At 58.3% G+C, this 55767-nt stretch carries 56 protein-coding genes and 1 pseudogene (2 of these 57 only partly in view); 18 read left to right on the top strand and 39 right to left on the bottom strand.

The features are described 5' to 3' along the window. The 9 genes and pseudogenes from CKW30_RS20675 to CKW30_RS20720 all read right to left on the bottom strand — a co-directional run. A protein-coding gene (locus CKW30_RS20675; RefSeq protein ID WP_095181767.1) for a hypothetical protein crosses the window boundary here: on the bottom strand, positions 1-667 show its 5' portion. It extends 548 nt beyond the left edge of the window; the window shows 667 of its 1215 coding nt (coding positions 1-667); the start codon lies at positions 665-667; its stop codon lies beyond the left edge, outside the window. Between the two features lie 668 nt (positions 668-1335). Then, positions 1336-1902 carry a hypothetical protein gene (locus tag CKW30_RS20680; RefSeq protein ID WP_095181768.1) on the bottom strand — a complete coding sequence of 189 codons (567 nt, stop codon included), beginning with the start codon at positions 1900-1902 and terminating at the stop codon, positions 1336-1338. An 83-nt stretch (positions 1903-1985) separates the two neighbouring features. Then, entirely contained in the window at positions 1986-2165 is a 180-nt protein-coding gene (locus tag CKW30_RS20685) for a hypothetical protein (protein ID WP_095181769.1), read from the bottom strand. Positions 2166-3064: 899 nt separating this feature from the next. Continuing rightward, positions 3065-4192, bottom strand: coding sequence for a ParA family protein (locus CKW30_RS20695; RefSeq protein ID WP_095181771.1), 1128 nt, complete (start codon positions 4190-4192; stop codon positions 3065-3067). Between the two features lie 92 nt (positions 4193-4284). Next, positions 4285-5340 (bottom strand): hypothetical protein, encoded by a 1056-nt coding sequence (locus CKW30_RS20700; RefSeq protein WP_095181772.1) that lies wholly within the window; start codon positions 5338-5340, stop codon positions 4285-4287. 49 nt (positions 5341-5389) lie between these two features. Further along, positions 5390-6202, bottom strand: coding sequence for a hypothetical protein (locus CKW30_RS20705; protein ID WP_095181773.1), 813 nt, complete (start codon positions 6200-6202; stop codon positions 5390-5392). 308 nt (positions 6203-6510) lie between these two features. After that, positions 6511-7569 (bottom strand): SMEK domain-containing protein, encoded by a 1059-nt coding sequence (locus CKW30_RS20710; protein ID WP_095181774.1) that lies wholly within the window; start codon positions 7567-7569, stop codon positions 6511-6513. 463 nt (positions 7570-8032) lie between these two features. After that, a pseudogene (locus tag CKW30_RS20715) lies at positions 8033-8773 on the bottom strand (glutamate synthase-related protein); the annotation flags it as partial. Between the two features lie 275 nt (positions 8774-9048). Continuing rightward, complete coding sequence (locus CKW30_RS20720) at positions 9049-9519, bottom strand: DUF4234 domain-containing protein (protein ID WP_056790069.1); 471 nt, start codon at positions 9517-9519, stop codon at positions 9049-9051. Between the two features lie 214 nt (positions 9520-9733). Here CKW30_RS20720 and CKW30_RS20725 point away from each other — a divergent pair, with 214 nt between their 5' ends. From CKW30_RS20725 to CKW30_RS20735, 3 genes are read left to right on the top strand one after another with little or no spacing between them, the layout of a single operon-like run. Beyond that, positions 9734-10168, top strand: coding sequence for an NUDIX domain-containing protein (locus tag CKW30_RS20725; protein ID WP_095181775.1), 435 nt, complete (start codon positions 9734-9736; stop codon positions 10166-10168). A 23-nt stretch (positions 10169-10191) separates the two neighbouring features. After that, positions 10192-10830 (top strand): LysE family translocator, encoded by a 639-nt coding sequence (locus CKW30_RS20730; RefSeq protein WP_095181776.1) that lies wholly within the window; start codon positions 10192-10194, stop codon positions 10828-10830. Position 10831: 1 nt separating this feature from the next. After that, positions 10832-11329: a GNAT family N-acetyltransferase gene (locus tag CKW30_RS20735; RefSeq protein ID WP_056790061.1), complete on the top strand. Its 498-nt coding sequence runs from the start codon at positions 10832-10834 to the stop codon at positions 11327-11329. Positions 11330-11459: 130 nt separating this feature from the next. Here the strand turns inward: CKW30_RS20735 and metR are convergent, their stop codons facing one another. After that, positions 11460-12377 carry a transcriptional regulator MetR gene (metR, locus tag CKW30_RS20740; protein ID WP_016773382.1) on the bottom strand — a complete coding sequence of 306 codons (918 nt, stop codon included), beginning with the start codon at positions 12375-12377 and terminating at the stop codon, positions 11460-11462. A gap of 217 nt (positions 12378-12594) precedes the next feature. Here metR and CKW30_RS20745 point away from each other — a divergent pair, with 217 nt between their 5' ends. The 3 genes from CKW30_RS20745 to CKW30_RS20755 all read left to right on the top strand — a co-directional run bounded on the left by CKW30_RS20745 (position 12595) and on the right by CKW30_RS20755 (position 15337). Beyond that, positions 12595-13629: an alpha/beta fold hydrolase gene (locus tag CKW30_RS20745; RefSeq protein WP_056790057.1), complete on the top strand. Its 1035-nt coding sequence runs from the start codon at positions 12595-12597 to the stop codon at positions 13627-13629. 107 nt (positions 13630-13736) lie between these two features. Further along, complete coding sequence (locus CKW30_RS20750) at positions 13737-14432, top strand: hypothetical protein (protein ID WP_095181777.1); 696 nt, start codon at positions 13737-13739, stop codon at positions 14430-14432. Then, positions 14429-15337 carry a hypothetical protein gene (locus CKW30_RS20755; RefSeq protein ID WP_095181778.1) on the top strand — a complete coding sequence of 303 codons (909 nt, stop codon included), beginning with the start codon at positions 14429-14431 and terminating at the stop codon, positions 15335-15337. Before CKW30_RS20750 ends, CKW30_RS20755 begins: the two co-directional genes overlap by 4 nt. 18 nt (positions 15338-15355) lie before the next feature. On the opposite strand, the gene CKW30_RS20760 is transcribed toward CKW30_RS20755, so the two are convergent. The 9 genes from CKW30_RS20760 to CKW30_RS20800 all read right to left on the bottom strand — a co-directional run bounded on the left by CKW30_RS20760 (position 15356) and on the right by CKW30_RS20800 (position 24440). After that, complete coding sequence (locus CKW30_RS20760) at positions 15356-15685, bottom strand: GlpM family protein (protein ID WP_177327026.1); 330 nt, start codon at positions 15683-15685, stop codon at positions 15356-15358. An 8-nt stretch (positions 15686-15693) separates the two neighbouring features. Beyond that, positions 15694-17019 carry a sigma-54 dependent transcriptional regulator gene (locus tag CKW30_RS20765; RefSeq protein WP_024014166.1) on the bottom strand — a complete coding sequence of 442 codons (1326 nt, stop codon included), beginning with the start codon at positions 17017-17019 and terminating at the stop codon, positions 15694-15696. After that, complete coding sequence (locus tag CKW30_RS20770) at positions 17016-18917, bottom strand: ATP-binding protein (RefSeq protein WP_056790048.1); 1902 nt, start codon at positions 18915-18917, stop codon at positions 17016-17018. The genes CKW30_RS20765 and CKW30_RS20770 overlap by 4 nt, the downstream gene beginning before the upstream one ends. 228 nt (positions 18918-19145) lie before the next feature. Then, complete coding sequence (locus CKW30_RS20775; protein ID WP_016773390.1) at positions 19146-19880, bottom strand: amino acid ABC transporter ATP-binding protein; 735 nt, start codon at positions 19878-19880, stop codon at positions 19146-19148. Continuing rightward, positions 19877-20548, bottom strand: coding sequence for an amino acid ABC transporter permease (locus CKW30_RS20780; protein ID WP_016773391.1), 672 nt, complete (start codon positions 20546-20548; stop codon positions 19877-19879). Before CKW30_RS20780 ends, CKW30_RS20775 begins: the two co-directional genes overlap by 4 nt. Next, on the bottom strand, positions 20548-21294 hold the full coding sequence (locus CKW30_RS20785) for an amino acid ABC transporter permease (protein WP_056790046.1): 747 nt from the start codon (positions 21292-21294) through the stop codon (positions 20548-20550). The genes CKW30_RS20780 and CKW30_RS20785 overlap by 1 nt, the downstream gene beginning before the upstream one ends. A gap of 200 nt (positions 21295-21494) precedes the next feature. Beyond that, positions 21495-22409: a glutamate/aspartate ABC transporter substrate-binding protein gene (locus CKW30_RS20790; RefSeq protein WP_095181779.1), complete on the bottom strand. Its 915-nt coding sequence runs from the start codon at positions 22407-22409 to the stop codon at positions 21495-21497. A gap of 271 nt (positions 22410-22680) precedes the next feature. After that, complete coding sequence (locus tag CKW30_RS20795) at positions 22681-23091, bottom strand: DUF4440 domain-containing protein (protein ID WP_095181780.1); 411 nt, start codon at positions 23089-23091, stop codon at positions 22681-22683. Beyond that, positions 23088-24440 (bottom strand): MFS transporter, encoded by a 1353-nt coding sequence (locus CKW30_RS20800; protein ID WP_095181781.1) that lies wholly within the window; start codon positions 24438-24440, stop codon positions 23088-23090. The genes CKW30_RS20795 and CKW30_RS20800 overlap by 4 nt, the downstream gene beginning before the upstream one ends. Positions 24441-24545: 105 nt before the next feature. Between CKW30_RS20800 and CKW30_RS20805 the strand changes: the two genes are divergently transcribed. Next, a complete protein-coding gene (locus tag CKW30_RS20805) occupies positions 24546-25433 on the top strand; it encodes a LysR family transcriptional regulator (RefSeq protein WP_095181812.1) in 888 nt (295 codons plus the stop codon). 86 nt (positions 25434-25519) lie between these two features. Here the strand turns inward: CKW30_RS20805 and glpD are convergent, their stop codons facing one another. From glpD to CKW30_RS20825, 4 genes are all read right to left on the bottom strand, one after another. Beyond that, complete coding sequence (gene glpD / locus CKW30_RS20810) at positions 25520-27055, bottom strand: glycerol-3-phosphate dehydrogenase (protein ID WP_056790032.1); 1536 nt, start codon at positions 27053-27055, stop codon at positions 25520-25522. 290 nt (positions 27056-27345) lie between these two features. Beyond that, on the bottom strand, positions 27346-28101 hold the full coding sequence (locus tag CKW30_RS20815) for a DeoR/GlpR family transcriptional regulator (protein ID WP_095181782.1): 756 nt from the start codon (positions 28099-28101) through the stop codon (positions 27346-27348). Positions 28102-28196: 95 nt separating this feature from the next. Beyond that, positions 28197-29699 (bottom strand): glycerol kinase GlpK, encoded by a 1503-nt coding sequence (glpK, locus tag CKW30_RS20820; protein ID WP_024014162.1) that lies wholly within the window; start codon positions 29697-29699, stop codon positions 28197-28199. A 77-nt stretch (positions 29700-29776) separates the two neighbouring features. Further along, positions 29777-30628, bottom strand: coding sequence for an MIP/aquaporin family protein (locus CKW30_RS20825; RefSeq protein ID WP_016773396.1), 852 nt, complete (start codon positions 30626-30628; stop codon positions 29777-29779). Positions 30629-30979: 351 nt separating this feature from the next. Between CKW30_RS20825 and ybaK the strand changes: the two genes are divergently transcribed. Both ybaK and CKW30_RS20835 read left to right on the top strand, forming a co-directional pair. After that, entirely contained in the window at positions 30980-31450 is a 471-nt protein-coding gene (gene ybaK, locus CKW30_RS20830) for a Cys-tRNA(Pro) deacylase (RefSeq protein ID WP_095181783.1), read from the top strand. A 99-nt stretch (positions 31451-31549) separates the two neighbouring features. Then, positions 31550-32332: a PhzF family phenazine biosynthesis protein gene (locus tag CKW30_RS20835; RefSeq protein WP_095181784.1), complete on the top strand. Its 783-nt coding sequence runs from the start codon at positions 31550-31552 to the stop codon at positions 32330-32332. Positions 32333-32452: 120 nt separating this feature from the next. On the opposite strand, the gene CKW30_RS20840 is transcribed toward CKW30_RS20835, so the two are convergent. Then, positions 32453-33562 carry an ABC transporter ATP-binding protein gene (locus tag CKW30_RS20840; RefSeq protein ID WP_095181785.1) on the bottom strand — a complete coding sequence of 370 codons (1110 nt, stop codon included), beginning with the start codon at positions 33560-33562 and terminating at the stop codon, positions 32453-32455. Next, a complete protein-coding gene (gene argF, locus CKW30_RS20845) occupies positions 33559-34479 on the bottom strand; it encodes an ornithine carbamoyltransferase (RefSeq protein WP_024014160.1) in 921 nt (306 codons plus the stop codon). The genes CKW30_RS20840 and argF overlap by 4 nt, the downstream gene beginning before the upstream one ends. A gap of 405 nt (positions 34480-34884) precedes the next feature. On the opposite strand from argF, the gene CKW30_RS20850 reads away from it, so the two are divergent. The 3 genes from CKW30_RS20850 to grxD all read left to right on the top strand — a co-directional run bounded on the left by CKW30_RS20850 (position 34885) and on the right by grxD (position 37855). Then, complete coding sequence (locus tag CKW30_RS20850) at positions 34885-35175, top strand: hypothetical protein (RefSeq protein ID WP_041479870.1); 291 nt, start codon at positions 34885-34887, stop codon at positions 35173-35175. 135 nt (positions 35176-35310) lie between these two features. Beyond that, positions 35311-37416 (top strand): molybdopterin oxidoreductase family protein, encoded by a 2106-nt coding sequence (locus tag CKW30_RS20855; protein WP_095181786.1) that lies wholly within the window; start codon positions 35311-35313, stop codon positions 37414-37416. Between the two features lie 97 nt (positions 37417-37513). Then, the gene (gene grxD, locus CKW30_RS20860; protein WP_016773402.1) at positions 37514-37855 is read left to right on the top strand and encodes a Grx4 family monothiol glutaredoxin; all 342 of its coding nucleotides are present in this window, start codon (positions 37514-37516) and stop codon (positions 37853-37855) included. A 201-nt stretch (positions 37856-38056) separates the two neighbouring features. Here grxD and bfr read toward each other — a convergent pair whose 3' ends face one another. After that, positions 38057-38530 (bottom strand): bacterioferritin, encoded by a 474-nt coding sequence (gene bfr, locus CKW30_RS20865; RefSeq protein ID WP_016773403.1) that lies wholly within the window; start codon positions 38528-38530, stop codon positions 38057-38059. Between the two features lie 201 nt (positions 38531-38731). Beyond that, positions 38732-38950, bottom strand: coding sequence for a bacterioferritin-associated ferredoxin (locus CKW30_RS20870; protein ID WP_003227725.1), 219 nt, complete (start codon positions 38948-38950; stop codon positions 38732-38734). Between the two features lie 312 nt (positions 38951-39262). Here CKW30_RS20870 and CKW30_RS20875 point away from each other — a divergent pair, with 312 nt between their 5' ends. Next, the gene (locus CKW30_RS20875) at positions 39263-39865 is read left to right on the top strand and encodes a peroxiredoxin (RefSeq protein WP_003227723.1); all 603 of its coding nucleotides are present in this window, start codon (positions 39263-39265) and stop codon (positions 39863-39865) included. A gap of 74 nt (positions 39866-39939) precedes the next feature. On the opposite strand, the gene rnt is transcribed toward CKW30_RS20875, so the two are convergent. Together rnt and pyrC are read right to left on the bottom strand one after the other, a co-directional pair. Continuing rightward, on the bottom strand, positions 39940-40617 hold the full coding sequence (gene rnt, locus CKW30_RS20880; protein ID WP_041479868.1) for a ribonuclease T: 678 nt from the start codon (positions 40615-40617) through the stop codon (positions 39940-39942). Next, positions 40614-41660, bottom strand: coding sequence for a dihydroorotase (pyrC, locus tag CKW30_RS20885; protein WP_016773405.1), 1047 nt, complete (start codon positions 41658-41660; stop codon positions 40614-40616). Before pyrC ends, rnt begins: the two co-directional genes overlap by 4 nt. 160 nt (positions 41661-41820) lie before the next feature. On the opposite strand from pyrC, the gene CKW30_RS20890 reads away from it, so the two are divergent. Next, the gene (locus CKW30_RS20890) at positions 41821-42735 is read left to right on the top strand and encodes an OmpA family protein (protein WP_041479867.1); all 915 of its coding nucleotides are present in this window, start codon (positions 41821-41823) and stop codon (positions 42733-42735) included. Between the two features lie 129 nt (positions 42736-42864). Next, a complete protein-coding gene (locus CKW30_RS20895; protein ID WP_095181787.1) occupies positions 42865-44082 on the top strand; it encodes an argininosuccinate synthase in 1218 nt (405 codons plus the stop codon). A 115-nt stretch (positions 44083-44197) separates the two neighbouring features. Here CKW30_RS20895 and CKW30_RS20900 read toward each other — a convergent pair whose 3' ends face one another. Beyond that, the gene (locus tag CKW30_RS20900) at positions 44198-44899 is read right to left on the bottom strand and encodes a hypothetical protein (RefSeq protein ID WP_095181788.1); all 702 of its coding nucleotides are present in this window, start codon (positions 44897-44899) and stop codon (positions 44198-44200) included. A gap of 466 nt (positions 44900-45365) precedes the next feature. Here CKW30_RS20900 and CKW30_RS20905 point away from each other — a divergent pair, with 466 nt between their 5' ends. Then, positions 45366-45992: a response regulator transcription factor gene (locus tag CKW30_RS20905; RefSeq protein ID WP_016773408.1), complete on the top strand. Its 627-nt coding sequence runs from the start codon at positions 45366-45368 to the stop codon at positions 45990-45992. An 88-nt stretch (positions 45993-46080) separates the two neighbouring features. On the opposite strand, the gene CKW30_RS20910 is transcribed toward CKW30_RS20905, so the two are convergent. The 8 genes from CKW30_RS20910 to metG form a co-directional block, all read right to left on the bottom strand. Continuing rightward, a complete protein-coding gene (locus CKW30_RS20910) occupies positions 46081-46260 on the bottom strand; it encodes a PA3496 family putative envelope integrity protein (protein WP_041479865.1) in 180 nt (59 codons plus the stop codon). A gap of 107 nt (positions 46261-46367) precedes the next feature. Beyond that, complete coding sequence (gene nth, locus CKW30_RS20915; protein WP_016773410.1) at positions 46368-47006, bottom strand: endonuclease III; 639 nt, start codon at positions 47004-47006, stop codon at positions 46368-46370. Next, positions 47003-47575 carry an Rnf-Nqr domain containing protein gene (locus CKW30_RS20920; RefSeq protein ID WP_095181789.1) on the bottom strand — a complete coding sequence of 191 codons (573 nt, stop codon included), beginning with the start codon at positions 47573-47575 and terminating at the stop codon, positions 47003-47005. The genes nth and CKW30_RS20920 overlap by 4 nt, the downstream gene beginning before the upstream one ends. Continuing rightward, positions 47572-48177: an RnfABCDGE type electron transport complex subunit G gene (locus CKW30_RS20925; protein WP_095181790.1), complete on the bottom strand. Its 606-nt coding sequence runs from the start codon at positions 48175-48177 to the stop codon at positions 47572-47574. Before CKW30_RS20925 ends, CKW30_RS20920 begins: the two co-directional genes overlap by 4 nt. Further along, the gene (locus CKW30_RS20930; RefSeq protein ID WP_095181791.1) at positions 48174-49157 is read right to left on the bottom strand and encodes an RnfABCDGE type electron transport complex subunit D; all 984 of its coding nucleotides are present in this window, start codon (positions 49155-49157) and stop codon (positions 48174-48176) included. The genes CKW30_RS20925 and CKW30_RS20930 overlap by 4 nt, the downstream gene beginning before the upstream one ends. Then, positions 49144-50148, bottom strand: coding sequence for an electron transport complex subunit RsxB (gene rsxB / locus CKW30_RS20935; protein ID WP_095181792.1), 1005 nt, complete (start codon positions 50146-50148; stop codon positions 49144-49146). Before rsxB ends, CKW30_RS20930 begins: the two co-directional genes overlap by 14 nt. Then, entirely contained in the window at positions 50145-50714 is a 570-nt protein-coding gene (locus tag CKW30_RS20940) for an Rnf-Nqr domain containing protein (protein ID WP_095181793.1), read from the bottom strand. The genes rsxB and CKW30_RS20940 overlap by 4 nt, the downstream gene beginning before the upstream one ends. Before the next feature lie 114 nt (positions 50715-50828). Continuing rightward, a complete protein-coding gene (metG, locus tag CKW30_RS20945) occupies positions 50829-52880 on the bottom strand; it encodes a methionine--tRNA ligase (protein ID WP_095181794.1) in 2052 nt (683 codons plus the stop codon). A gap of 319 nt (positions 52881-53199) precedes the next feature. On the opposite strand from metG, the gene apbC reads away from it, so the two are divergent. Continuing rightward, on the top strand, positions 53200-54294 hold the full coding sequence (gene apbC, locus CKW30_RS20950) for an iron-sulfur cluster carrier protein ApbC (protein WP_024014150.1): 1095 nt from the start codon (positions 53200-53202) through the stop codon (positions 54292-54294). Positions 54295-54426: 132 nt separating this feature from the next. Here the strand turns inward: apbC and CKW30_RS20955 are convergent, their stop codons facing one another. Then, entirely contained in the window at positions 54427-55185 is a 759-nt protein-coding gene (locus CKW30_RS20955; RefSeq protein WP_095181795.1) for an SDR family oxidoreductase, read from the bottom strand. A gap of 163 nt (positions 55186-55348) precedes the next feature. On the opposite strand from CKW30_RS20955, the gene CKW30_RS20960 reads away from it, so the two are divergent. Further along, positions 55349-55767, top strand: partial view of a HugZ family protein gene (locus tag CKW30_RS20960; RefSeq protein WP_095181796.1) — the 5' portion only. 307 nt of this gene lie beyond the right edge of the window; only the first 419 of its 726 coding nucleotides appear in the window; it begins with the start codon at positions 55349-55351; its stop codon lies off the right edge, out of view.

A 55767-nucleotide genomic window follows, 5' to 3' on the forward strand; every position in this document is an offset into this window, starting at 1 on the left:
AAAGACGGCCGTAGACATTGTCAATGTCTTCGGGGAGAACGAATTTTTCTTCAAGGGTATCTTTTATCTGCTGGATGATTTCGATTTCTTCAAGCTCAAAGAAAATACGCTTGAAAAACTCTCTAAAAACAATTTCGTCGAGTGTAAGTACGAAATTTATGTAACCTTCAATTTTTTCGTCATCCGTCGAAAGATATAAATCTGATGCACGGTTGATGACGGCTTGAAGATTTTCTGGGGAAGAATAATCTGTGTAAGCAACTATTAGGTTAGAAAATTTATTCCGTTTGCTTACGCTTTTGTTGGAAACTAAATGAAATTCTGTTTTTTGAATGAAAGCCAGTTGCGCTGACATTTCGCTGCGACCTGCCTTTGCATCAGTGATGACTCTCGCCCAGTTGTAAAGGGTTTTCCAGAGGTCGGCGTCGAGCTCAGCGAGTGCGATGGGATCACCATCTGCTTTTGTTTGAATAGTATGTTTGACTTGGAAGAGCAACTGGACGTCATTATCCAGTTCACTATGGACGTCATCTCTTATCTCAAGGCCAATTGATTGACCTTTCTTCATGTTCAGTAAACGATATAGAAAATAGTAAAACTGATAGTCGAAGGCTGCGCCTGTACCGGGAGCAGTAGTCTCCTCCATGAATGTTTTTCCAGTAACCATGACTCTCACCCTGTTGGCACAAGGTATATTGCTGGTTAGAGAAACCGCATCCTTGCGCTATTGGCCCGCTATGAAGCCATACACTCGCTGTGCGTGCAACTGTTTTGCCACTACGGACATGATTCTGTATATGCATACAGTTGTAATTTCAAGTGCGACACGATTCTTTAACGCAATGCTTGCTCTGTCTGTCTCTACAAATACTTAACGCAGGATTGAGCGCTGAATTGCAGAGCTAGTCATGAAGCCTGCTCTCTTTGAAGTGCGTATTCGAGTTGACCGGCAGGACTTGAGCAGGAGGCTTCAACAGCGGCATCGAGTGGTTCTCGCACGTGGCGTACCCTGCAACCCTAATGTTGTCGAGGTCTAACAGATGTTTTGGCGTCAGCGGCGTCACGTCTTTTGATCCGCTTCGTATCAAGTACGTGAGCTGGGAGCCTGGTGCATCACATCATTCATGAACTGCTGTATCACTCTAAAGAGCAGTCGACGCCGGACGATGAGCCAACGGCAAAAGCCGCGACTCATGAGTGGTGACTGCGTAAGAGAATTTCAGAATCTGGGCGATGCGTGGAAAACTTGGGTCAACTGTATATCCCTACAAAGGAGGCTTTGAGGCGAGCCTGTTCATCGACAGCTTGAGCAACCCTGCTGTCTGGGGTTGCCCATCATTGTGGCTGCGCTGTGGGAGTAGTAGGCGACTTAGAATCGTCTTTGGCACTGAAAGACTCTCCGACACCGACCACTTGAGCGATCCCCGAAACGAAGCTTTCCTTCGCACTCTTGGTGAACTCGTCTCGCGTAGAGCTTGAGGCGGCGCCGAAGAGGAAGAGCAGGACTAGGACGGTGGTCAGGAAGTTGCCGACAACGCCACCAGCACCACCGTACAGCAGGCCTTTGAGCCAGCGCCAACCGCGTTCGGGTAGGGTCTCAGGTTGGTGTCTGTTGATGAATTCCCACAGCTGATCTTTGAAGTGTTTTTCGAGCTCTTCCTGTTTTTCCTGAGCGGCTTGTGCCAATACCTCAGCCACCACCTGAGTCGCCTTTTCCCTGTAATCATCAAGGGCAGGTATTTCGGCGCAGTTCACGTGGATACGAAGCTCTGAATCACTGGGCCGTCTGTGGTTCAGTCGTAAGAATTCCTGGAGATATTTTTGCTTGCTTTGCTTGTAGAGGCAGTACGCCAACTGGCCGACGATATCGTTCTCGTCAGTCACCAGTTTCTGGTAAACCATGTTGTATTCAGCTTCGTGATTCGAAGTCGAATCCTCTGAAGAGGGTGAGGGCGGCGCAATGCTCGTTTGCCCTTGGCTGCCCACTATGCCGAAACGTTACGCTTGGCTTTGGCGAAGCGCTCGTTGATGGAGGCAGCATCCTCGGAGCGGAAAAGGTTACGCGCAAAGGTACTCACAGCCTTTTTCGAGCTGTAACGATCCAAGACTTTGGACGTGAAGTCGGCTTTGGTGTTCGAACGTAATGCTTTGAGTAAACCAGTCATAAGTCCTCCTTTAGCTATGCCAGTATACATCAGAACGCCAGACTGAGCACAGGCTGTTCTGGCTTCGTCCTCTTGCCGCAGGCGCTGTTGCAGGCAGCCTAGGATCAGATATGCCTGTTCGGTAGCAAAAAATCAACAGCAATGGTAATCAGACGGGCGACGCCGCACGACTCTGCTGGCTGAGCAAGTCACCGTCATCCGAAACATTGGCCGTTAACCCTTTGGATTTGATCTGTATTCAGATTCTAGTAGGTACCGAATCGATGGCTCGCGATGATTTTTTTCCAGTGTTGTCAGAAAACGTAGGAACACGGTAGCGGGTCGGTGTTTGAAACCTCGCCAGATCGATCCAGGTGAAGGCGTGCAATGCATGCGGTCAGAGTCTGTGGGCGACCAGAACGCTTGGGTACCGGTCGTGGCTACCCATCAGGTGACCGGTGGCTGCGTATGCACACTTGGCTGTGTGTCTTTTACAGCGCGTTTCGTGAGGCTGCAGTTTGGGAAAGAGACTCTCAGACAGAATACAACCAATATTAACGAGGGCTCACTTATTCAGCGAATACAAGTGCCCCCCGTGAGGGCTGCCCCACGAATGACGCAATCTTGAGCTCAGCCGAAAGATTGAGTGACAGCGGGAGGGAAGCGAACCAGCGCTTCACCTCTTCATCCCAGCCAACCTCGCAAAACAAAGTGTCTGGCCAAAAGTTGTGAATGACATCGTAGTCCAACTGCTTGGCGACGTTTCGCTCAGCATCGCCGATAAGGCACCAAGCGGTGTTCTTCGCAAGGCCAGTAAGAAACCATCGCGAAGCGATTACATGGATGGTGTTTTTTAAAATGAGCAATATGAGAGTTATGCATCGAGAGCGCGGTCAAGTAGCAAAGCGCGTTTAGGGTTTTTACATTCGACTGCTGATTAGCTCCTCTGTCAGTCGCCGAATTTCGCCTGCTGCATGCGAATTCGGAGCGACGTCCGCAAGAGAATGGAAATAGCAGTAGCCAGCCAAAAACTCCCGTCCTTCGTTGTAACGTTCAATCGCCACTTTATATGAGGTCGTCATCTCAGTTGAAAGTATCGGAAAATCCAATTCTCGGATCATCCCGTAAATATGCTCGCGGCGTAGGTGCTCCGTACGCTTGGCCTGCCTAAGCTGATCAAGGATCTCATCAGCCAGGTTGGGCAGGTCGCCGACGAACTCCTCCAGTTCACTGCTGACCCCGCCGACGTCGCAGTTGGTCACCAACCCGAAATAGGAGGGTGCAGCCTTGCGGCACTTGATTGCTCTCAAGGCAGCGATGAACGCTTCGCCACTTTCAATTGAGTAATAGCAATCGCTGTCGAGGACAATGGCGACCACGTCCGCGTGTCTCCTGATCAGCTCGGTGTTTACGTTGATGTCGAGAAAGACATAGTCGTATCGGCGGATCAGGTCGCTGAGATTCTCCGTGGCGAGTTTCTTGCGCTCTATCGTTTCGATGAGGTGACCGTAGATGAATGCGCCGAACTCTTGCTCCTCCTTGGGCAGGCTCGTGACATTGTCACGGATCTCTTTTTTCTTTTTCTTGAGTTCTGCCGGCGAAGCTTTCAGGTCGCGTTCGTCATAGAAGTCGATCTTGCTCACCAGTGTTCCTGAGGCCGGCCCCTTGCCGTCTCTGGACATCCCCCGAAACACAGCATCGTCAGTCACAACAGCGACTTTGAAGTGTTGCTCCACCAGCCGTGCCGCCACGCTGATGGTGATCGGCGACTTGCCTACGCCGCCCTTGAAGGTCGAAATGGAAAGCACACGGCTCAGTGGTTTGTCGCTGAAATACTTCTTGAACTCCGGTGGCATTTCGATACAAGAACGCTGGAAAAAACTCCATAGCGCGCCCTCGGAGGGGTGACGGTCGAATTTCCGGCCACCCAAGGTCTCCCAGGAACGCCAGGTGCGCTCTTTGACAAAGGCACGCTTCGCAGCCAGTGCAACGCTGATCTTGGCCGACTTGCGGAGCTTCTTCAGTAATGCGCGCAGTTCATCGTTCATTGCTCTTGTCCAACCTTCCTGTGGGTGGAAGAAGACTAGCCAATACCAACAAACGAAAAAACTATGCTCATTGAGCCCCCCTTGCGGCACGCCTACTCGTAAGGCAACTCCCCAAACAACCCGATCATCAAGTCACCCTCCAGCACCTCGAAAGGTAGCGCGACGTAGTCATCTGGGTGCCGGGGGAGGGCGCGTCCATCGTTAGGGCCATTTTTGGTGTGGCCTTGTACACGCTCACCGTTTTCTTTGATATAGGGAAGAACCACGATACGACCGTGATTTTTCGAAAGGATGGTGCCTTTGTACCAGACAGTGTTGCCACCCTCCGATGAGGACTCACCCCCGCTCACTTTGACGACCCACTGGGCTGAGCCGCCTTCATACCACAGCACAAATTCACCGATCACCACGACTCTCAGTCCTCTGGCCTCGGCGTCGCGCAGGATCTTCTGGATACTCGCCAACTGCAGCAACTGGTTCGCCCGGGGTAGCAAGATCGAACGTATGGCAGCCTTCGTTCGGCCCCAGTGATCGGTGGCCGAAAGATCAAACGCTTTAGCAATCTTTTCTCTGAAGCACAGCAGAAGGGTCTTTTTGTTGGATGCAACTTGCCTCCACGTACCGTCGTCTTTTTTGACAAATGCAATGTTGTATCGAGGGAGGCTTACCAGGCCGACGTAGGGTGTTTCCTTTAGTACGGCATGTAGACTTGCTTGAATATCTTTCCCTGGAAAACCTGCAATTTTCACATCGTCCAACAGAGGCCGAGGATCGCTCTCATGCCGTCGAATGCCCTCTGTGAGCATCAGTTGCTCTTCCCTGGATCTACGAAGCAGAGCGGTGACTTCCTTGTCGGTTTTGAGCAGCAGTGACTCTCTGTCGGCAGCGGGTAGATCAATGGCATCGAACCGCTCTGGCATGCTCGCATTGAACCGTTCGGCCTCGCGGGCAGCCTCTTCGAGTGAGGTGTAAATGTCTGCTCTCAATCGACCGTCCACAGGTTCGATCAAGTGGGGTCTCCATCGCGTTACGCCACTTGGGTAAAGCCGGAAGGCTTTCATCACCCAGCGTTCTTGTATGCCGTATGTACGGAATGGGCAAATGGCAAGCAACGGATACTTGCGTTCTGGGAAGTTGGCCAAAAGCATCCTTGTCTCCTCGTTGGGGTTCCGTATTTTTGGAGCTTTTAAATTCGTTTCAGGGTTCTTTTGGTGCTTCCACAAAATGCTGGCGCACGCTCTGCTTCAAAAACGTATTCAGTGCTTCGGCGTTCAGTAGCCCTCTATCGCTGAGCTGTTCATAAATCCTGCTCTCGATGAGGATCATGTCAGGGCTGACCGGTAGAAGGAGAAAGTCATGTTGAAGGAGAAACCACAGCGAATCCGGGAGGATAAACTTTTCACCCAGCGACTCAAATGGAATCCATTGACGATCTTTCAGGTCAGTCCTGTATCTCAGGAAAATGCTGTTCATGGTCATTGAGACCACTAACCTTGAGTTGCTTTGTCCATTAAAGCCTCGAATGAAGCGAACCGAGTCATTGACTTGGGCTAGCTCGTCGAGCTCAAGCTCCTCCTTGGTGGGCGTTAGATTAGGGGAGTGCATGGTGGACTTGTGATCAGGACGGGGCATGGCTGCGCAGCAGGCGCGTGCACCCAGCATCACGAAATACTCGGTGATCAGTTGATGGCGGGAGATTTTGTTGCTCGCTCGAAACGCAGCGATTTCCTCCTGATATTTGTCCTCGGTCGATTTGACCGTCCCCGCCTCCATGGGCTGATCCCACAAGCGCGACACGACAAATGCGTCGTCTGGGCGGGGCTGAATGGACTTTCCGGTCTCTATGTCAATGATGGAAATACGACCGCCGCTACCTGCCCACTCCGCAAGGTGCTTGCGCGCGGTGACATGCTGATCCACGGTAATTTTGTTGGGGTTCCTGATTTTTTTGCCGTGCTCGTCAGTCGTGTCATGAGGCGCTTCGTGTTTCGTATGGTTCTTACGGTACATATTCTGGGCCCTGAGAAATCGAGATCAGACGCTCGCAAGTGACAACGGCTAAGTCCAATGCCCGGACGGTGGCGTCGGCGCGCTGGCCGCTTGGGTTGTGTGTGTTTGTGTTTCTGTGTTTCTTTTTTGTTTGCTTCTACGGTGGTTTATGTCGAAACGTATCATTTTCAGGGCGCGTGAGTTCGCAGGCCAGGGCCTGCTTTCCAGGTTTTCTGGCTAGCAGGCAGGCCATATTGTTTCGAGGTTTTTCACTGCGCCGTGGCTGTCACACGAAGTCGGAGGTATTGGAATCTACGTGTTCGGCCAGATTAGAATTTGGAAAAGTCCAGCTCCACAATTACTTTTCGAATAGAGAGTTTTTTCGCTTTAATGAAATCGTAGAACCCCATCTCCAGATCGCTATATCCCAATCCCATTCGAAGGCCTATCTCGGGTGGTAAATTTGGGCCATGACCTAAGTCGCTACGGTCTATGTCAATAAGATTCTCGGCGAGCAGCAGATCCAGTTCGGATTGTGCTTTAGGGTATGTTTTTTCCACGGTTGGAAGGAGTAAGCTTCGATGCTCTCTGAAGCGTCCGTTTACTTGTTCGGAGCGTTCAAAAAGCACTGCAAAAAACTCACGAGTAATTCTCGGTAGCCTGCGAAGTCGATTAGTAAGTTCATCAATCGCTACTTTGGCTTCTTCTATTTCGTCATCAGAGGGAGCTTTGGGGCTTAAATTCCACCTGGCAAAATTTCTCCCAGTTGCAGGCTTTGGAGTAGGGAGCTGTTCCCATAATTTGAATCCGCTAGTTTTGTAGTTTCCCTTCTTGTTCGGGACTTCAAACTCGATCTTTACCCTGGCCACCTGTTCTTGAATGTAATTGTGTAAGGTTTGTAAGGCTTTCAAATCCAGTCCGACTATTTTTCTCGCTAAATCGGTTAAGTCGATTATGTGGTTTTCTGGATCGAAATTTAAATCCGGGTGTATTTTGCTGGCTTTACGGTTTCTTAATGCGGTATTGACTGCAGCGTACTTTTTTTGTTTTTCGCCAATAATGAGGATCCGGTATTTTTCATATTTTTTGAGATGGTTTTCATTTATTTGCTGTAACGTGTGTTTTACTTTTTCGCTGGTGTTTGTTGTTGTGACTTGGATTGCTATTCTGTTCTTTTTATCGATAAGGTCGATCCCCGGCTCGTTTGCGCGCTTCTGATTGGCATGAACGAGTTTGTAACCTTCTGCAATGTTTATGATGTCTTTGAAAAAGTTTTCACTGTAAACGGAAAGATCAGAAAATCCTAAGTGGTTTCTAATTTTTGCCTGTTCGCCCAGTGCTGAAAATTCGTCGATGATTTGCCCGATCATATAACCGCTACTGATCATTACCTGTGTCCTCATTCCATTGGTAGCGTTGATCCTAAATTGTTTACATGGGTGGAACTAGCCGTTGTGCAAAAAAACCGGTCGGCAGCGTGCAGTGTGTAGCGCATGTTCGGATTGAAATTTTCAAAACGCTTTACGGACTCTTTGGCCCTCAATTTCCACCGCATCCGGAATCGCAGGAGGTGGCGAACAAGGCTTTTTTCCCTCGATTTTGGAAAGCCCAAGCTCGATTCGGTGCTCGCTGTTTTCTGTCGACTTGGGGGAAAACGCAGCGCTGTGTTGTTTTCTGATCGAGGATTGAGCGATTGAGGGTAGGACAACAGTTTTTCGGAGGTGGTTTTGAGGTGTTGATCTTGGATGGGCTTTTGGGGAAGGCTGGAGGAGCGAGGAAGGCAAGGATTTCGGGGGCGGTTGAGGAGGGGGGAAGCAAATAATTTAGATCAACGTATTGACATCATAACTTTTGAGATATCTTGATTTCGATCATGCGCACTTGCGGATTCTGCGCCTGCACGGCGAAGCGCTCAGGGTCGAAACGGCCGTCGCTGGTGCGGCAGCCGAAGTAGCCGCTGCCCAGTTCCCAAGTCAGATCACCACCGTGTTCGCGGTGATACGGGCTGATGCTGCCTTCGCCTGTGTCGTGGGCGAAGTTGCCGAGTTTGGCGCCCTGGTTCAAGGCGCGGATGGCGTTGGCACTGAGCGAGCCGAAGCTCATTGCCGAGATATTAAAGATCGATGCCGAGTACGGCTGCGTGCACTGCGGACCGCCGACAATGACGCGGAAACCGTTCGGGTCACTCAACGGCGCCGGGCGCATCGAATGGCCGATGAATTCGAAGCCGGACTGGTAGACGTCGATCAGCGTGCCGAACGGTTTGTCGGCAGTTTCGTTTTTCGCTCGCGAGTACACCAGCGAACGCTGCGCGCGGGAGAAGGGCAGGGCATCGCTGTCGGACTCGAGCAGGTACTGGCGAATCTCCGGGCGGATGCCTTCGACCAGATAACGGATGTTGCCCAGAATCGGATAATTGCGGCGCACTGCATGGCGCGTCTGCAACAGGTCGAACACGCCGAGCAGGCTCAGCACAGCGGTGGCGGCGGTGATCGGCCACAGCCAGTCATGTTCGAGAAAGGGCAGGCTGGCGAGGGTGAACATCACGCAGACGGCAAAGAAGGCGTAGCGGCTCAGCAGCGACAGGCTCATACGGTTTCCTTGGTTCGGATTGTTTGTGGCTGGCAGGCATATTGCGCCAACGACGGAACCGTGAACAGGCAGATTTCCCTCTCCTCGCCTACATCGGAGCCGTCTCGCTTACGATGCCAGTTGACTTGGCTGTTGAACGCGAGAAGCAGCCATGCAGCAATACTGGTGGGCAAACTTGTGGCATTGACGAACGCCTTCGCGAGCACGCTCGCACAAGGAATTGCAGTGAAAGGTGGAAGCGAACTTGCACGCGAAATCGACGATTGCCTTTTTGTTTATGCCGCGACCGATTCCTGAGGCGTTTGCCGTTTCTGGTCATGTTTGTGCTTGGCCCTGGCCATATCGTTGATGCAGTAATTGATGTGATAGAAGGTGAACAGGACTGAATACAAGCGGTTCATTCGCGGTTCGAAGTTGTGTTTGGTCAGTGTGTAGGCGCGCAAGGCTCTGCGAACTCGAAAGCACCAAGCAATGGCGATGAGCTGGGCAATGACCGTCATCGCATACCCCGTGGCTATGAACCGCGGATCAGATACGGTGAAAAAGATCCCTCCGATACCACAGAGCGCCAGATAAACGACCAGACCGGTCTGGCTCAGTGTCTTGATTTGAGTGACCTCCTCAACCACGGTTGTTGTTTTGTGCAGCCATACAACCGAGTAGAGCCCCATGGTGACTACGGTCAGGAGAATGAAATGGAGCGTCTTGAGATTGTTCTTTTCCTTGAGCGTTGAAATGTCAGACATGCAGCGTTTTCCCTCTTAGGCGATGTAGCGAATGGCTGCCGGGCAGCGATGAATAACGCTACCAAATTCGCGAGTGGGAAATTTCCGAGCCTTTGGGCGGACTTGTCGTCAGAGTCAGGCTGATCACGGATGCTCCTTGTAGGGATCTTCTGATGACGCAGGCGCGTCGGGCGTGGGATCCTGCGATCTTTTCGCACAAGGCATTTTTCGACTCATGACGCCGACATCCGCCGTTTCGCCCTGCATCATCCATATCGCCGCCGCCCTGTTGCTCAACGCCCAAGGCCAGACCCTGCTGGTGCGCAAGCGCGGCACCACGGCCTTCATGCAACCGGGTGGCAAGATCGAAGCCCACGAGTTGCCAGTACACGCATTGGCCCGTGAGCTGGAAGAAGAACTCGGGTTGCAGATCGACCCGGCGCAGGCGATTTTCCTCAACAGTTTTTCCGCCCCCGCCGCCAACGAGCCGGGCTTCATCGTGCACGCGGAGATTTTCCAATTGACCATCGATACTGACGTGTGTCCGGCGGCGGAAATCGAGGAAGTCATATGGGTCGATCCGGCCACTGATCCGGCGCTCGAGCTGGCGCCATTGACACGCGAACACATCCTGCCGTTTTATCGCCGTTCACTGACTGCACTCGCCTGATCATTCCCGCAAAGGACGTTGCCATGATCCCGCTGCAAGACCTGCTGATCTTCGCCGCCGCCGCATTGCTGATGGTGCTGACGCCGGGGCCGAACATGATCTATCTGATCTCGCGTTCGATCTGTCAGGGGCGCCGCGCGGGGGTGACGTCGCTGCTCGGCGTGGTCGGCGGGTTCTTCGTGCATATGTTCGCTGCGGCGGTCGGTTTGACGGCAGTGTTTCTTGCCGTGCCGATGGCTTATGAAGTGTTGAAATGGGCCGGTGCGCTGTACCTGCTGTGGCTGGCCTGGCAAGCAGTGAAACCCGGCGCGCGTTCGCCGTTCGAAGCGCAGCAATTGCCGCCGGACTCGTCGCGCAAGCTGATCACCATGGGCTTTCTCACCAGCGCCCTGAACCCGAAAATCGCCGTGTTCTATCTGTCGGTGTTCCCGCAATTCATCAGCCCTGAGCACGGCTCGGTGTTCACTCAAAGCATCGTCCTCGGCGTGACGCAGATCAGCGTCAGCTTCAGCGTCAATCTGTTGATCGCGCTGTTCGCCGCAGGCATCGCCTCATGGTTTGTGCGCAACCCGACGTGGCTGGTGATGCAGCGTTATTTCATGGGCATGGTCCTCGGTGGCCTCGCCGTACGGCTGATGCTCGAACAACGCCGGACCGCCTGACATGTGGATCGAGCGGCTGGACGCCAGCCATGCCCTGGCTTACCGCGAACTGATGCTGCAAGCCTACGACCGGCATCCGCAGGCGTTCACCTCCAGCGTGCGCGAACGCGCGGTGATGCCATTGAGTTGGTGGGAAGGGCGCCTGATTAGCAAGCTCGATGTGGTGCTGGGGGCATTCGATGCCGGGACGTTGGCCGGGATTGTCGGCCTGGCCTTTGAACCGCGCGAGAAGGCACGACACAAGGCCACGCTGTTCGGCATGTATGTCTCGGCGGATTTTCGTCGCAAGGGGCTGGGCTTTGATCTGGTGCAGGCGGCACTGGTCGAAGCGCAAAAGCATCCGGCGCTGAAATTGCTGCAGCTCACCGTGACTGCCGGTAATGACGCGGCTTTTCAGTTGTATCAGCGTTGCGGCTTCATTCAGTTCGGCCTCGAGCCACTCGCCGTGCGGGTGGGCGAAGACTACTTCGACAAGATCCACATGTGGTGCCAGCTCTGACCCACCACGACAATCCTTGTGGGAGCGAGCCTGCTCGCGAAGGCGTCCGTCCAGCCGACATCATCGCTGAATCATCCACCGCTTTCGCGAGCAGGCTCGCTCCCACAGGGGGAACTCTTGCTCGGAAAAATCAGCGTACGGCACTGACCCCATCGAGGGTCGAGAACGAGGTGTCCTTGGCGGTCAGCAGGAAATCGCGCATGTACGGCGCGTCGAGCATGTCCGTGCGAATCGCCGCGTACAGCGTCGCGAACAAGCCTTTCTCACCCAACCGTTTGCCCTTCACATAGCCGCGCGAGCTGTATTCATGCAGCGCCCAGTGCGGCATCCCGCAGACGCCACGGCCGCTGGCGACCAGTTGCATCATCATCACCGTCAGTTCTGAAGTGCGCACCTGCGCAGGTTCGATGTCGGCCGGTTCGAGGAAGCGGGTGAAGATGTCCAGGCGATCACGCTCGACCGGGTAGGTGATCAGCGTTTCCGTCAACAAATCTTCGGGAACGATGTACGGCTTGCTCGCCAGCGCATGCTGATTGGCCACCGCGAGCATGGCTTCGTAAGTGAACAGCGGCACGTAAGTGATGCCGGCAATTTCCAGCGGATCGGAGGTCACCACCAGATCCAGATCGCCGCGCGCCAGTGCCGGCAGTGGGGCGAAAGCGAAACCCGAAGCCAGGTCCAGCTCGACCTCCGGCCAGGCATCGCGGAACTGGTCGATGGTCGGCATCAGCCATTGAAAGCAGCTGTGACATTCGATAGCCATGTGCAGACGCCCGGCGGTGCCACCGGCCAGCCGACCGATGTCCCGTTCAGCGGCGCGCAACAGCGGCAGGGTGGCGTCGGCCAGTTGCAGCAGGCGCAAACCGGCGCTGGTGAAGCGCACCGGTTTGGTCTTGCGCACGAACAACTGCATGCCCATGCGCTCTTCCAGCTCTTTGAATTGATGCGATAGAGCGGATTGCGTCAGATGCAGGCGATCAGCGGCATCCACCAGGCTGTCGGCTTCGCGCAGGGCGTGCAGGGTTTTCAGATGTCGGATTTCAAGCACCGGCGGGGCTCCATGAAGAAAACTTGTGACGAATGCGGGGAAGGTGAGTTTGTCTCATGAAGCACGCTTTGTCGATCTGCCGGCCAGGATCCGGCGATGCATTCGACAGACGACCGCTCGGCACTCTTCATCAAACTGTCATGCAACTGTGGCAGCGCGCTTGAACGAACTTCATCAGACTCGCGCTCTACTGGGGTGCTGCGTTTTGGTGTTTTTCATGTTCAAGAGAGTTTTTTCAGTCGCGGCCGCGTTGGCCGCGCTTTTGTTCGGGGCCGGCTCGTTTGCAGCCGGACGCTGTGATGTCAACGTGCCGACCGAGCACGCCGAGCTGGCGCAGGTCAGTCTTGCCTATCAAAGTATCGGCCGCGCATCGGACCCGGCGCTGTTGCTGGTCATGGGCCTGGGTGGGCAGTTGATCCACTGGCCGGATGAAGTGGTTGTCGCTTTGTGCCAGCAGGGTTTCCGGGTGATCCGCTATGACAACCGCGACGTCGGATTGTCGACCTGGCGGCAGGCGCCGATCGAGGCCAATCTGACCTTCGAAGTGCTGCGTTACAAGCTCGGTTTACCGGTGTCGGCACCGTACAGCCTGACCGACATGGCCGACGATGCGTTGGGTTTGATGACGGCGCTGAAGGTTGAGCAATTCCACGTGCTCGGCGCGAGCATGGGCGGGATGATCGCCCAGCACATGGCGGCAATGGCGCCGCAGCGGGTGGAAAGCCTGACCCTGATCATGACCACTTCCGGCGCTGAAGGCCTGCCGGCACCGAGTGCGGCGCTCGTGCAGTTGCTCTCGCGCCGAGGTGCGCCGAACCGCGAGGTAGCGCTGGAGCAACAGGCCGATCTGCTCGCGGCACTCGGTAGCCCGGCGGTGACGGATGATCGACAGGCCTTGCTGCAACAGGCGGCGGCATCCTACGACCGCGCGTTCAACCCCGAAGGCGTCAAGCGCCAGATCATGGCAATCCTTGCCGAACCGAGCCGGGTGGCATTGCTCAATCAGCTGCGCGTACCGACCCTGGTGGTGCACGGCACGGCAGATCCGCTGCTGCCGGTGATGCACGGCGTGCATCTGGCGGCGCACATTCAGGGCAGTCAGTTGAAACTGATTCCGGGACTGGCGCATCGCTTTCAGGAGGCGTTCAAGGAGCCGTTGCTGGCGGCGGTGCTGCCGTATTTGCAGGCGCATCGCGAGGACACTTCGCATTGGGCTCGGGTCGATCCGCCGGCGCCGAACAATCTGCTGTAAGAGTGCGCCAGCATCCTGTCGCCAAAAAAATATCAATGTGCCACTATTGTTTGCCGCGTTGTTGCCGATAAGGCGCAGGAACGTTTTCAGACATAGGGACTTGATCCATGATTTTTCGCGCTACACGTCAATGGGCCGCGCTGGCCCTGCTCGCCGTACTGACTCTCACCGGCTGCGCCCATGTGCAACCGCCCGTGGCCCTGGACAAACAGTTCTGGGATGCCAAAGAGCCGACCATCGGTGTGGCCATTACCGTCGTACCGTCGCCGGTGCTGGCGCTGACCGGCAATCAGGGCATCCTCGATTACGCCATCAACGCCGGCGTCAACAGCAAGCTCAGCGCCAACGTCGAGACCTGGCAGGTGCGCGATCTGGAAACCCTGCCCGACGCCATCGTCGCCAAGCTGCAAGCCAAGGGCTACAAGGCCAAGCGCATTGATGAAAAGGTCGATCTGAAGACCTTCAAGGAAGTCGATTTCCGCGAGGGCTACATGACCAAGGACCTGTCGCCGATGAAAGCTGCCCACGGCATCGACCGTCTGTTGCTGGTGTCGATTTATGCCACCGGTGCCACCCGCAGCTACTACAGCATCGTGCCCACCAGCGTGCCGATGGCCCAGGTCGGCGGCCAGGGCATGGTGATCGATCTGTCGGACAACAGACTCTTGTGGTACCAGCCATTCGCCGCTGTGCAAGCCGCGCAAGGTGAGTGGGACGAGCCGTCTTACACCAACCTGTCCAACGCGTTTTATCAAGCGATGGATAACAGCCGTCAGCAAATGATCGCCCCGTTCGCACAATGAAACGACTGGCGCTGACCCTCGCGGCGATCTCGCTGCTGGCGTTGCCTGGCTGTGCGCAGAAACCGGCACCCGAGGCCGGTTTCAAGGATCAGGCCGCCATGAGCTATTTGCAGGCACACGGACTGAAGGTCGACGTGCAACTGCCGGCGGAGTTTGTCGGCGCCAGCACGGTGATCGACAGCAAGGCGGCAGTGAACGCGGCCAATTCCAGTTACACGCTGGTGTCGAGCTCCGGCGCGGGCGCCGGGCTGGCGGGCATTCTGGTGGCCAGCCTGATCAACACGCAAATGGGTTCCGGTACGTTACAGCGCGATGCCGAAAAAGCCGCGCTGAACGAATCGCGGCCGCTGGCCGACCTGCTCGCCGGCGTGCCGTTGCAGGAGCGCTTGCAACAGCGTTTTCAGGCGGCGTCGCAAGTCTCTGGATTCAAGCAGGGGGCAGGTGCGGTCACGGCACGGTTGCTGATCGAACCGAAGCTGATGCTGACGCCCGATCGCGGCAGTTTCGTGCTGGTCAATCAGGTGCAATTACAGGATATCGCCGGCTCGCCGCTGTACCGCATGCGCATCGAAGTGGCCAGTCAGCCGATCCGTCGTTGCGGCAAGCAATGCATCGATGACGGCGCCCTTGACCTGGCCAAGGTCACCGCCGTGCTGGATGAATGCATTGACGAATCCATGCGCGTGTTGAGCGCCGATCTGATGCAACCGACGCCACCGCCCGCCGCGCAGGAAACCCTGCGTTACGTGCTCGACGGCCAGCGCGTGGTCGAGCGCGGTTATCAACTGGCGCAGAACGGCAACTACTGGCGCTACCGCAATCTCTACGGTGCGGTGAAGTCAGTGCCAGTGCCGTTCGAGGATGCTCTGTCGTCCGCGCAACTGGCCAGAGTCTACGGTCGCTAGAGGCTGATGCACGTGGGTTCAGGCATGCAGCCGGACCCACACGCTCACCAATACCGTCGCCGCCATCAGCCACGCCACCGCCGCCACGGCCAGCGACGCTTCCAGGCGCATGCGGTCGACCATCACGTACAGCGTCGCCAGATAGATAAAGTAGGGAATGATCGACCACATCCCAAACACGATCGTGGTTTTCAGATCGTCGACCGAGCGGCCCTTGCCAACGATGTAGTGCGCAATCAGGGCAAAGGTCGGGAACAGCGGCACCAGACCGGCGATGTAGTAGTTTCTGGTCTTCGACAGCGCAGCGAGGATCAGCACGACTGCGGCGCCGATAGCGGCTTTGAGAATCAGATCCATCAGTGGCTCAGCCCGTACTTTTTGACTTTATCGAACAGCGTGGTCTTGGCCATGCCCAATTCCTGGCTGGCCTGGGTCAGGTTGCCGCCGCTGCGTTGCAAGGCGTCGACCAGCAGATTGCGCTCGAACGCTTCCACCGCTTCGGCAAACGCCAGACCCTGGCCGGCGCTGGCCCCGGATTTCTTGAAAGCCGGCAGGCCGAGGGCGAAGCGTTCGGCGACGTTGCGCAGTTCGCGCACGTTGCCCGGCCAGTCGTGGCTCATCAGGTTCGACAGGGTCTGGTTGTCCAGCTCCGGCAGCGCGCGGTCGAAGCGCAGCGCCGACTGCTGGGTGAAATGCTCGAACAGTTGCAGGATGTCTTCGCGGCGTTCGCGCAGCGGTGGCAATTCCAGGGTCACGACGTTGAGGCGGTAGTACAAGTCGCTGCGAAATTCCCCAGCCTTGCTCGACTCATCAAGGTCGGATTTGGTCGCCGCAATCACCCGGCAATCCACCGCCACGCTCTGGTTTGAGCCGAGGCGTTCAAGGGTGCGTTCCTGCAGTACGCGCAGCAACTTGATCTGCAATGGCAGCGGCATGCTTTCCACTTCATCGAGGAACAGCGTGCCGCCGTCGGCGTGCTCGATCTTGCCGATGCGCCGTTTGCCGGCGCCGGTGAAGGCGTTGGCTTCGTGGCCGAAGATTTCGCTTTCAAAAAGGTTTTCCGGCAGGCCGCCGCAGTTCAGCGCGACGAACTGTTTGCTGTGGCGCCGACTGAAATCGTGCAGGCAACGAGCGACCAGTTCCTTGCCGGTGCCGGTCTCGCCTTCGATCAAGACGTTGGCCGAGGTGTCGGCGACGTTGGCGATCAGCTCGCGCAGGTTCTGCATCGCCGGTGAGCGGCCGATAATCCGCCCTTCGAGCGAATCGCGTTCAGCCAGTTGCCGGCGTAGCGATGACACTTCACGGGCGAGGCTGCGTTGCTCCAGCGCCCGCCGCGCGACATCGACCAGGCGTTCCGGCGAGAACGGTTTTTCCATGAAATCGTAGGCGCCTTTCTGCATCGCGCCGACGGCCATGGAAATGTCGCCGTGGCCGGTGATCAGCACCACCGGCAGGCTGCGATCACGCTGCTTGAGGCGGGTGAGCAATTCCAGGCCATCGATGCCCGGCAGGCGGATATCGCTGATGACGATGCCGGCAAAGTTGTCGCCGACCTGCGCCAGCGCCTCTTCGGCACTGCCGACGCCGATGCATGGAATGTCTTCGAGGGTCAGCGCCTGTTGGCAGCCGAGCAGCACATGGGGGTCGTCTTCGACAATCAGCACACTGAGTTCAGGGTTCATATTGGCTCGGCAGAAAGAGGGCTTACCAACGGTAAACTGAGGACGAAAGTGGTGCCACCGCCGGCCGGGTGTTCGACACCCAGGTGCCCGCCGGTGGCGGCGGCGAGGCTGGCGGACAGGGTCAGGCCCAGTCCCAGGCCTTGCTCGCCGGGCTTGGTGGTGAAGAACGGTTCGAACAGATGCTTGCGCGCTTCGGCGTCGATGCCGTGGCCGTTGTCGCGCACCCGCAAGCGGTACTTGCCGTTGAATTCTTCACCCTCCAGCCACAGCTGCGGCTGCGGTTGCGCGTGCATGGCGTCGAGGGCGTTGCCGATCAGGTTGACGAGGATCTGTTCGAGACGGGTCTGATCGATCAGCAATTGCACATCGGCAAACTGCCGGTGAATCTGCAGCGCTGTGTTTTCCACGCGCGCGCCGAGCACTTGCAACGCGGCGTCGACGGCTTTGCCGAGACTGGCCTGACCCTTGTTGTCGCCGCGCCGGGCGAACGAACGCAGGCTGGCGGTGATCCGACCCATGCGGTCGATCAGGTCGTTGATGGTCTTGAGGTTGGTGCTGGCGACGTCGAGCTGGCCGCGCTCAAGAAAGCGCACGGTGTTGCCCGACAGCGTGCGCATCGCTGCCAGCGGTTGGTTCAATTCGTGGGCAATGCTGGTCGACATCTGACCGATAGCCGCGAGTTTGCCGGCCTGCACCAGTTCATCCTGGGCGCGGCGCAACGTCTCCTCGGCCTGACGACGCTCGCGGATCTGACTCTTCAGCCGTTCGTTGCTGGCGCGCAGATCGGCGGTGCGTTCGGTAATCCGACGCTCCAGTTGGCTGTTGGCTTCCTGCAGCGCTTCGCGGGCGGCGAGGCGGGTGGCGAGGACTTTGCGCCGCTCGTTCCAGGCAATCAGCAGGAAGGCGAACAGGGCAAACGCCACCGCCACCAGAATGCCTTGGTTGATGGCTTCGCGGCGCAGGTCCTGCAATGGCGTGAGCAGGGTGAAATTCCACGGAGTGTCGCTCAGCAGTCGGGTTTGCGCCAGATAACTGATGTCGTCTTCGTCGGGCTGCAATTCGCTGTTGGCCGGGAAGGTCAGTTTCTCCACGCCTTCGGCCAGCGTCTCGCGGGCCAGTGGTTGCAGTTCGTTGAGCGGGAACCAGTAGTACTGCAGGCTGCGGGCGAGTTTTTCCTTGACCTCATCGCTCAGCGGAATTACCGATTTCAGCCGCCTGGCGGGATCGCTGGACAGAATGATGATGCCGTTCTCATCGCTGACGAACGCTTCCAGACGCGCCCGCTGCCAGCGTTCCTCCATGGCTTCCAGACGCACCTTGACCACCGCGACACCGATGATCTTGCCGTGCTCTTCGAGGCCGTGGGCGAGGTAGTAACCGGGTTCGCCATTGGTGCTGCCGATGCCGTAGAAGCGTCCGGGCTGGCCGCGCACGGCGTCTTTGAAATAGGCGCGGAAGGACAAGTCTTCACCCAGATAACTGTCGACATCGCGCCAGTTGCTGGTGGCCATGACCCGGCCGGTGGTGTCCATCACGTAGATGGCCCGGCTGCGGCTGCGGCGGTTCAGGCCTTCGAGGTAGTCGTTGACCGTCTGCCGGTGTTCCGGGGTCGGGTCGGCCAGCAACTGCGGCACACTCGTTTCGAGTTCCAGCAGGCTGGGCAGGTAGGTGTATTTGCTGATCTCGCTTTCGACCGCGCGGGCGTGCAGTTCCAGCTGACGCTGGCCGTTTTCGCCGAGGCTGCGGATGCCGAAGTGTTCACTGGTCCAGAAGCCGATGAAACCCAGGCCGACCATCAGGGCGATGATCAGCGGCGGCAGGAACAGATGACGGATCAGACGGGGCTTCACGGCAAGTGATGGCTCGGCAGCGCGATAAAGAGTGGGGTCGCATTTCATCACAGATGCCTTGGGTCAACCACAACACTTGTTTGTGCCTGTGGCGAGGGGATTTATCCCCGTTGGGCCGCGAAGCGGCCCCAAAACCATCACTGCGGTTTAACTGAAAGACCGCATGCACGGGTTTTACGACTGCTGCGCAGCCGGACGGGGATAAATCCCCTCGCCACAGGGGATCTCATTGTCAGGCTGTCCGCACCCCACAGACAGGGTGCGGGTGTGTTGCTTTTAGTGCTGCAGGATTTTCTCGAGGAAGTGCTGCGCGCGTTCGGAGCGGGCGCTGATGTCGCCGAAGAATTCCTCTTTCGGGCAGTCCTCGATGATCTTGCCCTGATCCATGAAGATCACCCGGTCGGCCACTTTACGGGCGAAGCCCATTTCGTGGGTCACGCACATCATGGTCATGCCTTCGTGAGCCAGTTGCACCATCACGTCGAGCACTTCGTTGACCATTTCCGGATCGAGCGCCGAGGTCGGTTCGTCGAACAGCATGACGATCGGGTCCATCGCCAGCGCACGGGCAATCGCCACACGCTGTTGCTGCCCGCCGGACAGTTGCCCCGGGTGCTTGTGGGCGTGCGCCGACAGGCCGACGCGCTCAAGCAACTGCAGACCTTTTTTGGTCGCCTCTTCCTTGCTGCGGCCGAGCACCTTGATCTGCGCGATGGTCAGGTTTTCGGTGATGGTCAGGTGCGGGAAAAGCTCGAAATGCTGGAACACCATGCCCACGCGCGAACGCAGTTTCGGCAGGTTGGTTTTCGGGTCGGCGATCGACGTGCCGTCAACCACGACATCACCTTTCTGGAACGGCTCCAGGGCGTTGACGCATTTGATCAGCGTCGACTTGCCGGAACCCGACGGGCCGCAGACCACGATCACTTCGCCTTTCTTGACCTCGGTGCTGCAATCAGTCAGCACCTGGAAGTCCCCATACCACTTGTTGATGTTTTTGATAGAGATCATACGGCGAACCTTTTTTGCAGACGCTTGACCAACCGCGAGGCGGCGAAGCTGATGATGAAGTACACGAGACCGGCGAAAATCAGGAACTCATTGGAGCGGCCGATGATGTCGCCGCTGGCACGCGAGGCGTTGAGGAAATCCACCAGGCCCACGGTGTAGACCAGCGAGGTGTCCTGGAACAGGATGATGCTCTGCTGCAGCAGCAGCGGGGTCATCTTGCGGAACGCCTGCGGCAGGATGATCAGGCGCATCATCTGCCCGTAGTTCATGCCCAGTGCCTGAGCAGCACCCATCTGGCCCTTGGAAATCGACTGCACACCGGCCCGGACGATTTCGCAGAAGTACGCCGCTTCGAACATCATGAACGCCACGACGCACGAGGTGAACGCGCCGATCGGCGTGTCTTCGCCGGTGATCCAGCGCAGCACGAACGGCACCGCCAGGTAGAACCAGGTGATCACCAGCAGCAGCGGAATCGAGCGGAAATAGTTGACGTAGGCGCCAGCGATGCTCGACAGCAGCTTGTTGTGCGACAAACGACACAGCGCGAGGATCGTGCCGAGAATCATCCCGCCGATCACGCCCATGGCCATCAGCTTGAGGGTCATCACCATGCCGTTCCACAAACCGGGAATGGCCGGGACGATGCCACTGAAATCGAATTCCATTATTTACCCCCCACGGAGATCAGGCCGGGCACCGCGACTTTCTTCTCGACCAGGCGCATCAGCAGCATCAGGCTCATGTTGAGGGTGAAATAGATCAGCGTTGCCAGGGTGAACGCTTCGAACAGGTTGGCCGAGAACTCGGCAGTCTGTTTGGTCTGCGCCAGCAATTCCATCAAACCGATCAGGGACGCCACGGAGGAGTTCTTGAACACGTTGAGGAATTCCGAGGTGAGCGGCGGAATGATGATCCGGTAGGCCTGGGGCAGCAGCACGTTCCAGTAGATCTGCGGCAGCTTGAAACCCATCGCGCGGGCGGCGGATTCCTGACCCCGAGGCAGTGCCTGGATACCGGTGCGCACTTGCTCGCAGACACGGGCGGCGGTGAACAGACCGAGGCAGACGACAACGCTCAGGTAGGCCGAGGTGGTCGGATTGAGGTCCTGCTTGTACCACTCCTGCAGATCCGGCGGCAGCAGATCGGGCACCAGGAAGTACCAGATGAACAGCTGCACCAGCAGCGGCACGTTACGGAACAGCTCGACGTAGCAGGTCGCGATGCCCGATACGATGCGGTTCGGCACGGTGCGCATGATGCCCAGCAGCGAGCCGAGCAGCAGGGCGATGATCCACGCCACGACGGCGATGGCGATGGTCCAGCCCAGACCGGAGATGAACCAGTCGAGATAGGTCTCGCTGCCCACGCCGGTGGACTTGAAGAACACGCCCCAGTCCCAGTTGTAATTCATTAGGGTCTCCCCTCGATTCGATCGATGTACAAGTGCCCGCCTGGGGAACTCCGTTCCCTCCCCAGTCTTTTTTCAAAGACCGGGCACACGCGATCGGCTCGACAGCCACCGGTTCGAGTGTTTCCAGAAAAATGCCAGCAGGGAGTGACCATCCCCTGAAAAGGCAGGCGCCTCCTCAGGGGATAAGGTTAGTCAGAAAATCAGGACTTCTTGTCGTCAGCCGCTTTGTCGGTCGGATTGGCGATCAGGGTCTTGAGCTCGTCGCTCATCGGGAAGTTCAGGTTCAGGCCTTTTGGCGGAATCGGCTGCATGAACCACTTCTCGTAGATCTTGTTGATTTCGCCCGAAGCGTAAGTGGCCTTGATCGCGTCATCCACAGCCTTTTTGAACGGCTCGTCGCCTTTGCGCATCATGCAGCCGTAGATTTCGTACGACTGTGGCGTGCCGGTCACTTCCCAATCGGCGGCTTTCTTGGCCTTGGCGGCTTCGCCGGCCAGCAGTGCGTCATCCATCATGAAGGCAACGGCACGGCCCGATTCCAGCATCTGGAAGGACTCGCCGTGGTCTTTGGCGGAGATGACGTTCATGCCCATCTGCTTGTCGGCGTTCATCGCCTTGAGGATGCGCTCGGAGGTAGTGCCGGCGGTGGTTACGACGTTCTTGCCTTTCAGATCGTCGAAATCCTTGTACTTGGAGTCTTTCTTGGACAGCAGGCGGGTACCGATTTCAAAGATGCCGACGGAGAAGTCGACCTGCTGCTGACGCTCGACGTTGTTGGTGGTCGAACCGCACTCGACGTCCACGGTGCCGTTCTGCACCAGCGGGATACGGGTCTGCGAGGTGACGAGGTTGTATTTGACTTGCAGGTTCGGCAGGTCGAGGTCTTTCTTGATCGCTTCGACGATCTTCAGCTGGATATCGTGCGAGTAGCCGACCGGCTTGCCGGACGCATCAGCGATATAGGAGAACGGAATGGAGGCGTCACGGTGGCCCAGGGTGATGACACCGGACTCTTTGATCTTCTTCAGGGTGCCGGTGAGTTCGGCGGCGAAAACTGGCGTGCTGATCAGAGCGGCAGCAATGGCTGCGCCCAGGATATGGGGAACGATGCGCATCAAATTTTCCTCGACATTGTTTTTTTTATGGAGCCAGTTTGTCGGCCCTTTTTGTGCTTCGAATGCCTGACGGCTCCTGAAGTGCTGGCACAGCAGGCATTCGTCGAGAGAGTGTAGAGCATGACTCGTGCCAGAGCAGTCGAACTCAGTTAAGCGGTTGTTTTATAACGTTATTAAAGTTTTATGGCGGTAATTTTATGAACGCATGATCCGGTTAACCGAATCGACTGTGGAGTCGCGTTCGGAAAACCGAATATCTTGTGGCCTGGTCTCAGACTTGCCGGCTCAGTGGCGTTTCATGCAAATACACCCACTTCACCCCTTCAGGCTGCCCGCTCAGGATCGCCACTGCGACCCGCGAGTGTTGAGCGCCGTCCAAGCGTTGGGTTTCGACGTAGCTCACAGCCAGCATGTCGTCCTCCTGCCACACCGTGTGCAAATCACTGATCTCGATATCGAGTCCCGCCTTGGCGCCTACGGCTCCTTTGAACAGTTGTTCTACTTCGACGCGGGTCAATGCGCCCCCGGAAATACCGACCATGCTGAAATCCTCAGCAAATGCCTGCATCAACGGCTCGATGCTCGCGGCGCCAGCGCCGTCGGCATCAGTGAATACCCGAAGGATCAGCTCGTGGACGTGGTGGATACTGTGTTCGGCTTGTTCGATCAGATCGTATGTCATGGGCGTTCCTTTGCGCAGGGCAGTTGATTCATCTGCAGCAACGGCAGCAGCCCGACCAGCGCGGCAATCGCGAAGGTCGCTTGATAGGCCGGCGTGGTGCCGAGCGGCGGGAGCAGCACGTTGAAGATCATCAGAAACAGTGCGGCGCCGAGGCTGAAAGACATCTGCCGATTGATGTTCCAGATGACACTGGCCTTGTGCGTATCGCCGCCGGTGAAGTCCATCAGTGAGGTAGTTTGCGCGGTATTGGCACCGATGCCACCGCCAATGCCCATCAGGCTGTAGGCGATCATGATGAGCCAAAGATCAGTTGGCGCATTGACCAGCACCAGGGTGGCGATGCCGGCGCTGTGCAACAGCATGCTGAGGGTGAACAGGCGTCTGGCGCCGATCCGGTTGTAGACGCGACCGCAAAGGATCATTGCGATGAACGCACCGATGGCATAGAGGATCATGAACATTCCGGTCAGCCGGGCGCTGAAGTGCAGGGTGTTCTGCAAAAAGAAAATGCTCATCAGGTTGACACCGGTGAACACCCCCGGAATTGCGTAATAGATGAAGATCGAGGTGCTGAGTTTTCTGCTCCTGAGCAGGCTCAAGTCGATGATCGCGTTACTGCAGCGGCGGTAATGCAGCAGATACAGCGCGATGAATGTCAGGCCCGCGATGACAAAACCCAGCGCTGCCAGCGGTGGGTAATTGCCGCCGTACAGCGACATACCCATCAGCAAACTGGCGAGCACCGCGCTGACCAGCAACAGGCCTTTGATGTCCGGACGCTGAAGCTCGGCGGGTTTGCCTTCCCTGATCCACCACCACGACAGCCCGGCTGCAAGCAGCGAAAACGGGAGGGTGCTGTAGAACACCCAGCGCCAGGAGCTGATGTCGACAATGAGGCCGCCGACGGTGGGTGACATCGCCGGGGCAATCAGGGCAACGGCCATGATCAGCGTGGATATTTTCGCGCGTTGCTCGCCATGAAAAAGATTGAACGTCAGTGCCTGTCCGACCGGGATCAACAAGCCGCCGCCGATGCCCTGAACGAAGCGCCAGATCACCAGTTCATGGAAGCTGTCGGCCTGGCCGCACAGCCACACCGAGCCACTGAATACCAGCATTGAAGCGGTGAGGATTTCACGACTGCCAAAACGCGCGGCCAGCCAGGTGCTCAGCGCAATGATCAACGTCAGTCCGAGGATGTACGCGTTGGCGACCCACGCCACCGAAGCGCTGCTGACCTGCAAGGTAGCTGACAGACTGGGCAGCGCCACCGCCGACATGAAGATGTTGATGCAATCGATAAAGAAGCCGAGCAGGAAAATCGACGCGACTTTATAGCGGTAACTCATGGTGTTTCCCCTTTGTCGTCGAGCATAGGGGCGATAGACTCCGATCGTCGATGCAATGGAGCTGAACACAATGTTTGAAGGGATTGAACCGTGACTCAGGGCGCTCTGCACACGCACTTGAACCGGGTGCAGACGTTTCTGGCGATTGCCGAACTGGGTTCTTTTACCAAGGCTGCCAGCCATCTGAATCTCAGCCGGGCCATGGTCAGTCTGCACATCAAGGCCCTGGAGGCAGCGTTGTCGACCAGCCTGTTGCTGCGCAACAGTCGTGCCGTGACCCTGACCGAGGCTGGGCAAAGCTTTTACAACGAATTCAAAACCATCGTTGCCGATATCGACACAGCGTTTGACAGGGTATTGCACCGCACAAACCGCGTTTCGGGAACGCTGCGGATCAGTTCCACCAGTGAATACGGCGAGCGATTCATCCTGCCGCTGATTCCGCTGTTCGCCGAGCGTTATCCCGACATCCGCCTGTGCTACGACTTCAACTCCTCGCTCAATGATCTGCTTGCCGACCGGCTCGATCTGGTGGTTCGCCTGGGCAACCTGGCGGACTCGGCTTTCAAGAGCCGGAAACTGGCCGACTATGAAATTGTGCTGGTGGCTACTGAAGGTTTTCTGCTCCGCTACCCGGTAAAAACACCGCAGGATCTCAATGCCGTGCCGTGGATTGCCAACAGCAATCTGTTGGCGCCGACGCAGTGGGTTTTACGCGATGGTGTGGGGGAAGCAGTCGAAATCAATGGTACCCGTCATTTCCAATCGAATTCATCGACTGCGATTCGTTCGATGACCTTGTCGTCGCTGGGCGTGTCGGTGCTGCCGGCGTGGATGGTTGAAGACGATAGGGCCCGTGGGCATCTGGTACGTGTGCTGCCGGAATACTCGCTGCCCTCACAGCCGATCAGCCTGGTGTTTGCGGACACGCCGCACCTGCCGCCCAAGTCGCGGGTGTTTATCGATTTTCTTTTGGCACATTTAGGGTCGTGAGGGAGTGGAGCCGGGCCTTGCGGGCATAGCAAAAAGCCCCTGAATCTTGCGATTCAGGGGCTTTCGTTCAAACGATAGGGCGAAGATCAAGCCGCCTCGATCTTCCGGCTCTGCTCAACCTTGCCCAGATACGTCGACAGCGTCTGCTGTTCCTCCGGTGTGGTGAACAAGCCTAGCTTGGTGCGGCGCCACAGGATGTCGTGCGCCGTAGTGGCCCACTCTTCGCTGCACAGGTAATCGACTTCGCGGGTGTAGAGCCCGCCGCCGATGTGCTCACCCATGTCGGCCAGGCTTTCCACGCCTTCAAGCATGCGCCAGGTGCGGCTGCCGTAGGTGACGGCCCAGCGCCGGGCGATTTCGGTCGGGACGAAATCGAACTTGTCGCGAATCCGCGCGCTCAGGGCCTCTGGCGTGGTCATGTCTTCGCCGCCGGGCAGGGTGGCGGTCGCGGTCCAGCTCGGGCGCATCTGGGTGAAGAACGGCATCAACTGCGCCATCGCCGACTCGGCGAGCTTGCGGTAAGTGGTCAGCTTGCCGCCGAACACCGACAGCAGCGGCGCTTCCTCGGCGTTGCCCGACAGCGCCAGGGTGTAATCGCGAGTGACCGCAGACGGGTTGTCGGATTCGTCGTTGCACAGCGGCCGAACGCCCGAGTAGCTGTGCAGGATGTCTTCGCGGCTCAGCTGCTTCTTGAAGTGGGCGTTGACCACTTTCAGCACGTAATCGGTTTCGCCTTCTGTGATCGCTACTTTCGCCGGGTCGCCGGTGTATTCGCGGTCGGTAGTGCCGATCAGAGTGAAGTGGTTCAGGTACGGAATAGTGAAAACGATGCGCTGATCTTCGTTTTGCAGAATATGCGCATGTTCGCCTTCGTACAGTTTCGGCACGATGATGTGGCTGCCCTGGATCAGACGGATGCCATACGGCGATTCCATCTTCAGGTCGTCACGGATGAACTTGGCCACCCATGGGCCGGCGGCGTTGACCAGTGCTTTGGCGGTGATCGAAAACAAACTGCCGTCGGCGCGCTCCAGATGCAGATGCCACAAACCTTTGGTGCGGCGGGCACTGACACAGCGGGTCTGGGTATGCACATGCGCGCCTTTTTCACGGGCGGCCATGGCGTTCAGGACCACGAGGCGGGCGTCATCGACCCAGCAATCGGAGTATTCGAAGCCTTTCTTGATTTCGCTTTTCAGCGCGCTGTCGGCGCCGAACTTCAGGCTTTTCGAACCTGGCAGCTTTTCACGTTTGCCGAGGTTGTCGTAGAGGAACAGGCCGGCACGAATCATCCACGCCGGACGCAGGTGCGGGCGGTGTGGCAGTACGAAACGCATCGGTTTGACGATATGCGGCGCCTTGGCCAGCAACACTTCACGCTCGGCGAGCGCTTCACGCACCAGACGGAATTCGTAATGTTCCAGATAGCGCAGGCCACCGTGGATCAGCTTGCTGCTGGCCGACGAGGTGTGGCTGGCCAGGTCGTCTTTTTCGCAAAGGAACACCGAAAGACCGCGACCGGCGGCATCCGCTGCGATCCCGACGCCGTTGATCCCGCCGCCAATCACGGCAACGTCATAGATCTCGGAGAGAGGGGGCGTACGCAAGGTAGAGGTGGACATCGGCTGGCCTCGGTTCTTTTGATTTAGTCTTGGAAATCGAACATAAATGTTCATTTGCGAAAATGGTAGCCCATAAACACGCGCGCAGCCAGTCGCGTTCGATTGAAAAAACTCATCGAAGGGCGATTAAAAGAAAATTTTCGAACATGAACGCGCGCAAGGGCGCAGAAGATGTGTTGTGTGATCGATTGTTTTCGCGAGCAGGCTCGCTCCCACATTTTGCAATACATTCCAAGAGTGGGAGCGAGCCTGCTCGCGAAGGCGTCGGTTCGGTCAGCGAGGGAGAGGGTTCAGACGACTTCCAGACGAATCTTGTGCTGACTCAACAACTGCGTCAGCGCCGGTACCGGCTGCTGATCGGTGACCAGACAATCGATCAGGCTGATCGGCCCCAGTCGAATCATCGCATTACGCCCGAACTTGCTCGAATCCGCTGCCAGAATCACCTGTCGCGCGTTGGCGATGATCGCCTGGCTGACCCGGACCTCCTGATAGTCGAAGTCGAGCAGGCTGCCGTCCTCATCGATCCCGCTGATCCCGACCAAGGCGAAATCGACCTTGAACTGATTGATGAAGTCCACACTCGCCTGACCGACCACACCACCGTCGCGGCGCACGTTGCCGCCGGTCAGCAGCACATCGAAATCATCCTTGGCGCTGAGCATCGAGGCGACGTGCAGGTTGTTGGTGATGATCTTCAGGTGACTGTGATTGAGCAGGGCGCGAGCGATCGATTCGGTGGTGGTACCGATATTGATGAACAGCGAGGCGTGATCGGGGATCTGCGCGGCAATGGCTTCACCGATGCGTTGCTTTTCATCACGCATCTGATCGGCACGCATGGCATACGCGGTGTTTTCGACACTGGAATCGTAAGCGGCGCCACCGTGGTAGCGACGCAGCAGATTGGCTTCCGCGAGCTGGTTGATGTCGCGGCGGATTGTTTGCGGGGTGACAACGAACAGCGTGGCCATTTCCTCGATGCTCACATAGCCGCGTTCGCGGACCAGCTCGAGGATTTGCTGCTGACGGGGAGGCAGATTCATGGGGCTTCCTTTGGGCTGCCGTGCAAAATTTGCCCATGATGCCGCAGGAATCCGCTCCCGACCAGTTAGATACCTATGTGTAACTCAAGGCTGGCTTATTCAGCGTCCTCACGCGCCCAGTCACGGGTGCGGCTGACGGCTTTTTTCCAGCCTTTGTAGAGTTTCTCTTTCTCGGTTTCGTCAAGGCTCGGTTCGAACTCGCGCTCGATCACTGCCTTGCCGCGCAGTTCTTCCAGGCTGCCCCAGAAACCGCAGGCCAGGCCGGCCAGATAAGCCGCGCCGAGTGCGGTGGTTTCGCGCATTTGCGGGCGTTCGACCTGGGTGCCGAGGATGTCGGCCTGGAACTGCATGAGGAAGTTGTTCGCCACCGCACCGCCGTCCACGCGCAGGGCTTTGAGGCGTTCGCCGGAATCCTGTTGCATGGCGTCGAGTACGTCGCGGGTCTGGTAGGCGATCGACTCCAGCGCGGCGCGGATGATGTGATCCACGCGGACGCCGCGCGTCAGGCCGAACAGTGCGCCACGGGCATACGGGTCCCAGTACGGCGCGCCGAGACCGGTAAACGCCGGCACCAGATACACACCGTTGCTGTCCTTGACCTTGTTGGCAAAGTATTCGGTGTCGTGGGCGTCGTTGACGATTTTCAGTTCATCACGCAGCCACTGCACGGTCGAACCGCCGTTGAACACGGCACCCTCCAGTGCGTAGGCAACTTCGCCGCGCGGGCCGCAGGCGATAGTGGTGAGCATTCCATGCTGGGATTTCACTGCTTTGTCGCCGGTGTTCATCAGCAGGAAGCAACCGGTGCCGTAGGTGTTTTTCGCCTGGCCCGGCTCGACGCACATCTGCCCGAACAGTGCCGCTTGCTGGTCGCCGGCGATACCGCCGATGGCGATGCCGCTCTTGGTGCGACCGTAGATTTCCGAGGACGCTTTGACTTCCGGGAGCATCTCGCGCGGGATGTCGAGGATCTCCAGCATCTTCGAGTCCCACTCCAGCGAGTGAATGTTGAAGAGCATGGTGCGCGAGGCGTTGGTGTAGTCGGTGACGTGCACCTTGCCGCCGGTGAATTTCCAGATCAGCCAGCTATCGACGGTGCCGAACAGCAGCTCGCCGTTGCGCGCACGCTCGCGGCTGCCTTCGACGTTATCGAGGATCCACTTCAGTTTGGTGCCGGAGAAGTACGGGTCGGTGACCAGGCCGGTGGTGTCGCGGATGTAGTCTTCGTGGCCATCGCGCTTGAGCTGCTGGCATATCTCGGTGCTGCGGCGGCACTGCCAGACGATCGCGTTATACACGGGGCGGCCGGTGGTCTTGTCCCAGACCACGGTGGTTTCACGCTGGTTGGTGATACCGATCGCGGCAACCTGGTCATGGTGCAGGCCGGCCTGGGCCAGCGCTTCAACCATCACCGCGCTCTGGGTGGCGAAGATTTCCATCGGGTCGTGCTCGACCCAACCGGCCTGCGGGTAATGCTGAACGAATTCGCGCTGCGCGGTGCAGACTACGTTCGCGTCGCGGTCGAAGATGATCGCGCGCGAACTGGTCGTACCCTGATCAAGGGCAATGATGTAGTTCTTGTTCTGAATGTCGGTCATGTCGATTGCCTTGGACGAAAAAAACGAGAGTGGGCCGTGGCGCCGGCTCGGATGGGCAGGAGCCGGCGCCGACTGTTTCAAGAAGTTCTTGGTTTGCCGTCAATGGCCGGTTCTGCATCCTTTGTAGCAGGTGTGGCGCCGGTCAGGTGACGGGCGATGAGCCCGCGATACCCGGCAGCGCCGAGGCAGGCACCGACAATCGGTGCAAAAATCGGAATCAGGAAATACGGAATATCACGACCACCGGTGAAGGAAATTTCACCCCAACCGGTAAAGAAAGTCATCAGTTTCGGACCGAAGTCACGCGCAGGGTTCATCGCGAAACCGGTCAGCGGACCCATCGCACTGCCGATCACGGCAATCAGCAGACCGATCAGCAGCGGCGCCATGGGGCCTCGTGGCAGGCCGTTGTTGTCATCGGTCAGGGCCATGATCACGCCCATCAGGATCGCGGTGATGATCATCTCGACCAGAAAGGCCTGGGCCGTCGACAGCACCGGGTTCGGGTAGGTGGAGAACACCGAGGCCAATTCCAGGCTGGCAGCCGAGCCACGAACCATCTGGTGGGTTTGTTCGTAATCGAAGAACAGATTGCTGTAGAGCGTGTAGACCAGCAATGCGCCGCAGAAGGCGCCGGCAATCTGCGAAAGGATGTAGAACGGCAGTTTGCGCTTTTCGAAGTCAGCGAAGATTGCCAGAGCAATGCTCACGGCCGGGTTCAGGTGCGCGCCGGAAACCCCGGCGGTGAGGTAGATCGCCATGCTCACGCCGACGCCCCAGATGATGCTGATCTCCCACAGGCCGAAGCTGGCACCTGCGACTTTGAGCGCGGCGACACAACCGGTGCCGAAGAAGATCAGAAGGGCGGTGCCCAGAAACTCGGCCATGCATTGGCCGGAAAGCGATGGTTGCGGTAAAGCAGCTGTCATTGAAAACCTCGGTTCTTTTTCTTGTGTGGCGCCTTGCCAACGGAGCAGGGCGCGATCTTCACCGGGTCGGAATCCCCATTCGGTTCCCGGGTTACTGCTGGGTACTGCGTTAAGCATGATTCTTACATTATTCAGATTCGAAAAAATATAGACAAGAAACAAACCTGTCAAAGGTCGAAAGTGAACCGCCGGTCACAATAAAACTATTCGCCGTGTGAATGATCAGCGCGGCGATCAGCTTGAATGCAGCGCGAAGCCACGGGATTCGCGGCTTGGAATAGAGCCTTTTGCCCAACGATGACCTAGAATCTGCCGCAGGTTTTTTCAAAGATTGCCGAACCCGGAGCTGCCATGACCCCAGCGTTGGACTTGTTGAAAAAAGTTCGTGCCGAACATCGCGTGCACAGTTACGAACATGATCCGAAAGCCGCGTCCTATGGGCTGGAGGCGGCGGAGAAGCTCGGGCTCGCACCGGCGCAAGTGTTCAAAACCTTGCTGGCCGCCAGTGAAAAAGGCGAACTGCTGGTAGCTGTGGTGCCGGTCGTCGGAACGCTCGACCTCAAGGGCCTGGCCCATGCCGCTGGAGTGAAGAAAGCCGAAATGGCTGACCCGGCTGCCGCGCAACGTTCAACCGGCTACCTGTTGGGCGGCATCAGCCCGCTCGGGCAGAAGAAACGCCTGCGCACCTTCATCGACAATTCCGCTCAGGGGTTCGCGACTATCTATGTGAGTGCCGGGCGGCGAGGACTGGAAGTGGAATTGGCACCGGCGGTGCTGGCCGAGCACACTCAGGCGCAGTTCGCCGATATCGGCCGGGCTTAAAATGCGCGCCAGCTGTATGAAGAAAAAATTGCGCTTCTGTCACTGGCACTGATCCGGGCCGCCGTTGCATGCTCGGTCGACCAATTCAGGGAGAAAATCATGCAGCTTGCGTTTCATCAGGTCGACGCGTTCAGTGATCGGCCGTTCAGTGGCAACCCGGCGATGGTCTATCGGCTCGACAGCTGGCTGGCCGATGACTTGATGCAGAAAATCGCCGCCGAACACAACCTGGCGGAGACTGCGTTTCTGGTGCGCGAAGGGCAGGCCTGGCATATCCGCTGGTTCACTCCGACTACTGAAGTGCCGCTGTGCGGGCATGCGACCCTGGCCAGCGCGTTTGTACTGTTCGAAATCTATAAGGAAAGTGCCGAGCGCATCGACTTCATCTGCAAGTCCGGGCCGCTGAGTGTCAGCCGCGAAGGCGACCGGCTGTGGCTGGATTTCCCGACCATCGTGCCTTCGGAAATCGGCGTGACGCTGGATGTCGAGCGGGCGCTGGGTGTCGAGGCTGTTGATGTGCTCGGCTCCAACGAACTGTTCGTGGTGCTGGAATCGGAGCAGGCCGTGCTCGACTGCAAACCGGACATGGCGGCGCTGGCGAAACTGCCATGGCTGGGTGCAATCGTCACCGCGCGTGGCAACCAGCATGATTTCGTCTCGCGCTATTTCGCCCCGGCGATCGGTATCAATGAAGATCCGGTGACCGGTTCGACGCATTGCAGCCTGATTCCGTACTGGTCCAAGCGTCTGGGCAAAACGAATCTGACCGCGTGCCAGCGCTCGGCGCGGGGTGGGGAGTTGTTCTGTCGGCTGGAAGGTGAGCGGGTGAAGATTGGCGGCAATGCGACGCTTGTGGCCAGCGGTACCCTGTTTTTAGGCTGAGGCAATACCAACTGTGGGAGCGAGCCTGCTCGCGAAAGCGCTCTTTCAGTCAACATCTTCGGCGACTGAAACACCGCATTCGCGAGCAGGCTCGCTCCCACAATTTTTATCCAGTGCGGATCAAAGGCTGGTGCTGAACCGACGGACGCCGTTTTCCACCGCCGGAATCTGCGCCGCCGTGCTGCCGGATGCCTGGAACAGCACCAGGTGATCCGCCGCTACTCGAATCCCGACCTGCGCGCCAACCAGATGATCGGCATGGCTGGGGAAGATCGATTCCAGCTGCGCGCCGGTCGGCAGTTGCAGGCGATACAAGGTCGCCGCGCCGAGGAATGTCTTGCCGACAATCTGCGCCTTCAATGGGCTGTCCGGTGCATAAACAATGTCATCCGGACGCAACAGCACATCCACTGCACCGCCAATCGGCCAGGTGTAAGCGCGGTTGCCGCGCAGTTCACCCAGCTCGGTCTGCACCGATTCCGGGGTGACGAGCTGGCCGCGAATGAAATAGCCCTGACCGATGAAACTGGCGACATACGGCGTCGCCGGTTCGTGATAGAGGTTGTAGGGCGTATCCCACTGTTCCAGCCGACCTTCCTTGAACACGCCAACGTGATCGCTGACGGCGAACGCTTCTTCCTGATCGTGGGTGACCAGAATCGCACTGGTGCCACGAGCCTTGAGAATGTCGCGCACCTCATGGCTGAGCTTGCGGCGCAGTTCGCCATCGAGATTGGAGAACGGCTCGTCGAGCAGCAGCAACTGCGGCTCCGGCGCCAGGGCGCGGGCGAGGGCGACGCGCTGTTGCTGACCGCCGGACAATTCGTGGGGGAAGCGCTTGCCGAGGTTTTTCAGGTTGACCAGTTCCAGCAGCTCTTCGACCACGCGCGCCTTGTTCGGGTGCTTACGAATGCCGAAAGCGATGTTGTCGGCCACGCTCAGGTGCGGGAACAGCGCGTAGTCCTGAAACACCATGCCGATCCGGCGTTTCTCCGGCGCCAGGGTGAAACCGGCACTGGACAGGGTTTCGCCACCGAGGGTGATTTCGCCTTCATGCACCGGTTCGAAACCGGCGATTGCGCGCAGGGTGGTGGTCTTGCCGCAGCCAGACGAGCCGAGCAGGCAGCCGATGTCGCCGGCGTTGAGGTGCAGATTGAGGTTCTGCACCACGCGTTGATCTTGGTAGCCGCAAGCGAGGTTGCGCAGGTTCAGCAGTAATTCATGGCTCATGCGTGGTGATATGCCGGTTCGACGAGGAACTCGAGCAGGGCCTTCTGTGCGTGGAGACGGTTTTCTGCCTGATCCCAGGCGACGGAGCGCGGGTCATCGAGCAGGTCGAGACTGATTTCTTCGCCACGGTGCGCCGGCAGGCAGTGCATGAACAGCACGTCCTCGGCAGCGAGGTCGAGCAAGGCACGGTTGACCTGAAACGGCGCGAACAGCTTGAGGCGCTTGGCAGTTTCCTCTTCCTGACCCATCGAAGTCCAGACGTCGGTGCTGACCAGATGCGCGCCACGCACGGCGTCCTGCGGATCGCGGACGATGGTCACGCGATCACCAGCCTGGGCGACGAATTCCGGGTTCGGCTCGTAGCCTTCCGGGCAGGCAACGCGCAGCTGGAAGTCGAACTGGATCGCCGCTTCTATATAGCTGTTGCACATGTTGTTGCCGTCACCAATCCAGGCCACGGTCTTGCCCTGGATCGAGCCACGGTGTTCGAGGAAGGTCTGCATGTCGGCGAGCAACTGGCACGGGTGCAGATCATCGGACAGGCCGTTGATTACCGGCACCCGCGAGTTGGCGGCGAATTCGGTGAGGGTGCTGTGGGCGAAGGTGCGGATCATCACCGCATCGAGCATGCTCGACATGACGATGGCGCAATCGCTGATCGGCTCGCCACGGCCCAGTTGGGTGTCGCGCGGGGACAGGAAGATTGCCTGGCCGCCGAGCTGGATCATGCCGGCCTCGAAGGAGATCCGGGTGCGGGTCGAGGATTTTTCGAAGATCATCCCCAGCACGCGGTTTTTCAGAGGCTCGAACAGTACGCCGCGGTTACGCAGGTCCTTGAGCTCAACGCCTCGACGGATCACGCTGACCAGCTCTTCGGGCGTGCAATCCATCAGGGAGAGAAAGTGCCTTGCGCTCATCATTGACTACCTTTTTGCTACAGACCGCAGATGCTCAAAGCCTTGTTTAACGGAACAACGGGCGAGACCTGCGGCGTAAGCCGCACGGGGCGACGAAATAGGGGGAGGCGCGATATTGACACTAAATGTCGCGTTTTTCCAATAGGGTACTTTTTCAGCGGGATTCGGAGCGCGGACCGAGCATTTCGATCACGCATGTTGAAGCCGGATTCAGTACAGCGGTGAGCCTCTTTGTACACTGGCGCCGCCGCGCTTGGCAATGCGCCGCGACGGCAACGCAGCGGTCCTGGTCGGTTTGCGAACGCTGCGCCACCGATTCGCTTGGTCGGATGTTCAGACTGAAACATTTGCTAAAGCAAAGTGCTGGGTTATAAATAAGTTTCGAGCGACGCAGGGAGCCTCCGCATGGAATCGAAAGAACAACTGTTAATGGAGCTGCTGGGCCACACGGCTCGCTCTCTGACCCATCTCACCGCGTCAGTCACCTCGATGTCTTTCGAGTTGCTGCGCAGTGACGACGAAGTGGTCAAATCCGCCGGCCGACACATGATCGATCGCATGGCCACCATCAGCGCCGGGCTCGATGAGCACTGGCGGTTGATCGGCGAGCTCACCGGCGTGCACGTCGCCCACGAGCAGATCGAAACCATCCAGGAAATCCAGCTGGCCGCACCGCCGCAGTTGCCTTCGAACTGATCGCGACGGTTTATCGGCTGCCCTGATAACCGTCGATTCACAAGACGAACGTCGCTGGCGCCTGCTCCGCGCACGGGCCATAGTTTTGTTCCCGCGGGCGTGATTGCCTGCCCCCGAACAAGACAGAGACTGGCCATGACCAAGACTCTTCACCACCGTGCGTGCCACCTGTGCGAAGCTATTTGCGGGCTGACCATCGAAACTACGGAAACCGATGGCGATGTCGCGATCACCTCGATCAAGGGCGATGCCCTCGACACCTTCAGCCGCGGCCATATCTGCCCGAAAGCCGTGGCCCTGCAAGATATTCAGAACGATCCCGATCGCCTGCGTCAGCCGATGCGCCGCGTCGGCAGCGAATGGCTGCCGATCGAATGGGACGAGGCGTTTGCGCTGGTGGCCGAGAAACTCGCGGCGATTCAGGAACGTCACGGCCAGAACGCCGTTGCGGTGTATCAGGGCAATCCGAGCGTGCACAACTACGGCCTGATGACCCACAGCAATTACTTCCTGGGGTTGCTGAAAACCCGCAATCGTTATTCGGCCACTTCAGTCGATCAACTGCCGCATCACCTCAGCAGCTATCTGATGTACGGCCACGGTCTGCTGTTGCCGATCCCGGACATCGACCACACCGATTTCATGCTGATTCTCGGCGGCAATCCGCTGGCGTCCAACGGCAGCATCATGACCGTGCCGGATGTCGAGAAGCGCCTGAAGGCAATTCAGGCACGTGGCGGCAAAGTGGTGGTGGTCGATCCGCGCCGCAGCGAAACCGCAGCGATGGCTGATCAGCACGTGTTCGTCCGCCCGGGCGGCGATGCGGCGCTGTTGTTCGGCATGCTCAATACGCTGTTCAGCGAAGGCCTGACCCGCGACAGCCATTTGCCGGTCGATGGCCTGGATGAGGTGCGCAACGCCGTGGCGGCGTTCAGCGCCGAAGCCATGAGCCCACTTTGCGCGGTGCCTGCCGAGCAGATCCGCCAACTCGCCCGCGACTTCGCTGCCGCGCCAAGCGCCGTCTGCTATGGACGCATGGGCGTCTCGACCCAGGCCTTCGGCACCTTGTGTCATTGGGTGGTGCAGTTGATCAACCTGGTCACGGGCAACCTCGACCGCGTTGGCGGTGCCCTGTGCACCGAGCCAGCGGTGGACCTGGTGGCGTCGACCTCGGGCGGGCATTTCAACAAATGGCAGAGCCGGGTTTCCGGGCGTCCTGAATACGGCGGCGAGTTGCCGGTCTCGGCGCTCGCTGAAGAAATGCTCACGGAGGGTGAGGGGCAGATCCGCGCGCTGATCACCGTGGCCGGCAACCCGGTGTTGTCGACACCCAACGGCCGGCAACTGGAGCAGGCGCTGGATGGCCTCGACTTCATGCTCTGCATCGACCTGTACATCAACGAAACCACGCGCTATGCCGATCTGATCCTGCCGTCGACCTCGGCGCTGGAAAACGATCACTACGACACCACTTTCAACCTGTTTGCGGTGCGTAACGTGACCCGCTTCAATCGCGCGATCCTCGCCAAGCCCGAGGGTGCGCTGCACGACTGGGAGATCTTCGTCGGTTTGGCCAAGGCTTTCGCCGAGAAAACCGGTAAAGAACTGAAACCGACGATGCCGCCGGCGAAGATGATCGACATGGGCCTGCGTATGGGCCGCTACGGCGATGCGTCCGAGCACAAGTTGTCGTTGGCGACGCTGTTCGATCATCCGCATGGCGTGGATCTGGGTGCGCTGAAACCGAATCTGGCATCACGTCTGAAAACGCCGAATCAGCGTATCCAGGCCGCACCGCCGGAAATTCTCGCTGACCTCGCTCGCTTTGCCGCGTTGCAGGCGCCGGCTGCCGATGAGTTGTTGATGATCGGCCGCCGCCATGTGCGCAGCAACAATTCGTGGATGCACAACTTCCATCGACTGGTGAAGGGCAAGCCGCGGCATCAGTTGCTGATGCACCCGGATGATCTGGCCAGCCGTGGCCTGGCTGATGGGCAACGGGTTCGGGTGAGTTCGCGGGTCGGGCAGATCGAGGTGGAAGTGCTCGCCAGTCTCGACATGATGAAAGGCGTGGTCAGCCTGCCCCACGGTTGGGGCCACGCGCGCCCGGGCGTGCAGATGGCGATCGCCAGCGGCCAGCCGGGGTCGAGCGCCAACGACCTGACCGACGAGTGCCAGCTTGACGAACTGTCGGGCAACGCGGCGTTGAACGGTGTGCCGGTGACAGTGGCGGCGGCTTGAGCGGGTCTGTCGGGGAGACCGAGCATGGCGCTCGGGATTCCGTTACAATGCGCCACCGTGCCGACCTCTGAGTCGGAAAGTTCAGCCGAGGTGCTCCATGGATATCATCGAAACGATTAAAGAGCAGATTGCCAACAACACCATTCTGCTTTACATGAAAGGCTCGCCGAATGCCCCGCAGTGCGGCTTCTCCGCAAAAGCTGCGCAAGCCGTGATGGCCTGTGGTGAAAAGTTCGCGTACGTGGACATCCTGCAGAACCCGGAAATCCGCGCCAACCTGCCAAAGTACGCCAACTGGCCGACTTTCCCGCAACTGTGGGTCGGCGGTGAGCTGGTCGGCGGCAGCGACATCATGACCGAGATGGCTGCAGACGGTTCGCTGCAAAGCACCATCAAGGCGGCTGTCGAAGCGGCAGCGGCGAACAAGTCCGAAGCCTGATTCTACGTTCATAGAGTTTCGCTCGACGACGCGTCTCCCGTAGGAGCTGTCGAGTGAAACGAGGCTGCGATCTTTTGATCTTCGGCCAGCAAAAAGCCCCGCACCTCGAAAGAGGGCGGGGCTTTTTGTTGGTTATATGAGTTGACTGAGTATCAAGGCTGAAATCGATAAAGATCGCAGCCTCGTTTCACTCGACAGCGCCTACTCTTCGCCCATCTGCGACTGCAGATAGTTTTCCAGACCGATCTTGTCGATCAGGCCGAGCTGGGTTTCCAGCCAGTCGATGTGTTCTTCTTCCGACTCGAGAATGTCTTCGAGCAGTTCACGGCTGCCGAAGTCGCCAACGGTTTCGCAATGGGCGATGGCGGCTTTCAGGTCAGCGTGGCCGGTCTTTTCGATGCGCAGGTCGCATTCGAGCATTTCGCGGGTGTGTTCGCCGATGTGCAGCTTGCCCAGGTCCTGCACATTCGGCAGGCCTTCAAGGAACAGGATGCGCTTGATCAGCTTGTCCGCGTGCTTCATCTCGTCGATGGATTCGTGGTATTCGTGCTTGCCGAGCTTGTTCAGACCCCAATCTTCATACATGCGCGCATGCAGGAAGTACTGATTGATCGCGACCAGCTCATTGGCGAGGATCTTGTTGAGATGCTGGATGACTGTAATGTCGCCTTTCATGATCGGAGTCCTGCCCTGTATTAACTGTATATAAGGCGGAGTTTGAGCTTGGTGTTTATAAGTGTCAAACCTAAGTTATTGAATAATAAATGAAAATTAATCGGAATAAGAATGTTTGTGTTCCGCGTCTGGACGCTAAGCAATTGATTTTCAGGCATAAAAAAACCGGACGCGAAGTCCGGTTCTTTGAAATGGGGGCATTTACGCAGCAGTAAATTCTACAGGGTAAGGGATCGCGGCCTGGGCGGTTTGCAGCTTGGTCAGAGTTTCGCGGACCACTTCCTTGGCAAGGCAGGCGCATTTGCCGCACTGGCTGGCGACGCCGGTGGCCTGGCGAACTTCTTTGTAGCTGCAGCAACCTTCATAGATCGCTTCGCGGATCTGTCCGTCGGTGACGCCAGTGCAGAGGCAAACATACATAAGTAAGAACCGTCGCTGGTTGTGACTCAATTGCGATGGATCTTAATGTTAACGAGAATGATTGTCAAAGTGCTTTCGGAACGCTTCCCAGCCAATTTGCCGGCGACTGACGAACGGTATTTGCCAGGCGCTCCCTTGACCCAATGAATACGCAGTGGATAACCGAACAGGGAAAATCCGTTACGGACAGGCCAAACACGCAGTGTATGATGGTCGTCCCTTGCGAAGAGGGTTCGTGTCACAGGGCTGTCGCCTGAGGGTGACAGGCTGGCCCGGACCCTGAACTTCAAGTTTCTACACCAGGAGATATCAATGAGCGTACTCGTAGGCAAACAAGCCCCAGACTTCACCGTCCCGGCCGTACTCGGCAATGGCGAGATCGTTGACAGCTTCACCCTGTCCTCGGCCATCAAAGGCAAATACGGCCTGGTGTTCTTCTACCCGCTGGACTTCACCTTCGTCTGCCCGTCCGAGCTGATCGCTCTGGACAACCGCATGGCTGACTTCAAGGCGCGCAACGTTGAAGTGATCGCTGTGTCGATCGACTCGCACTTCACCCACAACGCCTGGCGCAACACTCCAGTGAACAATGGCGGCATCGGCCAGGTGAAATACACCATGGCTGCCGACATGAAGCACGACATCGCCAAGGCTTACGACGTTGAATCCGAAGGCGGCGTGGCTTTCCGTGGCGCGTTCCTGATCGACGACAAAGGCGTGGTTCGCTCGCAGATCATCAACGACCTGCCGCTGGGCCGTAACATGGAAGAGCTGATCCGTCTGGTCGACGCGCTGCAATTCCACGAAGAGCACGGCGAAGTCTGCCCGGCCAACTGGAAGAAAGGCGACAAAGGCATGAACGCTTCGCCAGAAGGCGTTGCGGCTTACCTGACCGAAAACGCTGCTGCCCTGTAAGGCGCAACGTCGAGGTACAAAAAAACCGGCCCATGTGGCCGGTTTTTTTATGCGCGGGATTTGTTCGCCGAGGATCAGTCGTCGAAGTCTTCCCAGCCGCCCATCTGTTTCCAGCGATTGACGATGCCGCAGAACAGCTCAGCGGTCTTTTCGGTGTCGTAGCGCGCCGAGTGCGCCTCACGACCGTCGAAATCGATGCCGGCGGCCTGACAGGCTTTCGCTAGCACTGTCTGACCGTACGCCAGACCCGCCAGAGTCGCCGTGTCGAAACTGGAGAACGGGTGGAACGGGTTGCGCTTCATGTCCAGGCGCGCAACTGCTGCGTTGAGAAAGCCCAGATCGAAGCTGCTGTTGTGCCCGACCAGAATCGCCCGCTTGCAGCCGTTGGCTTTCAGGGCCTTGCGGATGCCACGGAAAATATCGGTCAGCGCGGTTTCTTCACTGACGGCCATGCGCAGCGGGTGATCGAGCTTGATCCCGGTGAACTCCAGCGCTGCCGCTTCAACGTTGGCGCCTTCGAATGGCTCGACGCGGAAGAAGTAGGTGTGATCCGGGTAGACGAAACCCTTTTCATCCATGGCGATGGTGGTCGCGGCAATCTCCAGCAGGGCATCGGTGGCTGCGTTGAAGCCACCGGTTTCTACGTCGACGACAACCGGCAGGTAGCCGCGAAAACGCGCTGCCATCGGATGACGGGAACCGCCGCCACCACTTTGACCGTCCAGCTCATCGTCGAAATGCTCTTCACTCACGCGTGTTCCTCCAGCAGGCGCCAGCGCAGTTTTTCACCGGCGCGCAGCGGGATAACGGTCAGCTCGCCAAATGGCAGGCTGGTTGGGGCGGTCCATTCTTCGCGAACCAGGGTGATGCGATCGGTGTTTGCCGGCAGGCCGTAGAAACGCGGGCCGTTGAGGCTGGCGAAGGCTTCGAGCTTGTCCAGCGCATTACGCTGTTCAAACGCTTCGGCATACATCTCGATGGCGGCGTAGGCGGTGTAGCAACCGGCGCAACCGCAGGCGGCTTCCTTGGCGTGCTGGGCGTGGGGCGCCGAGTCGGTGCCGAGGAAGAACTTGGCGCTGCCGCTGGTGGCGGCATCGAGCAAGGCTTCCTGATGGGTGTTGCGCTTGAGGATCGGCAAGCAATAGAAGTGTGGCCGAATCCCGCCCACCAGCATGTGGTTACGGTTGTACAACAGGTGGTGCGCGGTGATGGTCGCGCCGACGTTGGCCGAAGCCTCGTTGACGAATTGCACGGCGTCACCGGTGGTGATGTGCTCGAACACCACTTTCAGCGTCGGGAAGCGCTCGACCACGCGGCGCATGTGCTCATCTATGAAGATTTTTTCGCGGTCGAACACATCGACGTCGCCACGGGTGACTTCACCGTGGATCAACAGCGGCATGCCGACTTCGGCCATGGCTTCGAGCGCCGGGAAGATCTTGTCGATGCTGGTCACGCCGGAATCGGAATTGGTGGTCGCGCCGGCCGGGTAAAGCTTGGCGGCGTAGACGAAACCGCTGGCCTTGGCCTGACGAATTTCTTCCGGTTGGGTGCGGTCGGTGAGGTACAGCACCATCAACGGCTCGAACTGACTGCCGGCCGGGCGGGCAGCGAGAATGCGCTGACGATAGCCGTCGGCTTCAGCGGCGTTGCGCACCGGCGGTACCAGGTTCGGCATGATGATCGCGCGCCCGAAGGTGCGGGCCACATCGGCAACGGTATTGGTCAACACGGCACCATCGCGAAGATGAATGTGCCAGTCGTCGGGACGCAGCAGGGTCAGGCGGTCGGACATGAGGGGATTCCAGGCGGGTCAAACTGAGGCGAATGCTACCGGAAAAGACTCTTGCAGGCACCCGCTATCAAGTTTTGCCACAAGCGTCCGATATCCCGAAGGTATGCCGTAAACATTGTGTGAATCGGTGTTTGTGTTTCACAAGCCAATGGAGCCTCCCGTGCGCCAGCGTTATTTAGCCCTGCTCAGTGTGTTTGCCAGCCTTCCCGCGATGGCGCTGACTTACCAGACCCGTCTGGAGAACATTGAGTGGACGGTCGCCGGCGACCAGTTCGAATGCCGCCTGACGCAACCGATCACTGATTTCGGCTCGGGCGAGTTCGTGCGCAAGGCCGGTGAGCAGGCGATCTTTCGCCTGAATGCCTACAACGCCATGCTTGGTGGCGGCTCGGCGACGTTGCTCGCTGCCGCTGCACCGTGGCAGCCGGGGCGCGGCGATATCAATCTGGGCTCGGTACGGCTGGGCAGTGGCAATGTGTTGTTCAACAGCTCGCAATCCCAGGCCGGTGGGCTGATCAGCGGTCTGCTGGACGGCCGTAGCCCGGTAGTTCGCCGTGCGTCTGGCGATGGCCGGGTGTCGGAAGTGCGTTTGTTGCCGGTGAAATTCAGCAAGGCGTTCAACGACTATCAAGGCTGCGTGGCGAAATTGCTGCCGCAGAATTTCGACCAGATCAAGCAGTCGCAGATAGGCTTTCCCGGCGAAGGCGTTGAGCTGGACCCGGCTGCCAAGGCCAAGCTGCAAGTGATGCTCGAATACATGAAGGCCGACCCGACGGTGAACCACATTGACCTCGACGGCCATTCCGACAACAGCGGCAATCGTCTGACCAACCGCGAATTGTCGCGCCGCCGCGCGCTGGCGGTAGTCGATTTCTTCAAGGCCAACGGCATTCAGGAATCGCAGATCACCGTGCGTTTCCACGGCGAGCAGTATCCGATCGTGCCGAACACCAGCAAGGCCAATCGTGCGAAGAATCGCCGGGTCAATGTGAAACTGTCACGTGTGGCACCGACCACAGCCCCTGCGCCAGCGCCGCAAGCGAGTACGCCAGCCACCGCCGCAGCGACTTCCTGACTCGCCGGTCATCGTCGCGCTCTCGACAGATTCTGTCGCTTTGTCGTCTTAAGCTGTCGCGCCTCTGTAAATTATCGCGTTTGAGCGGTAGACTCCCCGGCTTTCCGTAGAACCCCGTGGAGTGATGGCATGGCGGACGTAAACAAGGTCGTTCTGGCGTATTCCGGCGGCCTGGACACTTCGGTGATCCTCAAGTGGCTGCAGGATACTTATAACTGTGAAGTGGTGACTTTCACCGCCGATCTCGGTCAAGGCGAAGAGGTCGAGCCGGCCCGCGCCAAGGCTCAGGCCATGGGCGTCAAAGAAATCTACATCGACGATCTGCGCGAAGAGTTCGTGCGTGATTTCGTGTACCCGATGTTCCGCGCCAACACCGTTTACGAAGGCGAGTACCTGCTGGGTACTTCCATCGCCCGTCCGCTGATCGCCAAGCGCCTGATCGAAATCGCCAACGAAACCGGCGCCGACGCCATTTCCCATGGCGCCACCGGCAAGGGCAACGACCAGGTGCGCTTCGAACTGGGCGCCTACGCGCTCAAGCCAGGCGTGAAAGTGATCGCCCCTTGGCGCGAGTGGGACCTGCTGTCCCGCGAAAAGCTGATGGACTACGCCGAGAAGCACGCGATCCCGATCGAACGCCACGGCAAGAAAAAATCCCCGTACTCGATGGACGCCAACCTGCTGCACATCTCCTATGAAGGCGGCGTGCTGGAAGACACCTGGACCGAGCACGAAGAAGACATGTGGCGCTGGACCGTCTCCCCGGAGAAGGCTCCCGACACCCCGCAATACCTGGAACTGACTTACCGCAACGGCGACATCGTCGCGCTGGACGGCGTCGAAATGACCCCGGCCACCGTACTGGCGACGCTGAACAAGATCGGCGGCGAGCACGGCATCGGTCGTCTCGACATCGTCGAAAACCGTTACGTCGGCATGAAGTCCCGTGGCTGCTACGAGACCCCGGGTGGCACCATCATGCTGCGCGCTCACCGCGCCATCGAATCGATCACCCTGGACCGCGAAGTCGCTCACCTCAAAGACGAGCTGATGCCCAAGTACGCCAGCCTGATCTACACCGGCTACTGGTGGAGCCCTGAGCGTCTGATGCTGCAACAGATGATCGACGCTTCGCAGGTCAACGTGAACGGCGTAGTGCGCCTGAAGCTGTACAAGGGCAACGTCATCGTCACCGGCCGCAAGTCCGACGATTCGCTGTTCGACGCCAACATCGCCACCTTCGAAGAAGACGGCGGTGCTTACAATCAGGCGGATGCGGCGGGCTTCATCAAGCTCAACGCGCTGCGCATGCGCATTGCTTCCAACAAGGGCCGCAAGTTGTTCTGAGTGGCTCAGACCGACGCGCAATAAAAAAGGCGGCCTGTTGAGGGCCGCCTTTTTTTATCTTTTTTTTCTGGTTCATCAGGCTCCCTCGTGTATCTGCGCGCAGTCTTGACCCGGTTCAACTGGTTCGTCCCAGTAATGTCACCGTCTGCGAACACAGGTTATATACGATGCACAGTGTGGCTCCTGAGCCTTTCTTGGCCTGCCTGATCTGTTGCAATGCGGAGTGGGCAAGCGCGTCCGACGCATGATTACAAAGAAATACGAGAACCCGCGCGTGCTTTTTATCGACGCCTTTTAGCGTTTCGAAGATGGCATCGAATTCCTTCGCTGCATCAACTTCTCTTGCGTCAATGATGTTCAGTTCACTTACCCAGGGTGACAGCTTGATATTCTGCATAACCGGATGGGATGGGTCGCGTGGACCGAGCGGTGGGTCCGGCGCGTTGTGAACTCTGCAGGGAATTGGCACTCGGCCTGGCCCGGTTTTACCCGACACGATGCAACTGGTCAGCTCAAAAGCACAACGCTCGCCTGCTTCGCGAAAGGATTCGTCCCTCTGGTTATTTTGAGTGGTTTTCAAAAAGCTTTTGTCTTTGCCGAAGTCTGAAGGCGAGTAAAGCGAGCGATGATTGAAGTTGAGAGTGATAAAGAACAGGAATAACAAGTAAAAGGGGAAACTGATCAGAAACCAGACGTAAATTTCCCGGTCCTTGTTATCGAGAAATGGTAACGATACCGCCGCCGAGGTTTCCGAAAGAATTGCAAATATGGCGATGACTGTCATGGGGTTGGTGATTTTGTTTTTTATCTTTAGCATTGTTTTGCTTCTACATGGTTTGTCTAGTTTAAGTTGGTTGTTTCAGCGATAGTAAAGGCGCTTGTGTAAGTGCGCGGCTGTTAACTAAAGTTTTATAGAATCAACGATGTTGTGTCGAACAGGTGGTTGTGTCGGTTCGTTACGTCGTATGTCCCAGTGCTTGCCCAAGGCCAATTTGACAGGTAAATCATCGTGTATGAAGGTTCGTAATTGCGCCTGTTGAAGTTTTCCAACGACCCAGCATGGCGTAGGACTCGACTGCATGAAGATCAAACTCCGCCGGTGTATGAAAGATCGGAAGGCGGTTGCAATGGGGCAAGGGCAGCGAATTTGTGGGAATTATCCTCAATGCCTGTAGGGAATGTCTCTGGATGCAAATGCGTGTAAAAGTTGCCATGCCTTGAAGCAAGTGACTGGGATATCGTGCGTGTTCTAAAAATTCGAACAGCGAAAACTGGACTTGCCCATGAATAAAGTGCTGATCGTGGATGACCACCCCGTCATTCGACTTGCGGTACGTATGCTGATGGAACGGCATGGCTACGAAGTCATTGCAGAAACGGATAATGGCGTTGATGCACTACAAATTGCTCGTGAACAAATACCCGATCTTGTCATCCTGGATATTGGAATACCCAAACTCGACGGACTGGAAGTTATTGCGCGCCTGACCTCCACTGCCATGCCGGTGAAAGTGCTGGTGCTGACTTCCCAGGCTCCCGGCCATTTTTCAATGCGTTGCATGCAATCGGGCGCAGCGGGTTACGTGTGCAAACAGCAGGATCTGACCGAATTGCTCAGTGCGATCAAGGCAGTACTGTCCGGCTACAGTTATTTTCCCAATCAGGCGCTGCACACCGTGCGCACCAGTCTGGGCAATGCGAGTGAAGCGGACATGGTTGATCGTCTGTCCGGGCGGGAAATGATGGTGTTGCAGCAGTTGGCGCGCGGCAAGACCAACAAGGAAATCGCCGATGGCATGTTTTTAAGCAACAAGACTGTAAGTACCTACAAGACTCGCCTGTTGCTGAAACTCAATGCGCGTTCTCTGGTTGATCTGATCGAGCTGGCGCAGCGCAACGGCCTGGTTTGAACGATTCGACAGCTGAGAACGTCATGGGCCGATCAAGCTCGGTTGTCGCAGAAAATGAAAAGCCTCCGTCTAGGGAGGCCTTCAGATATCACAGATCATAATCGTAGTCGGCCAATTGCCTTTGCAGTCGGCGCTCCTCAAGCAGGTTGTCGATTGTGCGACGCTTGCTAAGGTTGGTCTTGGCCACTTCAACCACCGGTTCGACCTCATCGGCGTCGGTGGCAATAAGATCCTCTTCTACATCCAGTTGCTCTGTGTCGGTACTCATGAAGTCAACTCCCGGCTAAGACTGCCTTTGGCGCTCCTTATATCGACATTACTGCGGCGGGTAAAAAAGATTTTTTCAATCGATGGATGCGAAAAACCGATGACCGCTCAATCGTCAGAAGTTTTATGTTTGTATTCGCATAGATCTTCGATGCGGCAGCTGCCGCAGCGCGGTTTACGCGCCAGGCAAACATAACGACCGTGCAAAATCAGCCAGTGATGAGAGTCGAGCAGGAATTCTTTCGGTACAAACTTCATCAACTTCATTTCTACTTCCACCACATTTTTCCCCGGCGCGATGCCGGTGCGATTGCTGACGCGAAAAATGTGCGTGTCGACCGCCATGGTCAATTGGCGGAAAGCGGTGTTGAGCACCACGTTGGCGGTCTTGCGCCCGACGCCCGGCAAGGCTTCCAGTTCTTCCCGGGTTTGCGGGACTTCACCGCCATGACGCTCAACCAGCAAACGGCAGGTTTCAATGACGTTTTTCGCCTTGCTGTTGTAGAGGCCAATGGTCTTGATGTACTCGGACAGCCCCTCGACACCCAGCGCATGAATCGCGGCGGGTGTATTGGCGACGGGAAAGAGTTTGGCAGTCGCCTTGTTGACGCCGACGTCGGTGGATTGCGCCGAAAGAATCACCGCAATCAGCAGCTCGAACGGCGAAGAGTAGGCCAGTTCGGTTTTCGGCTCGGGATTGTCTTCGTGCAGTCGGCGAAATATCTCAAGACGTTTTGCAGCATTCATGGGCGATGCGTTTCCTTGATGACAGAATTGCGGCGTGTCCACGCCTGACGGGCGGCGAGAAGCAGGCCCAATAAAACCAAAGCGCCGGGAACCAGCGTAATCAGACGCAGCCCTTCGGGGAATAAAACCAGACCTGGCCAATGCCCCGAAAGGCCTCGGCCAAGGCTGCCACAACCGATGATCTCGCGCAGCCCGCCGACTACCAGCATGAGCGCGCCGAACATTGCGCAGCGTTTGAAGCTGACAGCGACGGGCTCGCGGAAGGCACCGTGGTATTCAAACACGACGCAGTGCAAGGGGATCAGCCCTATGTAGAGCTCAGACGTCTGCTGCCATGGCAAAAACCAGCGTTGCGCCACAATATCCGCGCAACTGGTCAACGTCGCGGCGATTATCAGGCTGGCGAGCAATGCACGGGTGCCCGTGAGGCGCTCGCGTAGCGGCGACATGCAGACGGCAAATACACCGAGTACCGCGCTGAGCATCAAGGTTATCCCCAGTGCAGCGCTGAATGTTGGTGTGGCGCCCAGTAGGGGCACCAGCATCAATAAATTCACCGTGCGCTTCATGGGCCAGTCCCCAACAGCAGCGCCCGATGCTCATCGAAATAACGCAGTGCGTCATGAATTACGTCAATGGCGGCACGGGAGGTAATGGTCGCGCCAGCGATCTGATCGAACTGCCCCTGATCCTTTTTCAGCGCCCAGCCGGCGTCTGTGGGCTCAGTACGGGATTTGCCGATGAAGGCCTGAAGCCAGGCATTCGGCCATGCACCGATGTAACCACCCAATCCTGGCGTTTCGCGCTGCTCAAGGGTTTTCACGCCTAAAAGTTTGCCATTAGCATCAATGGCAATCAGCAGTTCCAGAGTACCTGCGTAACCTTCACTGCGACTGCGCAACAGCACCGCAACTGTCTGACCGGAGCGGGTCGCTCGATAGCCGCCTGACAGCGTGCTATGGCGCAAAGCAGGCTCGGCGAGCGTCAGCAGTAGCTCCAGCGGCTGATTGTCGTAGAGCGCGGCAGGCATGACATCAAGCAATTTGCGGCTGTCGAGCAAGCGCTGCTCGCTGGCAATCTGCGGTGCACTGCTGCGCTGCAACACGTATGTCGCACTCATGCCAACGAGTGCCAGCAGCACCACCGTCGCGACACTCGCTGAGCGGTTCACGCGTTCACCTTCGACTGGCGGCTGAGGGCGAAGCGTTCGAGTGCCGGCACCAGAAGATTCATCAGCAATACCGCAAACGCGACGCCGTCCGGGTAACCACCCCACGTGCGAATCAGATAAGTCAGCAGGCCGACGCCAACACCGAACAGCAGGCGGGCAAGGGCGCTTTTCGCGCCGGACACCGGCTCGGTCACAATAAAAAATGCACCGAGCATGGTCGCGCCGCTGAGCAGGTGAAACAGCGGCGAACCATGGGAATCCGACCCCGAGCCGTTCCAGCACAACAGGCTGATGACGAACAGACTGGCGAGCATCCCCAGCGGTGCGTGCCAGGAAAAGATCCGCCGCTGCAACAGCCACAGGCCGCCGAGCAGAAACGCCAGATTCACCCATTCCACACCGCGCCCGCCGAAACGGCCGAAGGCCGGGTTGCTGGCGAACAGCTCCTGCATGGTCAGGCTTTTATTGATGCGCAAACTGTCGAGTGCCGTGGCTTGCACCCAAGCGTCCGGCGCCTGCGCTGGACTGAAAACCTGTTGCAGCGCCGCAAGAGAATCCAGGCCATGAGCGGGCCAATGGGTCATCGCTTGCGGGAACAGCACCATGCTCAGGACAAAGCCAAGCATCGCCGGGTTGAACGGGTTTTTGCCGACGCCGCCATACAGATGTTTGCCGAACAACAGACCTGAAGCGGTCGCAATGACCGTCAGCCACCAAGGGCAATAAGCCGGCAGCGCGGCGGCCAGCAACATCGCACTGACCAGCGCGCTGCCATCACGCATTGCCGCTTGCACCGCTTGCCTACGCAGACAGGCGACGCCCGCTTCGACGAGCAAAGCACTGACAACCGCCAGGGAAAGGTTGATCAACACGCCCCAGCCATACAGCCAGAATAATGCGAGCAGACCCGGCACAGCGGCCAGCAGCACGGTGTTCATCGCCTGTTGCAGGCGATCGTCCACTGGCTCAAGGGGCGGCATGGTCTTGCACCCGGCGCTCGGCGTCACTCACGGCTTGCTCCAGTGCTGCGATCTGCTCCGGCGCAGCCTCCGCTGCCTGAGCTTTTTTCAACTCGGCGCGGCGCATGGCCAACTGGATCTTGGCTCGCTTCAGTTCGGCGTCGTTGGTAGTTGCGGGAACGGCGGGAATTGCCGGTTGGCTGCTTTCCAGATTCGCCAGCGCCTGCTCGGCGGCTTCGAATTGTTGCTGCAGGACGATCAATTGCGACTGCTGCTCGAACGTCGGCGGGTGACCGAAGGCTTTCAGCGATTTGTGCAGTTGCGCTCGACTCATCGCCACATCGACCTTAGCCTTCTTCAGCGCCGCATCAGCGTTCGCGGCTTTTTGTGCACGCACCCGCTCCAGCGCAGCCTGCACCGGGTCGCCGGTCGATACTTGCGGTTGTGCCGCACGCGCGGCTCGCGCTTCACGTTCAGCCTGCTTTTGCTGTTCTTCATGCAGCAAGCGCTGGTTGCGTCGCTCGAAACGCTGGCGCGCATGGTCACGCTTTTCAGCGCGGGCGCGCTGTTCTTCGAGATCGAATGCGAGACCGCCAACCACTGGTATCGTGTGCGCAGGCAAAGGATGCATTTCTATGCAGTCGACCGGGCACGGCGCAACGCACAGATCACAACCGGTGCACTCGTCGATCAGCACCGTGTGCATGAGTTTTGCCGCGCCGACGATGGCGTCGACCGGGCAGGCCTGAATGCATTTGGTGCAGCCGATGCATTCGGCCTCGCGGATGAAGGCGATTTGCGGCGGTGCCGGGCCACGGCTGATGTCCAGTTCCAGGACCGGTATTTTCAACAGCTCGGCCAGGGCGGCGATAGTCTCCTCGCCGCCCGGCGGGCACTTGTTGATCGGCTCACCGTCAACAATGCCTTGCGCATAGGGTTTGCATCCGGGATGGCCGCACTTGCCGCATTGGGTCTGCGGCAGCAGGGCATCGATGCGTTGAATCAGACTCATGTTTTGATCAATCCACTGAATCCGAGAAAAATCACTGCGACCAGTCCGGCGCTGATCAGATCGATCGGCAGGCCGCGAAAGGGCAGGGGAATATCGTTGTCGACCGTACGCTCGCGCAGGTCGCAGAACACACTCAATACCAGCCAGAAACCCAGCCCTGCACCCAAACTCAAAGCTGTCGCGTGCAGCAGGCCATGATCGTTTTGCGCATTGATCAAGGCCAGCCCGAGTACCCCGGCATTGCCGAGCAGCAGCGGCCACAATCCAGCGAACGGCCAAACCGGAAGCCCGCGCGCCAGCAGTTTCAGCAGCGGGGCGATCAACAACACACTCAACGGCAGAAACACGAACAGGCGCAGCGCTTCAAGCTGCAACGGCACCAATATCCACTGCCAGATCGCCTGACCGATAACGCCGACCACCACCATCAGGCACAACGTCGCCAACCCCAGCGCATGGACCTGGCGTCGGCTGCCCGCCAGCAGCGGAGCGACGCCCAGCGGCCAGTGCAACACGAAGTTGTTGAGCAGCGCAGCACTGATCAGCGTTAACACGAGTTCGGTCATGGTTCTGCCAGCGAAACGGGCGGGTGTCTCTTAAGGGTAGGCACTATCGGGCCAGATATGAAAAATCCCACCGGCATGCAGAGCACGTCGGTGGGATCGTTTTACGGCAACCTCTTACTTGATGCGCTGACCCGGCTTGGCGCCGCTGTCCGGGCTCAGCAGGTAGATCTCTTCGCCGCCGGGACCGGCTGCCATCACCATGCCTTCGGAAATACCGAACTTCATTTTCCGTGGCTTGAGGTTGGCGATCATCATGGTCAGGCGACCGTCGAGCTTGGACGGGTCCGGGTAGGCGCTCTTGATCCCGGAGAACACGTTGCGTTGCTCGTCACCGATGTCGAGGGTCAGGCGCAGCAGTTTGTCGGCGCCTTCGACGTGTTCGGCCTTGACGATCAAAGCGACGCGCAAATCGATGGCGGCAAAGGCGTCGAAATCGATTTCCGGCGACAGCGGATCCTTGGCCAGTTCGCCGTTGCCCGCAGGCTTGGCTTCGCCGGTGTCGGTCTGGCTGGCGGTCAGGTCTTCCTTGGAGGCGTCGGTCATGGCTTGCACTTTTACCGGGTCGATGCGGGTCATCAACGGTTTGAATTCGTTGAGCTGGTGATTAGCCAGCAGGGTGGTGTGGTCATTCCAGGTCAGCGGCGCGACGTTGAGGAACGCCTCGGCATCTGCGGCCAGCAGCGGCAGTACCGGTTTGAGGAAGATCACCAACTGGCGGAACAGGTTGATGCCGGTGGCGCAGATCGCCTGGACTTCATCCTGCTTGCCTTCCTGCTTGTTCAACGACCACGGCGCCTTGTCGGCGATCCAGGCGTTGGCACGGTCAGCCAGGGCCATGGTTTCACGCATGGCGCGGGCGAAGTCGCGGGCCTCGTAGGCGTCGGCAATGCTCGGCGCGGCGGCGAGGAAAGCCTCGGTCAGCTCCGGCGCGGCATTGTTGTCGACCAGCAGGCCGCCGTTGCCCTTGTGGATAAACCCGGCGCAACGGCTGGCGATGTTGACCACTTTGCCGACCAGGTCGGAGTTGACCTTCTGCACGAAGTCTTCGAGGTTCAGGTCGAGGTCGTCGACGCCACGGCCAAGCTTGGCCGCGTAGTAGTAGCGCAGGTATTCCGGCGACAGATGATCCAGATAAGTGCGGGCCTTGATGAAGGTGCCGCGCGACTTGGACATTTTCTGGCCGTTGACGGTCAGGTAGCCGTGCACGTTGATGCCGGTCGGCTTGCGGTAGCCGGCGCCTTCGAGCATGGCTGGCCAGAACAGCGCGTGGAAATTGACGATGTCCTTGCCGATGAAGTGATACAGCTCGGCGGTCGAGTCCTTGCCCCAGAACGCGTCGAAGTCCAGCTCCGGCGTACGGTTGCAGAGGTTCTTGAAGCTGGCCATGTAACCGATCGGCGCATCCAGCCAGACGTAGAAATACTTGCCCGGCTCGCCCGGGATCTCGAAGCCGAAGTACGGCGCATCGCGCGAGATGTCCCACTGCTGCAGGCCGGCATCCAGCCATTCGGCGATCTTGTTGGCCACGGCGTCCTGCAGGGTGCCGCTGCGGGTCCAGGCCTGAAGCATTTCCTGGAAATCCGGCAGCTTGAAGAAGAAGTGCTGGGAATCCTTGAGCACCGGGGTGGCGCCGGAGATCGCCGACTTCGGATCCTTCAGGTCGGTCGGTGCGTAGGTCGCGCCGCATTTTTCGCAGTTGTCGCCGTACTGGTCTTCGGTGCCGCATTTCGGGCAGGTGCCCTTGATGAAGCGGTCGGCCAGGAACATTTTCTTTTCCGGGTCGAAATACTGGGTGATCGAGCGCTGGGCGATGTGCCCGGCGTCGCGCAGCTTGAGGTAGATCTGGCTCGACAGCTCACGGTTTTCTTCGGCGTGAGTGGAGTGGAAATTGTCGAAATCGACAAGGAAGTCGGCAAAGTCGGCGCTGTGTTCAGCCTGCACGTTGGCGATCAGTTGTTCCGGGGTGATGCCTTCCTTTTCCGCGCGCAGCATGATCGCCGAACCGTGGGCGTCGTCGGCGCAGACATAAATGCATTGGTTGCCGCGATGCTTCTGGAAGCGCACCCACATATCGGTCTGGATGTATTCCAGCATGTGGCCAAGGTGAATCGAACCATTGGCGTAGGGCAGGGCGCTGGTGACGAGGATCTTGCGTGGCTCGGACATGGGGCTTCGCTACTTGATGAAACGGAGGTCGGCCACTATAAAGCGCCGGCGCATATTTTTCACCCCTGCGCCACTGGGTACTTTGAGTGTTCTTGTGGCGAGGGGATTTATCCCCGCTGGGTGGCGAAGCCGCCCGAAAACCGCAAACTTCGATGTATCAGATAGTCCGAGTGCAATGGCTTTACGACTGCTGCGCAGCCGAACGGGGATAAATCCCCTCACCACGGTGGCTTTTCAGCGCAAGTAATCTGTTCGCCTCAAATCGGTGTCCAGCGTACGATAGCCGCCATTCTTTCCAGTCTTGTTATCGGAGTTGCCCATGAGCGCCGTCACTCGCGCAGCGGTGGAAGCCGTCCTCAGCCAATACACCGACCCTTACCTGAACCAGGACCCGGTCAGCGCCGGTTGCGTGAAAAACATCGAGATCATCGGTGACCGCGTCAATGTGCAGCTGGAAATCGGCTACGCCGCCGGACTGTTCAAGAGCGGTTGGGCGCAATTGCTGCAACTGGCCATCGAAAACCTCGACGGCGTGGTCATCGCCCGTGTCGAGGTCACCAGCGTGATCGCCGCGCACAAGGCCCAGGCTCAGATTCCGGGGCTGGCCAACGTCAAGAACGTCGTCGCCGTCGCTTCCGGCAAGGGCGGCGTGGGCAAATCCACCACCGCTGCCAACCTCGCGCTGGCGCTGGCCCGGGAAGGTGCCAAGGTCGGCATCCTCGACGCCGATATCTACGGCCCGAGCCAGGGCATCATGTTCGGCATTCCCGAGCGCACCCGGCCCGAGGTCAAGGATCAGAAGTGGTTCGTGCCGCTCAAGGCTCACGGCGTGGAAGTCATGTCGATGGCCTTCCTGACCGACGACAACACGCCGATGGTCTGGCGCGGGCCGATGGTTTCCGGGGCGCTGCTGCAACTGGTCACGCAAACCGCGTGGGGCGATCTGGATTATCTGGTCATCGACATGCCACCAGGCACCGGCGACATCCAGCTGACCCTGGCGCAGAAAGTCCCGGTGGCGGGTGCGGTGATCGTCACCACGCCGCAGGATCTGGCACTGCTCGACGCACGCAAAGGCGTGGAAATGTTCCGCAAGGTCAACATTCCGGTGCTGGGCGTGGTGGAAAACATGGCCGTGCACATCTGCTCGAACTGCGGGCATGCCGAGCATCTGTTCGGTGAAGGTGGTGGCGAGAAACTGGCGACCCAGTACGGCGTCGAACTGCTGGCCTCGCTGCCGCTGTCGATGCTGATCCGCGAACAGGCCGATGGCGGCAAGCCAACCGTGATCGCCGAGCCGGACAGCCAGATCGCCATGGTCTATCAGGAACTGGCCCGCCACGTCGGCGCGCGGATCGTGTTGCAGGAAGCGGCGACACCGGCGATGCCGAACATCACCATCAGCGACGATTGATCCATCGGCAGCGCTGAAAAACCTGTGGGAGCGAGCCTGCTCGCGAAAGCGGTGTGTCATCCAACTCATCAGTTGCCTGATACGACGCCTTCGCGAGCAGGCTCGCTCCCACATTGGCTTGTGTAATGGGACTTAGATACGCAACCCGCCATCCATCTCCAGAATCCGCCCGGTGTAGTAGTCGTTCTCGAAGATATACGCCGCCGAATGGGCGATCTCTTCGGGCTTGCCCATGCGCTTGAGCGGAATGCCCGACGTCATCTTCTCCAGCGCTTCCGGTTTCATGCCCAAAGTCATTTCGGTTTCGATGAAGCCCGGTGCGATGCCCGCCACGCGAATGCCGTAACGCGCCAGCTCCTTCGCCCAGGTTACGGTCGCTGCCGCGACGCCGGCCTTGGCTGCGGAATAGTTGGTCTGGCCGACGTTGCCTGCGCGGGAGATCGAGGAAATATTGATAATCGCGCCGCTGTTCTTCAGCTCGACCATCTTCGCCGCGACTTCACGGGTGCAGAGGAACACGCCGGTGAGGTTGACGTCGATCACCGCCTGCCACTGCGCCAGGCTCATCTTGGTCATCTCACCGTCCTTGACCTTCAACAACAGACCATCGCGCAAAATGCCTGCGTTGTTGATCAGGCCGTGGATGGCGCCGAAGTCTGCGGCCACTTGCGCGACCATGTGCTCGACCTGTTCTTCATTGGCGACGTTGCACAGGTAGCTGCGCGCTTCGACACCTTTGGCTTTGCAGGCGGCCACGGCGGCGTCGAGTTTTTCCTGATTCAGATCGACCAGGGCCAGTTTCGCGCCCTTGCCGGCGAAATACTCGGCCATGGAACGGCCCAAACCCTGGCAACCGCCGGTGATAATGATTACTTTGTCGTTGAGTTGCATTCGCATGTCCCGCTGGCAGGTCTGAGTTGTTTTTGTTGTCGGCAACGCTCGATCGGCACCGGTCAGGCCTGGTAGCACACGAACATTTGCCCGATGCGCGCCGGTTACTTTTCGCTGCGCGCCTGTCCGTTTTCTAGACGGAACCCATTTAAGGAGTCACAAATTGAGCGCTGAAGTGGCGAAGAATGCCCGAGAATTGCTTCTCAAGGAATACCGGGGAGTGCTGTCGACCCACTCCAAATCGATGCCGGGTTTTCCCTTTGGCTCGGTTGTGCCGTATTGCCTGGACGAGCAGGGCCGGCCGCTGATCCTGATCAGCCGCATCGCCCAGCACACGCATAACCTGCAGAAAGATCCGAAGTGTTCGATGCTGGTGGGCGAGCGCGAGGCCGACGATGTGCAGGCGGTCGGGCGGCTGACTTATCTGGCCGAAGCGCAGAAGCTCGCAGAACCGGCAGCGATTGAGGCTGCCGCCGAACGCTACTACCGCTATTTCCCCGACTCGCAGAATTATCACCAGGCCCACGATTTCGATTTCTGGGTGCTCGATCCGGTGCGCCATCGCTACATCGGCGGCTTTGG

This window comes from Pseudomonas sp. Irchel 3F6 (assembly GCF_900187595.1).
Taxonomy (GTDB): Bacteria; Pseudomonadota; Gammaproteobacteria; order Pseudomonadales; family Pseudomonadaceae; genus Aquipseudomonas; species Aquipseudomonas siliginis.

What these genes read in the sequence shown, in the direction of transcription:
- CKW30_RS20835 (WP_095181784.1), top strand. Translation starts at nt 31,550, where the DNA reads ATGCAGCTTGCGTTTCATCAGGTCGACGCGTTCAGTGATCGGCCGTTC.
- CKW30_RS20905 (WP_016773408.1), top strand. Translation starts at nt 45,366, where the DNA reads ATGAATAAAGTGCTGATCGTGGATGACCACCCCGTCATTCGACTTGCG.
- nth (WP_016773410.1), bottom strand. Translation starts at nt 47,006, where the DNA reads ATGAATGCTGCAAAACGTCTTGAGATATTTCGCCGACTGCACGAAGAC.
- CKW30_RS20720 (WP_056790069.1), bottom strand. Translation starts at nt 9,519, where the DNA reads ATGTCTGACATTTCAACGCTCAAGGAAAAGAACAATCTCAAGACGCTC.
- apbC (WP_024014150.1), top strand. Translation starts at nt 53,200, where the DNA reads ATGAGCGCCGTCACTCGCGCAGCGGTGGAAGCCGTCCTCAGCCAATAC.
- CKW30_RS20775 (WP_016773390.1), bottom strand. Translation starts at nt 19,880, where the DNA reads ATGATCTCTATCAAAAACATCAACAAGTGGTATGGGGACTTCCAGGTG.
- ybaK (WP_095181783.1), top strand. Translation starts at nt 30,980, where the DNA reads ATGACCCCAGCGTTGGACTTGTTGAAAAAAGTTCGTGCCGAACATCGC.
- pyrC (WP_016773405.1), bottom strand. Translation starts at nt 41,660, where the DNA reads ATGTCCGACCGCCTGACCCTGCTGCGTCCCGACGACTGGCACATTCAT.
- CKW30_RS20780 (WP_016773391.1), bottom strand. Translation starts at nt 20,548, where the DNA reads ATGGAATTCGATTTCAGTGGCATCGTCCCGGCCATTCCCGGTTTGTGG.
- metG (WP_095181794.1), bottom strand. Translation starts at nt 52,880, where the DNA reads ATGTCCGAGCCACGCAAGATCCTCGTCACCAGCGCCCTGCCCTACGCC.
- CKW30_RS20795 (WP_095181780.1), bottom strand. Translation starts at nt 23,091, where the DNA reads ATGACATACGATCTGATCGAACAAGCCGAACACAGTATCCACCACGTC.
- CKW30_RS20930 (WP_095181791.1), bottom strand. Translation starts at nt 49,157, where the DNA reads ATGCCGCCCCTTGAGCCAGTGGACGATCGCCTGCAACAGGCGATGAAC.
- CKW30_RS20840 (WP_095181785.1), bottom strand. Translation starts at nt 33,562, where the DNA reads ATGAGCCATGAATTACTGCTGAACCTGCGCAACCTCGCTTGCGGCTAC.
- CKW30_RS20825 (WP_016773396.1), bottom strand. Translation starts at nt 30,628, where the DNA reads ATGACAGCTGCTTTACCGCAACCATCGCTTTCCGGCCAATGCATGGCC.
- CKW30_RS20725 (WP_095181775.1), top strand. Translation starts at nt 9,734, where the DNA reads ATGACGCCGACATCCGCCGTTTCGCCCTGCATCATCCATATCGCCGCC.
- CKW30_RS20755 (WP_095181778.1), top strand. Translation starts at nt 14,429, where the DNA reads ATGAAACGACTGGCGCTGACCCTCGCGGCGATCTCGCTGCTGGCGTTG.
- CKW30_RS20815 (WP_095181782.1), bottom strand. Translation starts at nt 28,101, where the DNA reads ATGAATCTGCCTCCCCGTCAGCAGCAAATCCTCGAGCTGGTCCGCGAA.
- rsxB (WP_095181792.1), bottom strand. Translation starts at nt 50,148, where the DNA reads ATGAGTCTGATTCAACGCATCGATGCCCTGCTGCCGCAGACCCAATGC.
- CKW30_RS20790 (WP_095181779.1), bottom strand. Translation starts at nt 22,409, where the DNA reads ATGCGCATCGTTCCCCATATCCTGGGCGCAGCCATTGCTGCCGCTCTG.
- CKW30_RS20940 (WP_095181793.1), bottom strand. Translation starts at nt 50,714, where the DNA reads ATGACCGAACTCGTGTTAACGCTGATCAGTGCTGCGCTGCTCAACAAC.
- CKW30_RS20745 (WP_056790057.1), top strand. Translation starts at nt 12,595, where the DNA reads ATGTTCAAGAGAGTTTTTTCAGTCGCGGCCGCGTTGGCCGCGCTTTTG.
- CKW30_RS20910 (WP_041479865.1), bottom strand. Translation starts at nt 46,260, where the DNA reads ATGAGTACCGACACAGAGCAACTGGATGTAGAAGAGGATCTTATTGCC.
- bfr (WP_016773403.1), bottom strand. Translation starts at nt 38,530, where the DNA reads ATGAAAGGCGACATTACAGTCATCCAGCATCTCAACAAGATCCTCGCC.
- CKW30_RS20700 (WP_095181772.1), bottom strand. Translation starts at nt 5,340, where the DNA reads ATGCTTTTGGCCAACTTCCCAGAACGCAAGTATCCGTTGCTTGCCATT.
- CKW30_RS20785 (WP_056790046.1), bottom strand. Translation starts at nt 21,294, where the DNA reads ATGAATTACAACTGGGACTGGGGCGTGTTCTTCAAGTCCACCGGCGTG.
- CKW30_RS20735 (WP_056790061.1), top strand. Translation starts at nt 10,832, where the DNA reads ATGTGGATCGAGCGGCTGGACGCCAGCCATGCCCTGGCTTACCGCGAA.
- CKW30_RS20855 (WP_095181786.1), top strand. Translation starts at nt 35,311, where the DNA reads ATGACCAAGACTCTTCACCACCGTGCGTGCCACCTGTGCGAAGCTATT.
- CKW30_RS20870 (WP_003227725.1), bottom strand. Translation starts at nt 38,950, where the DNA reads ATGTATGTTTGCCTCTGCACTGGCGTCACCGACGGACAGATCCGCGAA.
- CKW30_RS20730 (WP_095181776.1), top strand. Translation starts at nt 10,192, where the DNA reads ATGATCCCGCTGCAAGACCTGCTGATCTTCGCCGCCGCCGCATTGCTG.
- CKW30_RS20765 (WP_024014166.1), bottom strand. Translation starts at nt 17,019, where the DNA reads ATGAACCCTGAACTCAGTGTGCTGATTGTCGAAGACGACCCCCATGTG.
- CKW30_RS20770 (WP_056790048.1), bottom strand. Translation starts at nt 18,917, where the DNA reads ATGAAATGCGACCCCACTCTTTATCGCGCTGCCGAGCCATCACTTGCC.
- CKW30_RS20895 (WP_095181787.1), top strand. Translation starts at nt 42,865, where the DNA reads ATGGCGGACGTAAACAAGGTCGTTCTGGCGTATTCCGGCGGCCTGGAC.
- argF (WP_024014160.1), bottom strand. Translation starts at nt 34,479, where the DNA reads ATGAGCGCAAGGCACTTTCTCTCCCTGATGGATTGCACGCCCGAAGAG.
- CKW30_RS20685 (WP_095181769.1), bottom strand. Translation starts at nt 2,165, where the DNA reads ATGACTGGTTTACTCAAAGCATTACGTTCGAACACCAAAGCCGACTTC.
- CKW30_RS20680 (WP_095181768.1), bottom strand. Translation starts at nt 1,902, where the DNA reads ATGGTTTACCAGAAACTGGTGACTGACGAGAACGATATCGTCGGCCAG.
- CKW30_RS20955 (WP_095181795.1), bottom strand. Translation starts at nt 55,185, where the DNA reads ATGCAACTCAACGACAAAGTAATCATTATCACCGGCGGTTGCCAGGGT.
- CKW30_RS20800 (WP_095181781.1), bottom strand. Translation starts at nt 24,440, where the DNA reads ATGAGTTACCGCTATAAAGTCGCGTCGATTTTCCTGCTCGGCTTCTTT.
- CKW30_RS20900 (WP_095181788.1), bottom strand. Translation starts at nt 44,899, where the DNA reads ATGCTAAAGATAAAAAACAAAATCACCAACCCCATGACAGTCATCGCC.
- grxD (WP_016773402.1), top strand. Translation starts at nt 37,514, where the DNA reads ATGGATATCATCGAAACGATTAAAGAGCAGATTGCCAACAACACCATT.
- CKW30_RS20705 (WP_095181773.1), bottom strand. Translation starts at nt 6,202, where the DNA reads ATGTACCGTAAGAACCATACGAAACACGAAGCGCCTCATGACACGACT.
- CKW30_RS20850 (WP_041479870.1), top strand. Translation starts at nt 34,885, where the DNA reads ATGGAATCGAAAGAACAACTGTTAATGGAGCTGCTGGGCCACACGGCT.
- CKW30_RS20875 (WP_003227723.1), top strand. Translation starts at nt 39,263, where the DNA reads ATGAGCGTACTCGTAGGCAAACAAGCCCCAGACTTCACCGTCCCGGCC.
- glpK (WP_024014162.1), bottom strand. Translation starts at nt 29,699, where the DNA reads ATGACCGACATTCAGAACAAGAACTACATCATTGCCCTTGATCAGGGT.
- glpD (WP_056790032.1), bottom strand. Translation starts at nt 27,055, where the DNA reads ATGTCCACCTCTACCTTGCGTACGCCCCCTCTCTCCGAGATCTATGAC.
- CKW30_RS20750 (WP_095181777.1), top strand. Translation starts at nt 13,737, where the DNA reads ATGATTTTTCGCGCTACACGTCAATGGGCCGCGCTGGCCCTGCTCGCC.
- CKW30_RS20695 (WP_095181771.1), bottom strand. Translation starts at nt 4,192, where the DNA reads ATGAACGATGAACTGCGCGCATTACTGAAGAAGCTCCGCAAGTCGGCC.
- CKW30_RS20920 (WP_095181789.1), bottom strand. Translation starts at nt 47,575, where the DNA reads ATGAAGCGCACGGTGAATTTATTGATGCTGGTGCCCCTACTGGGCGCC.
- CKW30_RS20710 (WP_095181774.1), bottom strand. Translation starts at nt 7,569, where the DNA reads ATGATCAGTAGCGGTTATATGATCGGGCAAATCATCGACGAATTTTCA.